The 56,868-nt window shown below is 59.0% G+C and carries 52 protein-coding genes, 2 tRNA genes and 4 rRNA genes (2 of these 58 running past the window's edge); 23 read left to right on the top strand and 35 right to left on the bottom strand.

Annotation, left to right across the window (positions count from 1 at the left end; genetic code table 11):
- The 7 genes from GKKCFE_RS26730 to GKKCFE_RS26700 form a co-directional block, all read right to left on the bottom strand.
- Positions 1-93, bottom strand: partial view of a PIN domain-containing protein gene (locus tag GKKCFE_RS26730; protein ID WP_439125355.1) — the 5' end (the start) only. Its footprint begins 366 nt before the window's first position; 93 of the gene's 459 nt are visible here — the first part of the coding sequence; the start codon lies at positions 91-93; the stop codon falls past the left edge of the window.
- Between the two features lie 67 nt (positions 94-160).
- Positions 161-895: a hypothetical protein gene (locus GKKCFE_RS26725; protein WP_445577305.1), complete on the bottom strand. Its 735-nt coding sequence runs from the start codon at positions 893-895 to the stop codon at positions 161-163.
- 138 nt (positions 896-1,033) lie between these two features.
- On the bottom strand, positions 1,034-1,654 hold the full coding sequence (locus tag GKKCFE_RS26720) for a hypothetical protein (RefSeq protein ID WP_445577304.1): 621 nt from the start codon (positions 1,652-1,654) through the stop codon (positions 1,034-1,036).
- Complete coding sequence (locus GKKCFE_RS26715; protein ID WP_047226755.1) at positions 1,651-2,223, bottom strand: RNA polymerase sigma factor; 573 nt, start codon at positions 2,221-2,223, stop codon at positions 1,651-1,653. Before GKKCFE_RS26715 ends, GKKCFE_RS26720 begins: the two co-directional genes overlap by 4 nt.
- A gap of 169 nt (positions 2,224-2,392) precedes the next feature.
- Positions 2,393-4,054 (bottom strand): vWA domain-containing protein, encoded by a 1,662-nt coding sequence (locus GKKCFE_RS26710; RefSeq protein ID WP_047226754.1) that lies wholly within the window; start codon positions 4,052-4,054, stop codon positions 2,393-2,395.
- Between the two features lie 99 nt (positions 4,055-4,153).
- Positions 4,154-4,735, bottom strand: coding sequence for a hypothetical protein (locus GKKCFE_RS26705; RefSeq protein WP_339492579.1), 582 nt, complete (start codon positions 4,733-4,735; stop codon positions 4,154-4,156).
- Positions 4,736-4,908: 173 nt separating this feature from the next.
- Complete coding sequence (locus GKKCFE_RS26700; RefSeq protein WP_445577303.1) at positions 4,909-5,910, bottom strand: zinc-dependent alcohol dehydrogenase family protein; 1,002 nt, start codon at positions 5,908-5,910, stop codon at positions 4,909-4,911.
- 107 nt (positions 5,911-6,017) lie between these two features.
- Between GKKCFE_RS26700 and GKKCFE_RS26695 the strand changes: the two genes are divergently transcribed.
- The gene (locus GKKCFE_RS26695; protein WP_076383114.1) at positions 6,018-6,896 is read left to right on the top strand and encodes a LysR family transcriptional regulator; all 879 of its coding nucleotides are present in this window, start codon (positions 6,018-6,020) and stop codon (positions 6,894-6,896) included.
- 8 nt (positions 6,897-6,904) lie between these two features.
- On the opposite strand, the gene GKKCFE_RS26690 is transcribed toward GKKCFE_RS26695, so the two are convergent.
- From GKKCFE_RS26690 to GKKCFE_RS26605, 18 genes are all read right to left on the bottom strand, one after another.
- Positions 6,905-7,636: a hypothetical protein gene (locus GKKCFE_RS26690; protein ID WP_047230319.1), complete on the bottom strand. Its 732-nt coding sequence runs from the start codon at positions 7,634-7,636 to the stop codon at positions 6,905-6,907.
- 69 nt (positions 7,637-7,705) lie between these two features.
- On the bottom strand, positions 7,706-9,019 hold the full coding sequence (locus GKKCFE_RS26685) for an MFS transporter (RefSeq protein ID WP_139048760.1): 1,314 nt from the start codon (positions 9,017-9,019) through the stop codon (positions 7,706-7,708).
- A 39-nt stretch (positions 9,020-9,058) separates the two neighbouring features.
- Positions 9,059-9,232, bottom strand: coding sequence for a hypothetical protein (locus GKKCFE_RS26680; protein WP_171061296.1), 174 nt, complete (start codon positions 9,230-9,232; stop codon positions 9,059-9,061).
- A 134-nt stretch (positions 9,233-9,366) separates the two neighbouring features.
- Positions 9,367-9,927 (bottom strand): YbhB/YbcL family Raf kinase inhibitor-like protein, encoded by a 561-nt coding sequence (locus tag GKKCFE_RS26675; RefSeq protein ID WP_445577302.1) that lies wholly within the window; start codon positions 9,925-9,927, stop codon positions 9,367-9,369.
- 342 nt (positions 9,928-10,269) lie between these two features.
- Positions 10,270-10,773, bottom strand: coding sequence for a poly-beta-1,6-N-acetyl-D-glucosamine biosynthesis protein PgaD (pgaD, locus tag GKKCFE_RS26670; RefSeq protein ID WP_047230322.1), 504 nt, complete (start codon positions 10,771-10,773; stop codon positions 10,270-10,272).
- On the bottom strand, positions 10,770-12,125 hold the full coding sequence (gene pgaC, locus GKKCFE_RS26665; RefSeq protein WP_076383117.1) for a poly-beta-1,6-N-acetyl-D-glucosamine synthase: 1,356 nt from the start codon (positions 12,123-12,125) through the stop codon (positions 10,770-10,772). Before pgaC ends, pgaD begins: the two co-directional genes overlap by 4 nt.
- 1 nt (position 12,126) lies before the next feature.
- On the bottom strand, positions 12,127-14,124 hold the full coding sequence (gene pgaB, locus GKKCFE_RS26660) for a poly-beta-1,6-N-acetyl-D-glucosamine N-deacetylase PgaB (protein ID WP_160891509.1): 1,998 nt from the start codon (positions 14,122-14,124) through the stop codon (positions 12,127-12,129).
- A 12-nt stretch (positions 14,125-14,136) separates the two neighbouring features.
- The gene (gene pgaA, locus GKKCFE_RS26655) at positions 14,137-16,617 is read right to left on the bottom strand and encodes a poly-beta-1,6 N-acetyl-D-glucosamine export porin PgaA (protein WP_107321439.1); all 2,481 of its coding nucleotides are present in this window, start codon (positions 16,615-16,617) and stop codon (positions 14,137-14,139) included.
- A gap of 229 nt (positions 16,618-16,846) precedes the next feature.
- Entirely contained in the window at positions 16,847-18,352 is a 1,506-nt protein-coding gene (locus tag GKKCFE_RS26650; RefSeq protein WP_139048756.1) for a YdgA family protein, read from the bottom strand.
- Between the two features lie 154 nt (positions 18,353-18,506).
- Positions 18,507-19,142 carry a hypothetical protein gene (locus tag GKKCFE_RS26645; protein ID WP_047230327.1) on the bottom strand — a complete coding sequence of 212 codons (636 nt, stop codon included), beginning with the start codon at positions 19,140-19,142 and terminating at the stop codon, positions 18,507-18,509.
- A 182-nt stretch (positions 19,143-19,324) separates the two neighbouring features.
- Positions 19,325-19,440 (bottom strand): 5S ribosomal RNA (gene rrf / locus GKKCFE_RS26640).
- A 107-nt stretch (positions 19,441-19,547) separates the two neighbouring features.
- Positions 19,548-19,663, bottom strand: a 5S ribosomal RNA gene (gene rrf, locus GKKCFE_RS26635).
- Between the two features lie 150 nt (positions 19,664-19,813).
- Positions 19,814-22,705, bottom strand: a 23S ribosomal RNA gene (locus GKKCFE_RS26630).
- 247 nt (positions 22,706-22,952) lie between these two features.
- A tRNA-Ala gene (locus tag GKKCFE_RS26625) sits at positions 22,953-23,028 on the bottom strand.
- Positions 23,029-23,055: 27 nt separating this feature from the next.
- Positions 23,056-23,132, bottom strand: a tRNA-Ile gene (locus tag GKKCFE_RS26620).
- 65 nt (positions 23,133-23,197) lie between these two features.
- Positions 23,198-24,734, bottom strand: a 16S ribosomal RNA gene (locus GKKCFE_RS26615).
- The 16S, 23S and 5S rRNA genes sit together here with 2 tRNA genes alongside, the layout of an rRNA operon.
- Positions 24,735-25,361: 627 nt before the next feature.
- Positions 25,362-26,582: a CaiB/BaiF CoA transferase family protein gene (locus tag GKKCFE_RS26610; RefSeq protein WP_445577301.1), complete on the bottom strand. Its 1,221-nt coding sequence runs from the start codon at positions 26,580-26,582 to the stop codon at positions 25,362-25,364.
- A gap of 13 nt (positions 26,583-26,595) precedes the next feature.
- Positions 26,596-27,777 (bottom strand): acyl-CoA dehydrogenase, encoded by a 1,182-nt coding sequence (locus tag GKKCFE_RS26605; protein ID WP_025216186.1) that lies wholly within the window; start codon positions 27,775-27,777, stop codon positions 26,596-26,598.
- A gap of 157 nt (positions 27,778-27,934) precedes the next feature.
- On the opposite strand from GKKCFE_RS26605, the gene GKKCFE_RS26600 reads away from it, so the two are divergent.
- The 10 genes from GKKCFE_RS26600 (at position 27,935) to GKKCFE_RS26555 (ending at position 37,756) form a co-directional block, all read left to right on the top strand.
- Entirely contained in the window at positions 27,935-28,831 is an 897-nt protein-coding gene (locus GKKCFE_RS26600; RefSeq protein WP_445577300.1) for a LysR family transcriptional regulator, read from the top strand.
- Between the two features lie 434 nt (positions 28,832-29,265).
- The gene (locus GKKCFE_RS26595; RefSeq protein ID WP_047230082.1) at positions 29,266-30,387 is read left to right on the top strand and encodes a Re/Si-specific NAD(P)(+) transhydrogenase subunit alpha; all 1,122 of its coding nucleotides are present in this window, start codon (positions 29,266-29,268) and stop codon (positions 30,385-30,387) included.
- A gap of 15 nt (positions 30,388-30,402) precedes the next feature.
- Positions 30,403-30,726, top strand: a complete 324-nt coding sequence (locus GKKCFE_RS26590) for an NAD(P) transhydrogenase subunit alpha (protein ID WP_003187010.1) — start codon at positions 30,403-30,405, stop codon at positions 30,724-30,726.
- Positions 30,726-32,162, top strand: a complete 1,437-nt coding sequence (locus GKKCFE_RS26585) for an NAD(P)(+) transhydrogenase (Re/Si-specific) subunit beta (RefSeq protein ID WP_445577299.1) — start codon at positions 30,726-30,728, stop codon at positions 32,160-32,162. Before GKKCFE_RS26590 ends, GKKCFE_RS26585 begins: the two co-directional genes overlap by 1 nt.
- A 198-nt stretch (positions 32,163-32,360) precedes the next feature.
- The gene (locus GKKCFE_RS26580) at positions 32,361-33,854 is read left to right on the top strand and encodes an acetyl-CoA hydrolase/transferase family protein (RefSeq protein ID WP_047230080.1); all 1,494 of its coding nucleotides are present in this window, start codon (positions 32,361-32,363) and stop codon (positions 33,852-33,854) included.
- 318 nt (positions 33,855-34,172) lie between these two features.
- On the top strand, positions 34,173-34,388 hold the full coding sequence (locus tag GKKCFE_RS26575; RefSeq protein ID WP_047230079.1) for a DUF1127 domain-containing protein: 216 nt from the start codon (positions 34,173-34,175) through the stop codon (positions 34,386-34,388).
- Between the two features lie 328 nt (positions 34,389-34,716).
- Entirely contained in the window at positions 34,717-35,034 is a 318-nt protein-coding gene (locus GKKCFE_RS26570; RefSeq protein WP_047230078.1) for a DUF2388 domain-containing protein, read from the top strand.
- A gap of 108 nt (positions 35,035-35,142) precedes the next feature.
- Positions 35,143-35,451, top strand: coding sequence for a DUF2388 domain-containing protein (locus tag GKKCFE_RS26565; RefSeq protein WP_047230077.1), 309 nt, complete (start codon positions 35,143-35,145; stop codon positions 35,449-35,451).
- 26 nt (positions 35,452-35,477) lie between these two features.
- A complete protein-coding gene (locus GKKCFE_RS26560; protein WP_047230076.1) occupies positions 35,478-35,798 on the top strand; it encodes a DUF2388 domain-containing protein in 321 nt (106 codons plus the stop codon).
- Entirely contained in the window at positions 35,795-37,756 is a 1,962-nt protein-coding gene (locus tag GKKCFE_RS26555) for a DUF7844 domain-containing protein (protein WP_445577298.1), read from the top strand. The genes GKKCFE_RS26560 and GKKCFE_RS26555 overlap by 4 nt, the downstream gene beginning before the upstream one ends.
- Before the next feature lie 67 nt (positions 37,757-37,823).
- Here GKKCFE_RS26555 and trpA read toward each other — a convergent pair whose 3' ends face one another.
- Complete coding sequence (trpA, locus tag GKKCFE_RS26550; RefSeq protein WP_047230074.1) at positions 37,824-38,636, bottom strand: tryptophan synthase subunit alpha; 813 nt, start codon at positions 38,634-38,636, stop codon at positions 37,824-37,826.
- Positions 38,636-39,868 carry a tryptophan synthase subunit beta gene (trpB, locus tag GKKCFE_RS26545; protein ID WP_047230073.1) on the bottom strand — a complete coding sequence of 411 codons (1,233 nt, stop codon included), beginning with the start codon at positions 39,866-39,868 and terminating at the stop codon, positions 38,636-38,638. The genes trpA and trpB overlap by 1 nt, the downstream gene beginning before the upstream one ends.
- A gap of 112 nt (positions 39,869-39,980) precedes the next feature.
- On the opposite strand from trpB, the gene GKKCFE_RS26540 reads away from it, so the two are divergent.
- Entirely contained in the window at positions 39,981-40,898 is a 918-nt protein-coding gene (locus tag GKKCFE_RS26540) for a LysR family transcriptional regulator (RefSeq protein WP_047230072.1), read from the top strand.
- Here the strand turns inward: GKKCFE_RS26540 and GKKCFE_RS26535 are convergent.
- On the bottom strand, positions 40,871-41,197 hold the full coding sequence (locus GKKCFE_RS26535; protein WP_003196426.1) for a DUF883 family protein: 327 nt from the start codon (positions 41,195-41,197) through the stop codon (positions 40,871-40,873). The two genes, GKKCFE_RS26540 and GKKCFE_RS26535, sit on opposite strands and share 28 nt — an antisense overlap.
- Before the next feature lie 156 nt (positions 41,198-41,353).
- On the opposite strand from GKKCFE_RS26535, the gene GKKCFE_RS26530 reads away from it, so the two are divergent.
- Complete coding sequence (locus tag GKKCFE_RS26530; RefSeq protein WP_003177209.1) at positions 41,354-41,569, top strand: dodecin; 216 nt, start codon at positions 41,354-41,356, stop codon at positions 41,567-41,569.
- A 116-nt stretch (positions 41,570-41,685) separates the two neighbouring features.
- The gene (locus GKKCFE_RS26525) at positions 41,686-41,910 is read left to right on the top strand and encodes a DUF1161 domain-containing protein (protein ID WP_047230071.1); all 225 of its coding nucleotides are present in this window, start codon (positions 41,686-41,688) and stop codon (positions 41,908-41,910) included.
- A 52-nt stretch (positions 41,911-41,962) separates the two neighbouring features.
- On the opposite strand, the gene GKKCFE_RS26520 is transcribed toward GKKCFE_RS26525, so the two are convergent.
- Entirely contained in the window at positions 41,963-42,964 is a 1,002-nt protein-coding gene (locus GKKCFE_RS26520; RefSeq protein ID WP_058544936.1) for an LLM class flavin-dependent oxidoreductase, read from the bottom strand.
- Between the two features lie 238 nt (positions 42,965-43,202).
- Between GKKCFE_RS26520 and GKKCFE_RS26515 the strand changes: the two genes are divergently transcribed.
- Complete coding sequence (locus GKKCFE_RS26515; RefSeq protein ID WP_047230069.1) at positions 43,203-43,634, top strand: OsmC family protein; 432 nt, start codon at positions 43,203-43,205, stop codon at positions 43,632-43,634.
- Between the two features lie 129 nt (positions 43,635-43,763).
- Entirely contained in the window at positions 43,764-43,997 is a 234-nt protein-coding gene (locus GKKCFE_RS26510) for a DUF1161 domain-containing protein (RefSeq protein WP_092399797.1), read from the top strand.
- A gap of 6 nt (positions 43,998-44,003) precedes the next feature.
- Here the strand turns inward: GKKCFE_RS26510 and GKKCFE_RS26505 are convergent, their stop codons facing one another.
- Together GKKCFE_RS26505 and GKKCFE_RS26500 are read right to left on the bottom strand one after the other, a co-directional pair.
- Complete coding sequence (locus GKKCFE_RS26505) at positions 44,004-44,429, bottom strand: PA0061/PA0062 family lipoprotein (protein WP_316912426.1); 426 nt, start codon at positions 44,427-44,429, stop codon at positions 44,004-44,006.
- Between the two features lie 38 nt (positions 44,430-44,467).
- On the bottom strand, positions 44,468-44,881 hold the full coding sequence (locus tag GKKCFE_RS26500; protein ID WP_047230066.1) for a PA0061/PA0062 family lipoprotein: 414 nt from the start codon (positions 44,879-44,881) through the stop codon (positions 44,468-44,470).
- A gap of 59 nt (positions 44,882-44,940) precedes the next feature.
- On the opposite strand from GKKCFE_RS26500, the gene GKKCFE_RS26495 reads away from it, so the two are divergent.
- Positions 44,941-46,032 carry an aminopeptidase gene (locus tag GKKCFE_RS26495; RefSeq protein ID WP_139048748.1) on the top strand — a complete coding sequence of 364 codons (1,092 nt, stop codon included), beginning with the start codon at positions 44,941-44,943 and terminating at the stop codon, positions 46,030-46,032.
- A gap of 112 nt (positions 46,033-46,144) precedes the next feature.
- Here the strand turns inward: GKKCFE_RS26495 and GKKCFE_RS26490 are convergent, their stop codons facing one another.
- Positions 46,145-46,795 carry an HAD family hydrolase gene (locus GKKCFE_RS26490; protein ID WP_047230063.1) on the bottom strand — a complete coding sequence of 217 codons (651 nt, stop codon included), beginning with the start codon at positions 46,793-46,795 and terminating at the stop codon, positions 46,145-46,147.
- Positions 46,796-46,823: 28 nt separating this feature from the next.
- Positions 46,824-47,369, bottom strand: coding sequence for a gamma carbonic anhydrase family protein (locus tag GKKCFE_RS26485; RefSeq protein ID WP_139048747.1), 546 nt, complete (start codon positions 47,367-47,369; stop codon positions 46,824-46,826).
- A 99-nt stretch (positions 47,370-47,468) separates the two neighbouring features.
- Between GKKCFE_RS26485 and prlC the strand changes: the two genes are divergently transcribed.
- From prlC to GKKCFE_RS26470, 3 genes are all read left to right on the top strand, one after another.
- A complete protein-coding gene (gene prlC / locus GKKCFE_RS26480) occupies positions 47,469-49,520 on the top strand; it encodes an oligopeptidase A (RefSeq protein ID WP_316912424.1) in 2,052 nt (683 codons plus the stop codon).
- Positions 49,517-49,795 (top strand): YheV family putative zinc ribbon protein, encoded by a 279-nt coding sequence (locus tag GKKCFE_RS26475; protein ID WP_047230061.1) that lies wholly within the window; start codon positions 49,517-49,519, stop codon positions 49,793-49,795. The genes prlC and GKKCFE_RS26475 overlap by 4 nt, the downstream gene beginning before the upstream one ends.
- 115 nt (positions 49,796-49,910) lie before the next feature.
- Positions 49,911-51,923, top strand: coding sequence for a M3 family metallopeptidase (locus GKKCFE_RS26470; protein WP_316912423.1), 2,013 nt, complete (start codon positions 49,911-49,913; stop codon positions 51,921-51,923).
- Here GKKCFE_RS26470 and GKKCFE_RS26465 read toward each other — a convergent pair.
- Positions 51,904-52,584 (bottom strand): phosphatase domain-containing protein, encoded by a 681-nt coding sequence (locus GKKCFE_RS26465; RefSeq protein ID WP_316912422.1) that lies wholly within the window; start codon positions 52,582-52,584, stop codon positions 51,904-51,906. The genes GKKCFE_RS26470 and GKKCFE_RS26465 overlap by 20 nt on opposite strands.
- 180 nt (positions 52,585-52,764) lie before the next feature.
- Between GKKCFE_RS26465 and GKKCFE_RS26460 the strand changes: the two genes are divergently transcribed.
- From GKKCFE_RS26460 to GKKCFE_RS26450, 3 genes are all read left to right on the top strand, one after another.
- A complete protein-coding gene (locus GKKCFE_RS26460; RefSeq protein WP_316912421.1) occupies positions 52,765-53,823 on the top strand; it encodes a PA0069 family radical SAM protein in 1,059 nt (352 codons plus the stop codon).
- Between the two features lie 203 nt (positions 53,824-54,026).
- Positions 54,027-54,758, top strand: a complete 732-nt coding sequence (locus tag GKKCFE_RS26455; RefSeq protein WP_047230057.1) for a carbonic anhydrase — start codon at positions 54,027-54,029, stop codon at positions 54,756-54,758.
- Between the two features lie 93 nt (positions 54,759-54,851).
- Positions 54,852-56,381, top strand: coding sequence for a SulP family inorganic anion transporter (locus GKKCFE_RS26450; RefSeq protein WP_316912420.1), 1,530 nt, complete (start codon positions 54,852-54,854; stop codon positions 56,379-56,381).
- 165 nt (positions 56,382-56,546) lie between these two features.
- On the opposite strand, the gene GKKCFE_RS26445 is transcribed toward GKKCFE_RS26450, so the two are convergent.
- A protein-coding gene (locus tag GKKCFE_RS26445) for a hypothetical protein (RefSeq protein WP_047230055.1) crosses the window boundary here: on the bottom strand, positions 56,547-56,868 show its final stretch. It continues 329 nt past the right edge of the window; the window shows 322 of its 651 coding nt (coding positions 330-651); its start codon lies off the right edge, out of view — the gene reads right to left on this strand; the stop codon is at positions 56,547-56,549.

The raw sequence follows: 56,868 nt of genomic DNA, 5'->3' as shown, positions 1-56,868 counted from the left end.
CACCGTCCCGCCTCTTGAATCGACTAATTCGATTAGGGCCTCAGCCCTAGCCTCCGGCCTATCAATATTGTGACCAGTGGCGGGATCAACCAAGACTATACCGTCCTTTGCATTTCCCAAGGCTTGGACGAGAACGTTGGTATCGAGAACTATACGCACCTCATCCCCTTAGGTCCTGAATCGTTCCATGAGGATCATCCATCTCGCTCCAGGTGATCCCACCGAGCTCTTTGAGCTGGGTAACCGCACTACGCAAGGAGGTTTTTTCAAGTTTCTCGTAGGATTGAATGAACATTTTTCGCAGTCGCCAGCCACCATGCGGCCGACTTTCCCACTCACCTTTTCCATGGACGCGGACGTACTTGAACAACAGCTTGCCCAGTTGTTCAGCCAATGCTGTATCGGCTTCGCAAAGAAGAGTTTCGCCGCCAGCGCCCTCAAGCCGAACAGGAACGGTCTCGTCTTTCCCTCCTACCACATAAAGGCGGCCTTGGACGCTACCCTGCTTGATGACAATCATGGGAGGCGGAGCGGCCTTGGCTTTTGGAAACTGAAGAATGTTCGCATCCGCAGCTTGCAAGACACCATCCACTCGATCTTGCTCCATCAGTGCAGATAGCTGCAGGTAAGCTTTTCGTGCGCGCTTGGGGCCAACTCCCTGAGCGGCCTCCCGCACCCGGTTCAAGACGTGGGGATACTTCTCATCCTCCACCCACGTATTCAGGCAAACACAGCCTTCAGTGACAGAGTCAAAATGAACATTATCTTGCGAGCCGAAAAGCTCAGCGAGCTCACACAGATAATCCGTCAAGCGAGCCATTGAGAGCTTGCCTGGGTCGGTTCCGTCGAGTTCGAGCATCAGCTTTTTCATGCTGGCGAGTATAGTTCCGCTCATGTGATCCTGCTATGCCTGCATTTGTAACCCACTCCCAAGTGTCGACCGCCTGGCAAGTGCCCCTTCAGCTTTTTAGGATCAGTAATGTTCCAATACCCGGCCTTATGACCGGGAGTTTTTTGTATGCGTTGGTTCCGCTCAACGCTTGCGCAACGCCTCCAACCGCGCCGGCAAGTCCTCCTCGGGAAAGCGCTGATGCAGCGCCAGCAGCTTTTCATCAGCAGCCTTGTCCTCACCCGCCTCGCGCAAGCGCAGGATTTCCAGCAGTTCCTGCTCCAGCGACGGCCGTGCAGCGGGCACGCGTTTGCTCATTTTCGCCGCAGGCTTTTCCGCCTGGGCCTGGTCAGCGCTTGCCGGGGCTTGAGCGATTTCGCCCTGGGGTGCTGCCATGCGAGCTATCGGCGCGGGAGCGGACATGGCGGGCGGCGGTGCGGCGGCGACTGCGGACTCCTGTCGATTGGCGGAAAACTCCATCGGAGCTGGCGCAGACAGGTCGCTCTGAGGTACTGGCAAGCGAACCACCAGACCGATCATCAACGCGACACCGGCAATCGTGGCGAATGCCATCTGCCAACGCGGCCGTTGGCAGGCCTGTAGCCAGCGCTTCCACAGACTGGGGGTAGGCGTCGGGGCTTCGCGACGGGCGGCAGCCAGGATGAAAGCGTCCAGGGACACGGGCGGTTCGCCGCTGGTGTGTTGGCGAAAATGCTCGATCAGCATTTCGTCATCGGGGTCCGGGGTGTGTTTGGAATCAATCATGCGGGTACCTCCTCGGCCAGCAGTCGATGCAATTTCTGCTGGGCGTAACGCAAGCGGCTTTTTACCGTTTCCAGCGGGGCGCCGGTCAGGGCGGCGATCTGCGGCAGCTCCAGGTCGCCGTGCAGTCGCAGCAGGAAGACTTCGCGCTGGTCTTCGGGCAAGGCTTGCAACGCGGCGTCCAGGCGGGCCTGATCGCGACTCAGGCTCAACTGCTGTTCGGGGTTGCTGGTGTCGTCGGGCTGGACATGAACCTGTTCGTCGTAACTGTCGTGCAGCGGGTTGCGGACACCGTGTTTGCGCCAGTGATCAATCAAGCGGTTGCGGGCAATCTGGAACAACCATGTACGAAAACTCGCCCGGCCTTGTGGCTGGGTAGTGCTGCGGATCAGGCTGAGCCAAGTGTCCTGGAAGACTTCCTCGGCCAGTTCGGCTTTGTTGCTCAAGGACACCAGAAAACGATATAGCCCCTGTCGATGGCGGGCGTACAGGACTTCAAAACACGCCCCGTCGCCATCGCGGTAGCGGGCCAGCAGCGATTCGTCGCTGGGACAATCATGCGGAGCGGGCATGTCGGTGACGAACTCCTTTGCGGTTAACACAGTTCTGGCAGGCGACAAGAGAATACCGTGGGAGCGAGCCTGCTCGCGATTGCGTCGGATCAGTCAATGATGATCGTGATCGATCCACCGCTATCGCGAGCAGGCTCGCTCCCACATTTGATCCTCGTCGTGGTCAGGATCAGCGCTCAAGGCTCTGCGCGAGTTCCACTAACTGGACAAATTCGGCACGCAGCCCAAACGGATCATCACCCCGGGCGGAACGGGCCAATTGCGCGGTGTCCTTCAAGCTCATCGTCCCAGTGTAGCGGCCATCCCCCTTGAGCTGTTGGGCGAAGGCGGCCACAGCGGCCGAGAAGCGCAAGTCGTCGCTGGCCTTGTCATTTTTTTGCGTGCTGGCGACAGGATGCTCGATCAATCGACTGCTCCCGCCTTCAACGGGCTTGTAGCGCACGCGTAGCATCGCCAACTCACCTGACTTGCCGTCCAGCTTAGGTGTGCTCGCATAACGCAACGGTTCCAGCCAGCCCTGCTCGCCTTTCGGAACAATTTCATACAACGCGGTCACCGTGTGTCCGGCGCCGATTTCGCCCGCATCAACCTTGTCGTTGTTGAAATCCTCACGCTTGAGCGCGCGGTTCTCATACCCCAACAGCCGATACTCACTGACCTGAGCGGGGTTGAACTCCACCTGCAACTTCACATCCCGCGCCACCACCGCCAGGGTAGAGCTGAGCTGGTCCACCAATACCTTGCGCGCTTCAAGCAAGTTGTCGATGTAGGCGTAGTTGCCGTCACCGGCATCGGCCAATTGCTCCATCAGGTGTTCATTGTAGTTATCCACACCGAAGCCCAGCGTGGTCAGGGATACACCGCTTTTACGCCGGTCCACCGCCATTTGCTTGAGGCTGTCGAAGTCACTGACGCCGACATTGAAGTCACCATCGGTGGCCAGCAGGATGCGGTTGATGCCTTTGTCGATAAAGCTTTCCTGAGCCATCTGATAGGCCAGCTCGATACCCGACGCACCTGCGGTGGAACCGCCGGCGTCCAACTGATCGATGGCGTTGCGGATCTTGACCTTGTCGCGGCCCGAGGTCGGCTTGAGCACCACTCGGGATTCGCCGGCGTACACCACCAGAGACACCCGGTCCTGCTCGCGCAATTGCTCCACCAATAACTTCAGGGTGCTCTTGACCAGCGGCAGGCCCTCGCGTCGGTCCATGGAGCCGGAAACATCCACCAAAAACACCAGGTTGGCCGGCGCCAGGTCCGCCACGGCGCGATCGCTCGCCTTGATGCCGATACGCAACAGGCGCGTGTGAGGGTTCCATGGCGACGGGGCTACTTCAGTGGTCACGCCGAAGGGAGATCCGTCGGTGGGCAAGGCATAGTCGTAAGGGAAATAGTTGACCATTTCCTCCAGTCGCACGGCGCCTTCGGGCGGCAGGCTACCTTGATTGAGGAAACGTCGCACATTGGCGTAGCTGCCGGTATCGACATCGACGCTGAAGGTCGAGACCGGCGTTTGGGCAACACTATGAATAGGATTGTCCTGCAGTTTTTCATACTGCTCGCGGGGCTCGGCGCGGTAATCCCCCGCGACAGCATCGGTCCTCACCCTTGGCGAGGGCATCGAAGCCGGGGCGGCCATGCGCTTGACCAGAGGCTCGCGCACGTTAGCAACTTCGCTTTGCCGCACCGGGGCGGGGGACGCAGACGGTGGTTCGGCCGGCGTGGCAGCCTCCCGGGACGAAGACAACCCACAACCGGCCAATGCCACCAGCAAGGTCACGGCGAAGCCCTGGGCAGCAGGACGTAGGAATGAAGGAGGACAGGACATGGGTTGAACCTCGTGAATGAATGATCCGTTCACAGGGTCAGACGCGAGGCACTCGTGGTTCGGGTTAACGACCACGAGATTTTTAATATGCGAGCATGCCTAACGGGACGGAATGGCCCGTAGGTCGTCGGCGATAAAGCGGCTCAGTTGGCCGGTGTAAAAGCCTTCGACATCCGAGTTACCTCTGTTGGTCAGAGCGCCCACCATGCTTCTCATGTTCTGAAATTGCCCGATCGCGCCGCCCGGCATCAGCCCCTGACGGGCCTGGGCAAAGTGCAAAACCTCGGCGCCGGCCTTCTTCACCTTGACCTGATAGCTGAAATCGACACTGGCGAGGAACGTGCCATCGGCAACGATTTTGCTCATGAAGCCGCCTTGGGTGTCTTGAATACGTCGCGCGTAGACGCTGTTGACGTCCAGCAGATAGTCGGCAGCTTCCTTGCTGGAGGCATAGCGATTGTCCTCGAGCAGGCGGCCGATCAGGTCGGTGTGCAATTGCTCACGGACCTTTTCGTCAGGCAAAAAGCGATCGTTCTTGCCTACGACTTCAACGTCGAAAGTGTCGATCCAGAAGGTGGCGGTCTTGGGAATCGTTACCGGAGTGGCGGAGACATAGTAATCGGGTTTGGAGGCACAGCCCGCCATAAGGCAGAGGGCCAGGAATATGGCAAAAACTCGCATGTCTGAATTCGTCCCTGAAAGGTAGTGGCATAGTGGCATAGTGGCAGCGGCATTCTACGGAGTTTGGACGGGTTCTCAAGTTTTGGCGGCAGCGGATGGCGACAAAACCCCGGCCGTTGCAGACCGGGGCGATTTTATGGGTGCGGTTTCCGGATAACAGTTGCAGACCAGCGTCACTCCCCCGCCATCTCTACCACCGTCTTCCCTTGCCCACGCCCCTGCGCTACTTGCGCAAACGCCTCATTCACGTCTCCCAGGCCAAACCGATGTGGGTCTACCTTGATGCGCAGTACCCCGGCCTCAACCAAAGCCGCCGCTTCGCGCAATATCCGACCATGGTGCTCGCGCCCCTTGCCGGTCAGCAACGGCATCAAGGTAAACACCCCGGAATAACTCGCCCCCTTGAACGACAACGGTGCCAGGCTGTGTTGTCCCCAGCCCAGACAGCTGAGTACGTGGCCGGTATAGGTTTTCACTGCGTTGAAGGACGCATCCAGTGTCGAGCCGCCGACGGTGTCGTAAACGATGTCGAAACCTTCGCCATCGGTGTGCAGGCCCACATAACTGTCAGTGTCTTGCGCCCGGTAGTCGATAGGGGTCGCGCCCAGTTCACGGATGAAATCCAGGCTGGTGGCCGAGCCGGTGGCATAGACCTCGGCGCCGCGGGCCTTGGCAATTTGCACGGCCATTTGACCGACGCCGCCCGCGCCGCCGTGGATCAGCACTTGTTGGCCGGCCCGAACATTTGCCCGGTCTACCAACCCTTCCCAGGCGGTGATGAAGACCAATGGCAAGGCTGCCGCTTCGCGCATGCTCAACGAACCGGGCTTGAGCGCAATCAGGTGAGCATCGACGGCAATGTATTCGGCCAGCGCACCCTGGGCGCCGCCGATGCCGCCGGCCATGCCGAACACGTCATCGCCGGGGGCGAAATCGTGCACGCCCTCTCCCAGCTCAACGACTGTTCCGGCCAGATCGATGCCCAGTACGGCGGGCAGCGGCTGGCGGGCATGAGCGCCGCCACCTGCCGCGATCTTGGTATCCAGAGGATTGATCCCTGCGGCGTGAACCCTGATCAATACCTGTCCTTTGCCGGGAACAGGCCGGGGGATGTGGCGAACGACCAGCGGAGCCTGAGCGGTTTGGGCAATGGCGGCGAACATGGTGTTGTTCATGACGGTAAACCTCCAATGAGTGGGTAATTACATGTTGCGGCCGTCGACGCATTCCGATAAGTAAGCAACTATGGATAGGATTTATTCCAACCAGAGGCCAAATCCAGATGGATCTATTCGACGCGATGCAGATGTTCGTGCGAGTGGTAGAGCGCGGTTCGTTCTCGGCGGTCGCCCGGGAGCTGAACCTGGGTCAACCAGCGGTCAGCAAGCAGATCCGCGCGCTGGAACAACACCTTGGCGGTGCGTTGTTTGCCCGCAGTACTCGCCATCTCGCGCTGACCGACCAAGGCCAGCGCTTCTATATCCACAGCAAGGAAATACTCAGCAGCCTCGACACGGCCCGGCTCAGTTTCACCCGTGGCCAGGAGCAGATCGCCGGCCCTTTGCGTGTGGCCGCCCCGGTGAGTTTCGGGCGGCTGTGCATTGCGCCCTTGATGAGGGAGTTTTTGGCGCGCCATCCACAGGTTCACATCGACCTGAAACTGAACGACCAAAATGAAGATGTGCTGAAAGAAAACATCGACGTCGCCATTCGTATCGGCGTGGTGAAAAACGAAGGGCTGGTCGCGGTTTCCCTCGGCGATAGTCCGCGCCGGGTGTATGCCGCTCCCGCCTACCTGCAACAACACGGCACCCCGCTGGAGCCGGCGGATCTTGCCCGCCACAATTGCTTGGGCTTCACGCTGCTGGAGCATTACGACGTTTGGCGTTTCGACCAGCAGGACAAACAGCACCGCGTGACGATCAAGGGTAATGTCACCAGCAACAGCAGCGAGGCAATTCGCGAGATGGTTCTTAGCGGGCTGGGCATTTCGCTTTCACCGCAGTGGTTATTCGCCGCGGATGTTCGCCAGGGAACCGTGTCCAGCCTGCTGGAGGCTTATCAACCCGTAGCGCTGCCCATCAGCGCCGTGTTCAGCCAAGACCGGCGCCGCTCGGCAAGAACTCGCGCCTTTGTGGATTTTCTGCGCGAGCGTCTTTGAGCAGCCGGTTATGCGTAACGAACCTGACTGATATCAATCGCCACCAGCAATTCCCCCTCCACCGCCTGATCGTCCGCATCCCGCCGATACGCCCGGCGCTTGCTGGGCATGCACAGCCCATCGGCCTTGATGTAGTCCTCCACATACTGGGCCGCCGGCAGGCCACCGCTCACGTCCACGGTGTAATCATGCCGGCGCAGCAGATAGTCATCGCCAAAGTAGAAGTCCTGGACCGGGCAGTGAGTGGCGAGGGTGTCCGGGAAGTTCACCCGCAAGCGGCGCCAGACCTGGCCACCTTCCTTCCAGGGTTCCAGCTCCTGGCTGGTGACACCCGGAAAAGTAAACAGGAACGGCATGGTCAGGTAGGACCAGAGCGCATATCCATTGAAGTAGGCACGGTGAAGCGGATCCCACGGAGTGGTTTGCTCGTGCTTGAAGAACGAAGCCCTGGGGTCCGAACGCTCAGCGATCACTTTGCCCTCGGTGGTTTCGATGGCGATGCGATCAGGCGTGAAGGCGGTGCGCTGGTTCAGCGCACCGAACGGCATGACCGAGGCGCGCTGTTCATGCAGCCAGACAGTCATCTGCCGTGGAGCATTGTCTTGCGTTAACCCCTTCATGGCCCACAACGAACCGCCGGTCACAAGGGTGACCTGGACAGTGTTGAAAGTGTTCCAGCGCTCGAGACCGCCGTGGGCAATCAGGACTTGTTCCAGCAGGTCGTGCTTGTGCGCCTTCATGATGGCCGTCCTCCTCGAGTTGGAAACGGGGTCATTCATGAGTGTAGTCGTGCACCTGGGGCAGAGTCCTTACGATTCACAGGCCAACGAGGCCTGCGCGGTCTTCGAATGCCGGGCGGGAAAATACGCCGCCGCAGCCACACCCACCGCGCCCATCACCACGCAATACCCCACGCACACCCATGGGCTCCACGGCACCAGTGCGATCAGCACCAAAGGCGTCACGCTGGCCCACAAGGCATAGGCAATGTTGTAGGTGAACGAGATGCCGGACACGCGGATTTTCGGCGGAAACAGGCTGACCATCACCGATGGCACCGCACCGACCACGCCGCAACCCAGGCCCGCCACAGCGTAGGCCAGGCCCAGCCAGGCGCCGCCGCTGATCAGGCTGGCGTAGAGCACGGCGATGCCCATCGGCAACAGCAGGCTGTAGAGCATGACAGTGCGCCAGGCGCCGATGCGGTCGACGATGAGGCCGGCCAGAACGCAGCCGATGTTCAGGAAGACGATGCCCAGGCTGCTCAAAGCGAACGTGTGACTAGGGGTCATGCCGAAACTTTTTTGCATCACGGTCGGGGTGATGACCACGAACACCACCACGGCGGACGTCAGCACGCAGGTGAGGATGGCGGCGGGCAACAAGGCGTGGCGATGGTCCCGCAGCACAGTGCGTAGCGGCAGTTCCGTCGCGCCTTCGCGCTTGGCTTGCAGGGCCATGAAGATCGGCGTTTCGCTCAGCCAGCGGCGCAGCCAGACGCCGATTACACCGAAGACCCCGCCCAGCAGGAACGGCAAGCGCCAGGCGTAATCGAGAATTTCTGCTGCAGTGAATATCTGCGCCAGCGCCGTGGCGGTCAGGGCGCCCAGCAAATAGCCGAAGGTCAGACCAGCCTGGAGGAAACCCAGCGCGTAGCCGCGATGCCGCAGCGGTGCATGTTCGGCCACGAACACCCAGGCGCTCGGTACTTCGCCGCCCACCGCCGCGCCTTGCAGGATGCGCAGCGCCAGCAGCAACAACGGGGCGAAATAGCCGATTTGCGCGTAAGTCGGCATCACGCCGATAAGCAGACAAGGCAAGGCCATCATCAGGATGCTCAGGCTGAACACCCGCTTGCGCCCCAGGCGATCGGCGAAGTGCGCCATGAGGATGCCGCCCAGGGGTCGTGCCAAGTAGCCGGTGGCGAAAATCCCGAAACTTTGCAACAGGCGTAGCCATTCGGGCATTTGCGGCGGGAAGAACAGTTGGCTGAGCACCAGGGCGAAGAAGACGAAGATGATGAAGTCGTAGATTTCCAGCGCGCCACCCAGGGCGGCGAGGCCCAGGGTTTTGTAGTCGGATCGGCTGAATCGGGCGTCTGGCAGATGAGTTGTGGCAGTCATGGGCAGATTTAAACAAGAAAAGTTTTTGAGAAGGACGGTTCAGGCGTCTTGGCCGTCGTCCATGGGCTGTGCCGGTGGTTGGTCTGGCTCAGCGTCTTCGGCCTCTTCAGCAGGCAGGAAATCCTTGCGGCTCTGGGCGATGGCCCGGCGTATTTCGTCGCCTTTGGTGGGGCAGTTCTTGAGGCGGGCGATGCCGTCGGGTTTCTGCGTCATCGCCATCCTCCGGTATGAATGAACAGGGGCTCGATAGTGCTCGCTTTTGGCGCGTGATGCCAATTTTGTGGTTGAGGGTTGCTGCCCGACCCAGCGGGAGCAAGCTCCCTGGCCACAGGGAGCTGTTGCTTGGGTTAGCGGTGGTAGCGACGCACTACGCTACTGTTGCGCAAGACGTGACCGTTGATTTTTTCCATCAGTTGAGGGCGTGTGAGGCCGGCTGGCAAGGCGTGCGGGGGCAGGTCGAGCGCGTATATCTGAATCAGGTAATGGTGAGCGCTGTCGCCGATAGGTGGGCAAGGGCCTATATAGCCGCGGGTGTTTTTACTGTTGGTGCCGCTTACGCCTTCAAGGGCGGACTGGGTGCCCATGCCGGTCGGAATATGCCGCGTGCTGGCCTTGATGCCGTAATGAACCCAGTGGTCGACGCCCTGGCCTTTCTGGCCGTCCGGGTCGTGCATGACAATGGCGTAGCTGAGGGTGCCGGGCGGGCCAGCTGTCCAGCTCAAGGCCGGGGAAATGTTCTTACCGCCGCAGTTGTTGGCGTCACTGGCGGCCGCCGCGGTGAACAGCCGGTTATCCGACACACCTGGAATGCTGAGGGTGAAACGTTCCTGAGCCTGGGCCGCCCCTTGTGCGCACAGCACGAGGGCGATGGCCGCCAGCCAGGGAGTAAGGGAAGTCGATCGAGTCATACCGGGCACCTTATGCAGATCAGGCCATGGACGGCCTGCGAACTATAGCCGCAGCGCCTGCCAGGTTTCAGTGACAATTACGATGAACTTCGAATCCGCCACATCGATCTGCGTTGACCGTGATTCGCGACATCACCCATCCCCTGTGGGAGCGAGCCTGCTCGCGATGGCGATGGTTCAGTTGGCATCCATGTTGACTGAAATACCGCTATCGCGAGCAGGCTCGCTCCCACATTTTGATTTGTGCTGACCGTACTCTGTGGGAGCGAGCGCGGCGTTTTGAAGGAAATCTCCGAGGAACTGGAAAGCAACAAGATCAACAATCACAGCCTGCGGCAGCGCTTACACCGAGTGATCGACCGGCAGGTGAATCACCCGGGGCCTTTCCAGCGGTGCCAGTGGCGGCGGTTGCAGTTCCGGGCTCAGCAGATGGAAATGCGCCACGACGTGGCTGATATCACCGTCCTGGTTGTTATGGATGATCTTGGAGCCGGGCCGGCGCAACGTGTCCAGACGCGCGTCGGTCAATTTGAAGCTTTCGCTCAAGCTTTGATCGTCCACCACCGGCGCTGGCAGCCGACGCTGGGCGAAGCTGCGGCTTTTGCGCTGCTGATAGCGCGCCCAGGTAATCAGGATCACCGCGTTGACCAAGGCGATCCAGCCATATATCTGCAACGTCCCGAGCGTGTCCATGAGCGAGCCACCGAGGCGCGGGCCTGCCTGGCTGTCAAACAGGGGCCAGAGCCCGTTGACCAACAGATACAACAGCCCCAGCCACGCCAGCACGGTAAAGAGCGCATCGATGACCACCAGAAAAGGTCTTTGTCGGGTCCTGATAATTTTCATCGGATCACTTCCTCTTCTTCGTCATCGAACGGTTTGATGCCGCGATCCGGGCTGACCCAGCGCGCGCGTTTCTGATGCTGCCCGAACAGCACTTTCGGGAAACTCACCAAGGTGGTGAACAGACTGATCAGCCAGAACACCAATGGGTACCACACCACCCAGAACATGATGTGCCACAAACCTTTTTCGTAGCGGCGATCGATCAGGATGCTCACCGCGAACTGCATCAGGCACACCACCGCCAACAGCAACCCGGTGAAGGCCGGTGGCATGAGGTGATCGACCGCGATGGCCGCTGGCATTTCGACGAATTTACCGGCGCCCCAGAAGATCACCGACAGCAGGAACGTGAACGCCCAACCGGTGGACAGGCAATATTCGAACAGCAGCGGCCACAGGTAGCGGTGGCGGTATTGCCAGATGCCGCGGATGTTCTTGAACAGCACTTCGGCCCCGCCCTGGGCCCAGCGCAGGCGCTGCCGCCACAGGCCGCGCAGGGTTTCGGGCATGAGGATCCAGCACAGGGCACGGGGTTCGTAGAAGATACTCCAGTGGTCCAGTTGCAGCTTCCAGCTGATGTCGATGTCTTCGGTGATCATGTCCGGGCTCCAGTAGCCGACCCGGTGCAGGGCCGTACGACGGAAGGCGACGATCACACCGGAGACGGTGAAGATCCGCCCGAAGACGCGCTGGGTACGCTTGATCAAGCCAATGATCGAGGAGAACTCGCCAACCTGCACCCGGCCGATCAAAGTCGAACGAGTACGGATACGCGGATTACCGGTCACTGCACCGAGGCGGGCATTGTCCAGCATCGGTGCCACCAGGTAGGCGCAAGTGTTGGGTGCCAACAGCGCATCACCGTCGATGCACACCAGGTATTCACTGCGCGCCGCGATGGCGCCCATGCGCAGGGCCACCGCCTTGCCCTGGTTTTCCGCCAGATGCAGCACGCGCAGGCGCGGGTCATCAGCCGCCAGTTGGTCGAGCACTTGCGCGGTGTTGTCTTTCGAGCCGTCGTTGATGGCGATGACCTCGATGTTCGGGTAATGCTGGCCCAGCGCGGCGTGTATGGTATCGGCGACGTTGTCGCCCTCGTTGAAGCACGGAATCAGAATGCTGATCAGCGGTTCCCCGGCCAGCGGCGGCGGCAGGGTGTCGTCCTTCCACGGCCAGTGACGCTCCCAGTGCAGCCAGAAATACAGGCCGCCGGCGATCCACAGCCCGGACATGAACAGCGGGTAAAAGAACACGAAGTCCATCAGGAATTGCCCGGTGACCAGGAAGATCAGGCCCAGGGGCACCCCAAGGACGATCGCCAGCACCAGCAGGGCGAGCAGTCTGTCGAGCATGTCAAGGATTCCACTTGTTGGAGAGCGCCGGCCGCACGGTTTTCACAGCGGGCTGGTCTTCGATGAAGTTGTCCGGGTAGTAGCCGAAACTGGTCACGCCTGAACGCTTGAGGCGTCCCATCCATTCGGCCAATTGTTCGCCGTCGATGTCGCTGACCGGTTTGCTGTGCCAGTCACGGGCCTGCAATTCGAACACCGTGCGCTTGAGCGCACCGGGGCGGGCCTTGACGGTCTCCACCAGGCGCTCAAGCCAGGGACCGGATTGCTCGCGGGTCTGCTTTTCCATCAACGGCATGGCCATCGGGGCCGTCCAGTTGTAGGCGCCAAGAAAGTCGTCCAGGTTCTGGGCGAACCAGGCTTCGCTTTCGGGATTGAGCATCGGTTCGGCAAAAATATTGCGCGCTGTCAGCACCTGCGGGCCACGAATCGCGCGGACCTTGGCAGTGAGCTCGTGGGTGAAGTCGATCAGGTAGCGGCTCTTGAAACGAGTCCAGCGCTGCATCGCCGCTGGGTCGTCCCGCAGGGCGGCGATGGACGTCGGCAGGCCGTTGGCGGCATAGACTTTCAGGGCGGCGGGGCCGGCGTCCTCGAAGTCAGAAAACACGGCGTCGTCGTGGTACAGAACGCCGTCCACCGAACTCATCCGTGCCAGGTCTTCGTAGATTTCGCCGATGACCCGCCGCACGCTCGGGTCGAAGGGCGACAAACGTACGTACTGATCCGGGTCCACACCCGTGCGGCCGGTTTCCGGGTCCCAACGTTGTACGCGGGGCAGTTTCGAATCCAGGCCAAAACTGAGCACTGGCATCCAGGCGAAGACCTTGGCGTTGGCCCGGGTTTTCAGTTGCCACGCAACCCGATCGAACAGATCGGCCCGTACCGGCAGATGACGGTTGGGAAAGTACAGCGAATGCACCAGACCATCACCTTTCGGATCGGCAAAGGCTTGCAGGAAAACGGTGTTGGCGCCCAGGTCGTAAATGCGCTGGATCAGCTTGCCGACATTGGCTTCCTGCTGCACAGGATCCGGGTCATAGACGTAATCCAGGTCGACATGGACCACCCGCAACGGGTCCATGGTCTGCACGCCGACGACGCTCTCGGCGAAGTGCGCACCATCCGGATCGGAGGCCACCAGAAAACGCGGGCCACTCATCAGGTTATTGAGGCTGTCCAGACCATCTTCCAGAGTCAGGGCCATTTGGTAGCCTTCGCTGCCAATCACCTGCAAGGCGGTGCCATCGGCGGCACCGTAGGGCCAGACCCACACGCGCGGACTGTAGCCGGTGACCTTGCGGATCTTCTCGGAAATGGCCACCACGTCCTTGCGCTGGCGAGCCTGGAAATCAGCTTCGCTTTCATAGCGACCGGTGGCGGGATCGTAGCGCCGGGTCGTCGCCGCCGGTTGCAGGTTGCCTTGCGGGTTGGCCAGTACCCCTTTGTGATTGGCGTCGGTGTGGGCGGCGATTTCCACCAGGCCCGATTTCGAGACCTCGCGAATTTGCTCCCAGGTCAAAAACTCGGAGCGCTTGCGCGGCACTCCAGCGAAGTCCACCGGCTGGTTCGACGGCGTGTCGATCCAACTACCGACCGGGGCCAATAGCGCCGGCCAGTTATAGGCGCGCAGGATCGGCATGACGCGGGTGTAAAAGCTTGAGTAACCGTCGTCAAAACTCAACAGCACAGCCCGCGGCGGCAGTTCCGGGCCACCGTTGCGAGCGGTGATGATCTGGTCCACGGTGACCGGCTGGTAGTTGTTTTCCCGCAGCCAAGCCAATTGCTCGATCAGGCGTTCGGTACGCACGGCCACGAGCGCCTGGTCGGGGTCGCGGTCCTCCACGTCGTGATAGGCGATGCCGAGCACATGGTTTTTCGGCCACGGGGCGTCGTTGGCCGCCAGCGGGCGCTGTGAGGGCGGTGTGAACGCCGGGGCTTGCTGGGCACAAGCGCTGATCAGCAAGACCCCCAGCAGAAGGATGAATCGCGAAATGACAGGCATCTTCAAACTCTTCTAGAAGCGGTAGGTGAGGTCGACAAGCAGGCGCAGATCGCTTTCGCGGTCGCCGTCATAGGGGCGGTTGAGCCAACTCAGTGCGGCACCTGCCTCAAGCACGTCGTTCCAGATAAAACGCTGGCCGTAGCTGAGCAGGCCCATGGCACCGGTGCTGTGGTCGCGCTGGCTGTAGGTACCGGCGCCGGCCTGGAACTGCTGACTCCACGTCGTTTCGTAGCGGCGGTACAACACATGATTGGCGCTGACGGTCGGCATGACGCTCAGATCTGACTTGGGGTTGAAGTAGGGGACTTCGTCAGAGCCGCTGTTGCGACTGGCACCCACTTCCAGGCCCAGCTCCACTTGCAGCCGCGGAGCGCTGTAAATGCCTTCGCGACCGGTGAGCAGGGTTTCGAGACGGTTGTTACCGTCACTGAAATGCGATGGGCTGACCGCCAGTTGCCACTCCCGGCTTTCATGGGCACGCCAGCGAACGAAACCACTGCCGCCGTTGGCGCGAATACCGCTGTTGAGCGCCCGCAGCGGGGTCGCGGCCGAGAGGTAATCCAGGCTGCCACCGTACTGCCAGTGATCGTTGATGTCCCGGGCCACGGCCAGGCGTGCCCCCTGCTTGTCACCGGAGCCGTAAGAGTGGTTGGAGACTTCCGCTTCCAGCGTCATGTCACGGGTGCGGCGCTCCACACCCAGACGCTGCCAGCGATGGTGGCCGGTGCCTTCTTCGAAATCGCCGGTGGCGTAACCGACGCCACCGAATAGCCGCCAGTCTTCATTGATCGGTGGGCTGTAGAGCAGCGTTTCAATGCCGAAGTCGCGACTACCGGTGACTGCACCGGCATCGCCGCTGCCGCCGCCATAACTCTTGCCGGTGTAGGCTTCGATACGCAGTTCGGCCATGTCGTGCACTTCGCGCTGGCGTTGCAGGCGTTTGACGTGGGCGTTCTCCGGGTACCGGGCGACCACGTCATCGGTCAGCGCGTCCATCTGCCGCCACTCCTGCAGATCCATGGCGGCGCGGGCCTGGGCGACTTCCAGCTCACGGTTACGCGGGGTCGTGGTCTCGACTTCCTTGAGCAGGCTTTCAGAACGTCGCGGCCATTGCCGGGCCTGGTACAGATCAGCCTGGGCCAGTCGCAACCCGATGTTGCCGGGGCCTTGATTGACCAGGGTCGCCAGACGCGTCTCGGCGGTGGGCAGGTCGGCGCCATATGTGCCGGCCTGAGCGGCGAGTTGTTGTGCGTCCATCCACTCGTCATTGGGGTTGCCGATGGGCAGCCCCTTGAGCTCGACGCGTGGTTGCTGGGATTTGGCCAAGTCTTCAGCCAGGGCACGGGCCTCTTCGGATTTTTCACTTTCCAGCAGTGCGTAGTAGAGCGCGGTGCTGTCTTCGAAGCGGTCCGCCGGATCGGCATCAGGTGCCGTCAGTACCCGGCGGTACAGATCGACGGCAATCTCCGGTTCACGCTGCTCCAGATAGGAGGACGCCACCCAGCGCAAGGCATAAGTGGGAATGGCAACCCCTTCGGCGAGCAGCCTTTGGTATTCAGCAATCACTTCAGCTCGTCGAGCACGGGCGTTCAGGGCGCCGATGCGGTCGATGCGCCAGCGCAGTACATCGTCATGAGCCTCGGCCACCGGAGTCCAGGTGGCGAGCAGTTTGTCGTAATCGGCCAGGGCGCGGTCTGCGATAACGAAGCGATCCTTCTCGCTGCGGCTCGCCATGTCCGCCAGACGCACCCGTTCAGCCGCAACATCGCCCTCCAGTCGCCGCTGCACGCCCTGATCGATCAACCCGGGTTGCAGACGAGCCAGGCGCAAGGCCGGCTCAGGCAAGCGGGCACGTTGCAGCGCAATGATGTATTCGCGGGCGACCTCGAGATTGTTGCCGGCGCGGGTAAAGGCCTGGTCGTATTCGAACAGCGCCTCATGTGGACTGTTGGCACGGGTCAGGGCATAACCCAAGGCCAGTCGACGCGTCGGGTCCTCAGGTTTGGCTGCAACCATGGTCCTGGCACGACTGACTGCTTCGTCGGGTTTACCGGCGTCGGCCTGGGTCAAGGCCAGACCCAGTTGCAGATGGGGATTCTGAGGTTCGACGATTAAAGCCTGGCGATAGAGCGCGGTGGCCGAGTCCCAACGCTTGAGATTGCGATAGGCACGTGCCGTTGCAGTCAGCGCCGCAACGGGCAGGTCGCGATAGCGGCCTTGGGCTTCATAGACTTTCACCACCTCGGCATCAAAACCGGCCCAGCTGGCAATCTGCAGATGGTCACTGATTTGCGCGGTGCTGGCCTGATCGACCGGGACCTGGCGCAAGGCGGTCAATGCAGGCGTGTAATGGCCGGCGCGAGCGTCATGCACCATCTGGTCATAGGCGGTATCGGCAAACGCCAGCACCGGCCAGCACAATTGGCTGCACAGCGCGAGGCGAAACAACGGGCGCAAACCACATTGAATAAAGGGACCCACAGTACGCGGCATTCGTCAGCATCCTTACATGGCCAGCCGGGTCGCAGTGCCCCCTTGCCCATCAAACAGGAAGCCGGATCAAAGGAATCCAGCCAAGCTCTAATGGGCCTAGTTTTGCACCCTCGGGCCGCGCTTCTTCCAAAACGCCATAATTCTTCAGAATCGATGCAGATTTTCGCGGGCAAAAAAAACCGGCCTGTGCGCAATGCACAGGCCGGGCTTTGGATGTTGCTCCAGTCGATTACTGGATGGTTACGCCGCCACCCAACTTGTTCATCACAAACGCGGTGAATTGTTCGACTGTCATCTTCTGACCGTTGAAATCAACTTGATTGTTGGCGTAGTGCAGCTTGGTGACCACATCGTTGCCTTCAAGCGTTGCCAGCTCTGTGCCCACCGCCATCGCGCTGAACATATCGCTGGTGGCAGTGGCCTGATCGGCGATCAACTTGGCGTCGGTCTGGCCTTCCATTTGCGCCTGCACGGTCAACAGATCAACCAGCATTGGCTTGGAGACTTTCAAATTGAAATCCAGCAAGGCAAGCAACTGACGACCCAGTTGATCGGGCGGCAGGTCCATGGATTGCGGCTTGGTAAGGTCGATGACCAGCGTCGCGCGGCTTTCGCCATTGGCTGTAGTGAACGACAGATTTTCCAGTGCCACTTGCGGGCCGCCGGCCAGGAGTTTTTCCAGGTCGGCCTTGACCTGCGCCTCCTCCGCCTCGCTCAGCACCAGCTCTGGCGCTGGCTCGCCGGCTGCTGCCGCTTCAGCCGCCGCTTGCTCGTAGGGTTGCAGCTTGGTTTGATAGACCTGCATGAGCGACATGGTGGCCGGGATGTCCAGGTTCTTCAGGCTGACCGCCATCTGCGCAGAACCGATAGCCTTATCGTTGAAGGACAACTCACCGACCTTGTAATCAGCACGCCCCGATGCGCTGGTGCCATTTTCGGTGCTGTTGTTTTTCATCTCGAAGTTCTTCAGGCCCAAGACCGACTTCTGCTCACCAAAAGTAGTCTTGCTGTTGCTGAGCATCAAAACGTTATCACCCATGTAATAACCATAAGTGCTCTTGCTCAGGTTGCTGGCGAGCGTCAGGCCGTTGAGCTCGACTTGCACCGGCGTCTGGTCCTCAGCGACGGTGGTCAGCTTGAAGCTGTCCATATAACCGTCAGCCTTGATTTTCTCTGCCTGGGCGCTGGAGGCCAGGTCGATCTTCAGACCAGAGAAACTGAGCTCGGACTGTTCATCCAGCTTGGTGTCCAGGGGCAGCAACTCGAACGTGCCGTGGGTCGACTGGTCGTAGCCCAGGTTGACCACACCTTTGAGCGGCGACTTGTCCTTGGCAGCGACGAACCATTTCTCGGTCAACGGCGTGCGTTCAAGTTCGGTGTGGCTGGTAGCCATGACCGGCAACCATTTGAGCGTCATCAGGCGCGAGAACGGCAGCGGGCCATGTTCGATGTTGTCGACGAACAGCAATTCAACCGGTTCATCACCAAACATCTCGCCTTCACCTTTGAGGCGATAATGGGCGGTGCTGCTGAAAGTCCCACGGTCCAATGACACCAGCTCGATCGAAGCCGTGCCATTTGACCCGGCCAGGGCCGTTTGCATTTGCTTGTTGCTGTCGGCAATGGCGGTTTGCAGCACTCCTTCGAGTTTCGTTCCGGTGTACCAGGCGCCACCCGCGCTGATTGCACCGACGACCACAACGATTCCCAGAAGTACGCTTGCTGATTTATTCATGAGTGATCCGATCATATCCATGGTTGAAAAAGCCGTCGTCTTCCCTGACACCGCTAAGGGTGTGGCTCGACGCCGCGAAGTGGAGGGAGATTACCATCAGGCATGCCAACGGGCCCAATGTTTAAAGGGGGGAAGCGTTTTCTTGAGAGAGGGTCTACGAATATTGAACTTCAATCTCATCGAGTTGATGGTCGAACGTCTTCAGCCGTGCCGTCCAGGTGTACACCAACACTTCGAAATCACGATTGATCACCGTCGCGCCCGATGAGTCCGCGCGAGGATCGCAGAAGTCCAGTTGATAGCGCTCCCGCGCCATAGCGTTAGCGACGTCGCAGAGCTCACGAGCGTTGTTCAGCCAATGCCAGTCGTCTTCGGCGACCTGTTTGTCCAGTGCCGCACATTGGGTCTTCAAGGCCTCGAGACTTTTTTCCAATGGAGTACCGGTGAGTTCACCCATGACTTCCTGGAATGTGCGGCCAGGCTGCCAGTAACTGCCCCAGAAATAACGATCGAAGACCGTTTCGACCCGGCGCAATGCAACCTTGGTATCCCAGATCAGCACTAGAGTCTTGCCCTGCTCAAGATGCTTTTTTTTGATGCGTTGCCCTTGCAGCGATGCCCAGGCCACGATTGCGATGGATATCACACCGATCAGCGCAGCCGCGCTATCGAGGAAGATCAGTGCTTTGTCGATCTGGTGAGTCAGCATGACGCCATAGAAATAAGTGGCCGAAAGCAACACCAACGCTGCGAGGGCGCACCAGAAGCCAGGAGCATAAGGGTTTTTCATTATTGGAATCCCCATGACCAGTGACGTCGCGGGCCATTTTTCAGATGCCCCGACTATCACAGCATAGCAATGGCCACAGGGTTTGCCGTGTGTGGACAGCATTCATGAGGGGCGATCCGATTACCGGCCCAAAACGACAGAACCCCTGTCTGCATCAGCAGACAGGGGTTCTGGGAATTCAATCTTGACGATGACCTACTCTCACATGGGGAAACCCCACACTACCATCGGCGATGCATCGTTTCACTGCTGAGTTCGGGATGGGATCAGGTGGTTCCAATGCTCTATGGTCGTCAAGAAATTCTGTGACCGGCCCGTTCAACAGCAACGTGCCAGCGAAAATCGATAACTTCTACTAAAACAAAACCCCTACCTGCATCAGCAGATAGGGGTTTCGGAATTTAATCTTGACGATGACCTACTCTCACATGGGGAAACCCCACACTACCATCGGCGATGCATCGTTTCACTACTGAGTTCGGGATGGGATCAGGTGGTTCCAATGCTCTATGGTCGTCAAGAAATTCGGTAGCCAGCGCGTGCCTTACGGTCACGTTCCAGCGAATGGGTATGCGATAGGTTTGTGTGTTGTGCGAACTTTCGGTTCATAGCGTCTTCACACACCGCAATCTGGTGCCCTGTATCGGGTCAACAAATTGCTTGGGTGTTATATGGTCAAGCCTCACGGGCAATTAGTATGGGTTAGCTCAACGCCTCACAGCGCTTACACACCCCACCTATCAACGTCGTAGTCTTCGACGGCCCTTCAGGGGACTCAAGGTCCCAGTGAGATCTCATCTTGAGGCAAGTTTCCCGCTTAGATGCTTTCAGCGGTTATCTTTTCCGAACATAGCTACCCGGCAATGCCACTGGCGTGACAACCGGAACACCAGAGGTTCGTCCACTCCGGTCCTCTCGTACTAGGAGCAGCCCCTCTCAAATCTCAAACGTCCACGGCAGATAGGGACCGAACTGTCTCACGACGTTCTAAACCCAGCTCGCGTACCACTTTAAATGGCGAACAGCCATACCCTTGGGACCGGCTTCAGCCCCAGGATGTGATGAGCCGACATCGAGGTGCCAAACACCGCCGTCGATATGAACTCTTGGGCGGTATCAGCCTGTTATCCCCGGAGTACCTTTTATCCGTTGAGCGATGGCCCTTCCATACAGAACCACCGGATCACTAAGACCTACTTTCGTACCTGCTCGACGTGTCTGTCTCGCAGTCAAGCGCGCTTTTGCCTTTATACTCTACGACCGATTTCCGACCGGTCTGAGCGCACCTTCGTACTCCTCCGTTACTCTTTAGGAGGAGACCGCCCCAGTCAAACTACCCACCATACACTGTCCTCGATCCGGATAACGGACCTGAGTTAGAACCTCAAAGTTGCCAGGGTGGTATTTCAAGGATGGCTCCACGCGAACTGGCGTCCACGCTTCAAAGCCTCCCACCTATCCTACACAAGCAAATTCAAAGTCCAGTGCAAAGCTATAGTAAAGGTTCACGGGGTCTTTCCGTCTAGCCGCGGATACACTGCATCTTCACAGCGATTTCAATTTCACTGAGTCTCGGGTGGAGACAGCGCCGCCATCGTTACGCCATTCGTGCAGGTCGGAACTTACCCGACAAGGAATTTCGCTACCTTAGGACCGTTATAGTTACGGCCGCCGTTTACCGGGGCTTCGATCAAGAGCTTCGCGTTAGCTAACCCCATCAATTAACCTTCCGGCACCGGGCAGGCGTCACACCCTATACGTCCACTTTCGTGTTTGCAGAGTGCTGTGTTTTTAATAAACAGTCGCAGCGGCCTGGTATCTTCGACCGGCGTGGGCTTACGCAGCAAGTGCTTCACCCTCACCGGCGCACCTTCTCCCGAAGTTACGGTGCCATTTTGCCTAGTTCCTTCACCCGAGTTCTCTCAAGCGCCTTGGTATTCTCTACCCAACCACCTGTGTCGGTTTGGGGTACGGTTCCTGGTTACCTGAAGCTTAGAAGCTTTTCTTGGAAGCATGGCATCAACCACTTCGTCACCCAAAGGGTAACTCGTCATCAGCTCTCGGCCTTAAGATCCCGGATTTACCTAAGATCTCAGCCTACCACCTTAAACTTGGACAACCAACGCCAAGCTGGCCTAGCCTTCTCCGTCCCTCCATCGCAATAACCAGAAGTACAGGAATATTAACCTGTTTTCCATCGACTACGCTTTTCAGCCTCGCCTTAGGGACCGACTAACCCTGCGTCGATTAACGTTGCGCAGGAAACCTTGGTCTTTCGGCGTGGGTGTTTTTCACACCCATTGTCGTTACTCATGTCAGCATTCGCACTTCTGATACCTCCAGCAAGCTTCTCAACTCACCTTCACAGGCTTACAGAACGCTCCTCTACCGCATCACCTAAGTGATACCCGTAGCTTCGGTGTATGGTTTGAGCCCCGTTACATCTTCCGCGCAGGCCGACTCGACTAGTGAGCTATTACGCTTTCTTTAAAGGGTGGCTGCTTCTAAGCCAACCTCCTAGCTGTCTAAGCCTTCCCACATCGTTTCCCACTTAACCATAACTTTGGGACCTTAGCTGACGGTCTGGGTTGTTTCCCTTTTCACGACGGACGTTAGCACCCGCCGTGTGTCTCCCATGCTCGGCACTTGTAGGTATTCGGAGTTTGCATCGGTTTGGTAAGTCGGGATGACCCCCTAGCCGAAACAGTGCTCTACCCCCTACAGTGATACATGAGGCGCTACCTAAATAGCTTTCGAGGAGAACCAGCTATCTCCGAGCTTGATTAGCCTTTCACTCCGATCCACAGGTCATCCGCTAACTTTTCAACGGTAGTCGGTTCGGTCCTCCAGTTAGTGTTACCCAACCTTCAACCTGCCCATGGATAGATCGCCCGGTTTCGGGTCTATTCCCAGCGACTAGACGCCCTATTAAGACTCGCTTTCGCTACGCCTCCCCTATTCGGTTAAGCTCGCCACTGAAAATAAGTCGCTGACCCATTATACAAAAGGTACGCAGTCACCCAACAAAGTGGGCTCCCACTGCTTGTACGCATACGGTTTCAGGATCTATTTCACTCCCCTCTCCGGGGTTCTTTTCGCCTTTCCCTCACGGTACTAGTTCACTATCGGTCAGTCAGTAGTATTTAGCCTTGGAGGATGGTCCCCCCATATTCAGACAAAGTTTCTCGTGCTCCGTCCTACTCGATTTCATGACTAAGAGATTTTCGCGTACAGGGCTATCACCCACTATGGCCGCACTTTCCAGAGCGTTCCGCTAATCTCAAAGCCACTTAAGGGCTAGTCCCCGTTCGCTCGCCACTACTAAGGGAATCTCGGTTGATTTCTTTTCCTCAGGGTACTTAGATGTTTCAGTTCCCCTGGTTCGCCTCTTGCACCTATGTATTCAGTACAAGATAACCATCTTATGATGGCTGGGTTCCCCCATTCAGACATCTCCGGATCAAAGTCTGTTTGCCGACTCCCCGAAGCTTTTCGCAGGCTACCACGTCTTTCATCGCCTCTGACTGCCAAGGCATCCACCGTATGCGCTTCTTCACTTGACCATATAACCCCAAGCAATCTGGTTATACTGTGAAGACGACATTCGCCGAAAATTCGCATGCTCTAAGAGCACTCACAAATTTTACCTTAGCCTGATCCGTTACCAGTGAAAGTAACGTTCAGTCTATCTTTCTATCACATACCCAAATTTTTAAAGAACGATCTAATCAAAAGACTAGAAATCAACATTCAGCACCGTCTTGGTGGAATGCTCATTTCTAAGCTTTAAACGTTGGTGCCAATCTGTAATGGTGGAGCCAAGCGGGATCGAACCGCTGACCTCCTGCGTGCAAGGCAGGCGCTCTCCCAGCTGAGCTATGGCCCCGTATTTCTACAGGGAACACCATGAAATTGGTGGGTCTGGGCAGATTCGAACTGCCGACCTCACCCTTATCAGGGGTGCGCTCTAACCAACTGAGCTACAGACCCAATCGTCTTCTTCAATGAATCAAGCAATTCGTGTGGGAGCTCATGAAGCAGCTGCGGTCGTCGATTAAGGAGGTGATCCAGCCGCAGGTTCCCCTACGGCTACCTTGTTACGACTTCACCCCAGTCATGAATCACACCGTGGTAACCGTCCCCCCGAAGGTTAGACTAGCTACTTCTGGTGCAACCCACTCCCATGGTGTGACGGGCGGTGTGTACAAGGCCCGGGAACGTATTCACCGCGACATTCTGATTCGCGATTACTAGCGATTCCGACTTCACGCAGTCGAGTTGCAGACTGCGATCCGGACTACGATCGGTTTTGTGGGATTAGCTCCACCTCGCGGCTTGGCAACCCTCTGTACCGACCATTGTAGCACGTGTGTAGCCCAGGCCGTAAGGGCCATGATGACTTGACGTCATCCCCACCTTCCTCCGGTTTGTCACCGGCAGTCTCCTTAGAGTGCCCACCATGACGTGCTGGTAACTAAGGACAAGGGTTGCGCTCGTTACGGGACTTAACCCAACATCTCACGACACGAGCTGACGACAGCCATGCAGCACCTGTCTCAATGTTCCCGAAGGCACCAATCCATCTCTGGAAAGTTCATTGGATGTCAAGGCCTGGTAAGGTTCTTCGCGTTGCTTCGAATTAAACCACATGCTCCACCGCTTGTGCGGGCCCCCGTCAATTCATTTGAGTTTTAACCTTGCGGCCGTACTCCCCAGGCGGTCAACTTAATGCGTTAGCTGCGCCACTAAGAGCTCAAGGCTCCCAACGGCTAGTTGACATCGTTTACGGCGTGGACTACCAGGGTATCTAATCCTGTTTGCTCCCCACGCTTTCGCACCTCAGTGTCAGTATCAGTCCAGGTGGTCGCCTTCGCCACTGGTGTTCCTTCCTATATCTACGCATTTCACCGCTACACAGGAAATTCCACCACCCTCTACCATACTCTAGCTCGACAGTTTTGAATGCAGTTCCCAGGTTGAGCCCGGGGATTTCACATCCAACTTAACGAACCACCTACGCGCGCTTTACGCCCAGTAATTCCGATTAACGCTTGCACCCTCTGTATTACCGCGGCTGCTGGCACAGAGTTAGCCGGTGCTTATTCTGTCGGTAACGTCAAAACACTAACGTATTAGGTTAATGCCCTTCCTCCCAACTTAAAGTGCTTTACAATCCGAAGACCTTCTTCACACACGCGGCATGGCTGGATCAGGCTTTCGCCCATTGTCCAATATTCCCCACTGCTGCCTCCCGTAGGAGTCTGGACCGTGTCTCAGTTCCAGTGTGACTGATCATCCTCTCAGACCAGTTACGGATCGTCGCCTTGGTGAGCCATTACCTCACCAACTAGCTAATCCGACCTAGGCTCATCTGATAGCGCAAGGCCCGAAGGTCCCCTGCTTTCTCCCGTAGGACGTATGCGGTATTAGCGTCCGTTTCCGAGCGTTATCCCCCACTACCAGGCAGATTCCTAGGCTTTACTCACCCGTCCGCCGCTCTCAAGAGGTGCAAGCACCTCTCTACCGCTCGACTTGCATGTGTTAGGCCTGCCGCCAGCGTTCAATCTGAGCCATGATCAAACTCTTCAGTTCAAACATCTTTGGGTTTTGAGAAAACCCTAAACTTGGCTCAGCAATCGTTGGTTACATCTTTGATTTCTCGCGGAGTAACTTGTGATGCTGATAATCTGTTGACTAGCAGTCTGACCCCACAAGCACCCACACGAATTGCTTGATTCAGTTGTTAAAGAGCGGTGGGTTGAGCCTTTCGTCTCAACCGAGGCGCGCATTCTACAGCGCCCCGTGTATCTGTCAAGCGGTTATTTTAAGAAGTTTTCAAAGTTTCCTCTGCAACTTCAACCACTTGCGCTTCCGATCTCTCGTTAGCGGGAGGCGAATTCTACAGCGTTACTCGCTGCTGTCAACACCTCTTTTTGACCGCTTTCGATCGAGAAGACCGAACCGTTAACGGAGCCAGAAAAACCGCCCCACTAACTGCTTCCCAAGCTTCGATGACCTGAAGCCCTGCGCTGCCGAAAATCGTTTAACTCATTGAAACTCAAGGAGTTTTCCGTTTCGACTGCGCCGAAAGTGGGGCGAATTATAGACGTCCAGAATTTGCCGTCAACACTTAATTTCGTTTTTCTATCAATAAGTTGCAGGGCATTCGAAAAAGCCACCGCGCTCCCTCAAAAGGCCTCTTCTATATAGAAGAGAGAATCAGAGCACCCCAGCCTCTCTCAACCCCGTCACCATCGCCTCATCCAACCCCAACACTCGCTGCAGAACATCCCGCGTGTGCTCCCCTAATAAAGGAGGCGCATTGCGATATTCCACCGGGGTCTCGGACAGCCGGATCGGGTTGGCAACCTGCGGCACTTTACCCGCCAGTGCATGAGGCAACTCCATCGCCAGCCCACGCGCCCGGACCTGAGGATCAGCAAACACCTGGGACAAATCGTTGATCGGCCCACAGGGCACACCAGCCTGCTCCAACTGAGCGACCCATTCGGCAGTGGTCTTGAATACCGTCGCCTGGCGAATCAAAGGTATCAATACTGCACGGTTCGCCACCCGCAACTTGTTTGTCGCAAAACGAGGGTCATCAGCCCACTGCGGCTGACCCGCGACCTCGGCGAACTTTCGGAACTGACCGTCATTGCCCACCGTAAGGATGAAGTCACCGTCCGCCGTAGGAAAATCCTGATAAGGCACTATGTTCGGATGAGCGTTCCCCAACCGCTTCGGCGCGTTACCCGTAGTCAGGTAATTCATCGCCTGGTTCGCCAGGCAAGCCACTTGAACGTCCAGCAAGGCCATGTCGATATGCTGCCCGCCGCCGGCATGATCGCGGTGAGCCAACGCTGCCAGGATGGCCACGGCCGAATAGACACCGGTCAGGATATCCGTCAGCGCCACCCCTACCTTCACCGGGCCCGCCCCCGCATCACCTTCAGGCCGGCCGGTGAGACTCATCAAGCCCCCCAACCCCTGGATCATGAAGTCATATCCGGCGCGCTTGGCGTAAGGACCGGTTTGACCAAACCCGGTAATCGAGCAATAGATCAGTTGCGGGTTGATCGCCTTCAGCGAGTCGTAGTCCAGGCCATAGGCCGCCAGCCCACCTACCTTGAAGTTCTCAATCAGAATGTCGGACTTGGCCGCCAACTCCCGCACCAACCTTTGCCCCTCGGGGTGCGTGAAATCGATGGTCACCGATTGCTTGTTGCGATTGGCCGACAAGTAATAGGCCGCCTCGGTGGTATTCTCGCCAGACGCATCCTTCAGGAACGGCGGCCCCCAGGCGCGCGTATCGTCACCACCACCCGGCCGCTCGACCTTGATGACCTCAGCTCCCAGGTCCGCCAGGATCTGACCAGCCCACGGGCCGGCCAGCACCCTCGATAAATCCAGTACCCGCAGATGCGAAAGCGCGCCCATGCCGTTCCCCCTATTAATAGAACGCCTGGATACCGGTTTGCGCACGCCCCAGGATCAGTGCATGAACGTCATGAGTACCTTCGTAAGTGTTCACCACTTCCAGGTTCACGAGATGGCGAGCGATGCCGAACTCATCGGAGATGCCATTGCCGCCCAGCATGTCCCGCGCCATGCGAGCAATATCCAGGGACTTGCCGCAGGAGTTGCGCTTCATGATCGATGTGATTTCAACAGCGGCCGTACCCTCATCCTTCATACGCCCCAGACGCAGGCATCCTTGTAGGGCAAGGGTGATTTCAGTCTGCATGTCGGCCAGCTTTTTCTGGATCAACTGAGTGGCAGCCAAAGGACGACCAAACTGCTGCCGATCCAGGGTGTACTGGCGGGCGGTGTGCCAGCAGAATTCGGCGGCACCCAAGGCCCCCCAGGAGATGCCATAGCGAGCCGAGTTCAGACAGGTAAAAGGCCCTTTCAGCCCACGCACATCCGGAAAGATGTTTTCTTCTGGAACGAAGACGTTATCCATGACGATCTCGCCAGTGATCGAAGCGCGCAGACCGACCTTGCCGTGAATCGCCGGCGCACTCAGGCCTTTCCAGCCTTTCTCCAGAACAAAGCCACGGATGTCACCGGCGTCGTCCTTACCCCAGACGACAAATACATCGGCAATCGGGCTGTTGGTGATCCACATCTTGCTACCCGTCAGGCTGTAGCCGCCTTCCACTTTACGCGCACGGGTAATCATCGCTCCCGGGTCGGAACCGTGGTTCGGCTCTGTCAGACCAAAGCAACCGATCCACTCGCCGGAAGCCAGCTTCGGCAGGTACTTCTGCTTTTGAGCTTCGGTACCGAACTCATTGATCGGCACCATGACCAACGAGGACTGCACGCTCATCATCGAGCGATAACCTGAATCAACGCGCTCCACTTCACGAGCGATCAAGCCATAGCTGACGTAGTTCAAGCCGCTGCCGCCGTACTGTTCAGGAATGGTTGCGCCTAACAAGCCGACCTCACCCATCTCACGAAAAATCGCCGGGTCGGTTTTTTCATGACGGAACGCTTCCAACACCCGCGGCGCGAGCTTCTGTTGGGCGAACTGCTCGGCAGTGTCGCGAATCATGCGTTCTTCTTCGGTGAGTTGCTGGTCCAACAACAATGGATCAATCCAGTTGAAACTCGCTTTACCGGCCATGAAAGAATCCTCGCCAATCAGATTAAAAATCGTGGATTGATCCTAGGCGCGCTTTCCTATCAGAGCAAACGAGGATTACGCACGCTCTTGTGCTAATTTCTCACTCCGTAAACGCCCTGACCCCCGTTTACGATCCTGAAGAGTGAGGTTGATGTACATGCGCAGAAAAATCCCCAGCACCGCCGCCCTGGTCAGCTTCGAGGCCGCCGCACGTCATGAGAGCTTCACCAAGGCCGCACAGGAGCTTTCCCTCACACAGGGCGCTATTTGTCGACAGATCGCCAGCCTGGAGGACTTCCTCAGTGTGGAGTTGTTCCGACGTTCACGGCGGGGAGTCAAACTGACAGAGGCCGGACTCTCCTACAGCCGCCGCGTTGCCACTCAACTGGACGCCGTGGAGCGCGATACTCTTTCAGTGATGGGGCATACCGGCGCCAACGTGATAGAGCTGGCAGTGGTTCCGACGTTTGGTACTCAATGGCTGCTACCGCGCCTCAAGGACTTCCAACAGCAGCATCCAGAAGTCACGGTCAATCTGACCAATCGCACGCGGCCGTTTCTCTTTGCGGATACGGATTTTGACGCAGCCATTTATTTCGGCGATGCGGACTGGTCCGGTACCGAATCCCACAAGCTGATGGGAGAAAACCCGATGCCCGTGTGCAGCCCTACCTTACTGGGCAACCGGAACAGCCTGACACCGCAAGCCATCGCCGAACTGCCCTTACTTCAACAAACCACCCGCCCGTATGCGTGGCGCCAGTGGTTCAACTCACAAAACCTCAATATCGCGCGAGACCTGACAGGCCCGCGTTATGAACTATTCTCCATGCTTGCCCAAGCGGCGATGCATGACATGGGAATCGCCTTGATTCCACCTTTTTTGATACAGCGCGAACTGGCCGAGAAACGATTGGTCGTTGCCAATCGAAATGCCTTGTCGAGCATCAAGGCCTACTACCTGATGATCCCCGAACGAAAGGTCGAATCGGCCTCTCTGAGGGCTTTTCGCGATTGGCTGGTCAATCAGGCCAGCAGCTATAGCCTTGATTAACAAGGAAAAACTTTATATCCGACTCCGGTAGTAAGCTAATCAAAAGCGCTACAGATATAAATTTATGTCGCATACAGTCAATCTGTTACGAAATCAGTACCGTAGTCTCATAACCGTTCAAATACGTGGCTTTGAGCCACGTTACGCAGCTCATCAGGGTTCATTCACGTCGCCAATGGAAAAATCGTCAAATTTGGCCTGAAACCCTGGAAAGCCCAGCCTACAAGGGATATATGCCGATCGTTGCGACATTCGGTCACAGGGTGACTTGTAGTTAATTTTCCGTCACCCGTCATAATCCCTTGAAGGGCTGAATTTTCGCCTGCAAAATGCCGCGCCCCGCCTGATTCGGCGGGATCGTGCTGATCGGCCGCCCCAGCCGCACCATCCGAAGTGCCTGGGTTTACTCAATAAGATCACGCAGGAGATTTGACGTGCACATTGGTGTTCCTCTCGAAACCCAGACGGGTGAAACGCGGGTTGCTGCAACCCCGGAAACCATCAAGAAGCTGATCGGCCAAGGCCATAAGGTCACTGTTCAAAGCGGCGCCGGCATCAAGGCCAGCGTTATCGACAGTGCCTATGAAGCAGCGGGCGCCACCATTGGCAGCGCCAGTGATGCTTTCGGGGCCGAACTGATTCTCAAGGTGGTCGCCCCCAGCGACAGCGAACTGACGCTGATCAAGAGCGGTACCGTTCTGGTGGGCATGCTCAATCCGTTCAATAACGAAACCATTGCCAAGCTGGCCGAACGCGGCATTACCGCTTTCGCCCTTGAGGCTGCACCACGTACCTCCCGTGCCCAGAGCCTGGATGTGCTGTCGTCTCAAGCGAACATTGCCGGCTACAAGGCCGTGCTGCTGGCCGCCCACCATTACCCACGCTTCATGCCGATGCTGATGACCGCCGCGGGTACCGTGAAAGCGGCGCGGGTGCTGATTCTCGGTGCTGGCGTGGCTGGGTTGCAGGCGATTGCCACGGCCAAGCGCCTGGGTGCGGTGATCGAGGCGTCGGACGTGCGTCCGGCAGTGAAGGAACAAATCGAATCCCTCGGCGCCAAGTTCGTCGATGTACCTTACGAAACCGACGAAGAGCGTGAATGCGCCGTCGGCGTTGGCGGCTACGCCCGACCCATGCCCGCCAGCTGGATGCAGCGCCAGGCCCAGGCCGTGCACGAGCGCGCCAAGCAGGCTGACATCGTCATCACCACCGCATTGATTCCGGGCCGCAAGGCACCGACTTTGCTCAGTGCCGAAACCGTCGCACAGATGAAACCCGGCTCGGTGGTCATTGACCTCGCGGCAGCCCAGGGCGGTAACTGCCCGCTGACCGTGGCCGATCAGGTGGTGATCGAAAATGGCGTGACCATTTGCGGTCCGACCAACCTGGCCGGCGAAGTCGCGGCAGACGCTTCGGCGCTGTACGCCCGTAACCTGCTGGACTTCCTGAAGCTGGTCTTCACCAAGGAAGGTCAGTTCGACGTGAACCTGGAAGACGACATCGTCGCCGCGTGCCTGATGTGCCGCGACGGCCAAGTCATCCGCAAAAACGCCTAAGCAGGGATTCAGACAATGGAAGAGCTTATCTCCCCCGGTATCTACAACCTGATCATCTTTGTGCTGGCGATTTATGTCGGTTACCACGTGGTCTGGAACGTAACGCCCGCGCTGCACACACCGCTGATGGCGGTGACCAATGCCATTTCGGCCATTGTGATCGTCGGCGCCATGCTTGCCGCCGCACTGACCGTGACCCCGCTGGGCAAGACCATGGGCACCCTCGCCGTGGCCCTGGCCGCAGTGAACGTGTTCGGCGGCTTCCTGGTGACGCGCCGCATGCTTGAGATGTTCAAGAAAAAAGCCCCGAAAGCCGTAAAAGAAGAGGCGCCCAAGTAATGAGCATGAACCTGGTAACGACGCTCTACCTGATCGCGTCGATCTGCTTCATCCAGGCCCTCAAAGGCCTGTCGCACCCCACTACATCTCGCCGAGGCAACCTGTTCGGCATGCTCGGCATGGCGCTGGCGGTGCTCACTACCTTGGGTCTCATCTATAAGTTGGGCGCCGAGCTGGCTACCGCAGGCATCGGCTATGTGATCGTCGGTCTGCTGGTCGGCGGCACTGCCGGGTCAATCATGGCCAAGCGCGTCGAGATGACCAAGATGCCCGAGCTGGTGGCGTTCATGCACAGCATGATCGGCCTGGCCGCGGTATTTATCGCCATCGCCGCCGTGGTCGAGCCGCAGTCCCTGGGCATCGTCAAGCAACTAGGGGATTCAATTCCGGCCGGTAACCGTCTGGAGCTGTTCCTTGGCGCCGCCATCGGTGCAATCACCTTCTCCGGTTCGGTGATCGCCTTCGGCAAGCTGTCGGGCAAGTACAAGTTCCGCCTCTTCCAGGGCGCACCGGTACAGTTTGGCGGCCAGCACAAGCTCAACCTGATCCTGGGCCTGGCAACACTGGGTCTGGGCCTGATGTTCATGTTCACCGGCAACCTCGGGGCATTCGCCCTGATGCTGGCCCTGGCGTTTGTTCTGGGCGTGCTGATCATCATCCCGATCGGCGGTGCCGACATGCCGGTGGTGGTGTCGATGCTCAACAGCTATTCCGGCTGGGCTGCAGCGGGTATCGGCTTCTCGCTGAACAACTCGATGCTGATCATCGCCGGCTCCCTGGTGGGTTCCAGCGGTGCGATCCTCTCGTACATCATGTGCAAGGCGATGAACCGTTCGTTCTTCAACGTGCTGCTCGGCGGTTTCGGCAACACGGCGGATGCCGCTGGCCCGGCAGGCTCCAAAGAAGCCCGTCCGGTGAAATCCGGCTCGGCTGACGACGCCACCTTCCTGCTGACCAATGCCGATACCGTGATCATCGTGCCGGGCTATGGCCTGGCGGTGGCACGGGCGCAGCACGCGCTGAAAGAGCTGACCGAGAAGCTGACCCATCACGGCGTGACCGTCAAATACGCGATCCACCCAGTGGCCGGTCGTATGCCCGGGCACATGAACGTATTGCTGGCCGAGGCCGAAGTGCCTTACGACCAGGTGTTCGAGATGGAAGACATCAACTCCGAGTTCGGCCAGGCCGACGTGGTGCTGGTACTGGGTGCCAACGACGTGGTCAACCCGGCGGCGAAGAACGATCCGAAGTCGCCGATTGCCGGCATGCCGATCCTCGAAGCCTTCAAGGCCAAGACCATCATCGTCAACAAGCGCTCGATGGCCAGCGGTTACGCCGGCCTGGACAACGAGCTGTTCTACCTCGACAAGACCATGATGGTGTTCGGTGACGCCAAGAAGGTTATCGAAGACATGGTCAAAGCGGTGGAATAACGCTCACTGCTTCGCCACTAACGCCCCGACTTGTCGGGGCGTTTTGATTTGTATCAAGGCCGAACGTTACCGATCCAGTAATAATGTTTTGCCTGAAACGCCCGTAATAGACGCCTTAAATGCGACTTTTGTAGCGGGTCGGGCACGGCGCGAATTCACTAGACTGCGCATCCAGCTTCCAGCCCGAGATAACCACCCATGTACCGTGATCGCATCCGCCTGCCTTCGTTGTTGAACAAAGTGATGAGCGCTGCCGAAGCAGCCTTGTTGATTCAGGACGGCATGACCGTCGGCATGAGCGGTTTTACCCGCGCCGGAGAAGCGAAAGCAGTGCCCCACGCCCTGGCTGAGCGCGCCAAGGTCACGCCGCTGAAAATCAGCCTGATGACCGGTGCGAGCCTGGGGAACGACCTCGACAAGGAACTCACCGAAGCCGGCGTACTGGCCCGGCGCATGCCATTCCAGGTCGACAGCACGTTGCGCAAGGCCATCAACGCTGGCGAGGTGATGTTCATCGACCAGCACCTGTCGGAAACCGTCGAGCAATTGCGTAACGCCCAGCTCAAGTTGCCGGACATTGCAGTGATCGAAGCCGTGGCCATTACCGAGCAAGGCCATATCGTGCCCACCACCTCGGTGGGCAACTCGGCCAGCTTCGCTATTTTCGCCAGGCAGGTCATTGTTGAAATCAACCTGGCCCACAACCCTGATCTGGAAGGGTTGCATGACATCTATATCCCGACCTATCGCCCGACCCGCACACCGATTCCCTTGGTGAAAGTCGACGACCGTATCGGCAGCACCGCCATCCCGATACCGCCGGAAAAAATCGCCGCCATTGTCATCACCAATCAGCCAGATTCGCCTTCGACAGTCATGCCGCCGGACAGCGACACCCAGGCCATTGCCGATCATTTGATCGGCTTCTTCAAACAGGAAGTCGCCGCTGGGCGCATGACCAATAAACTCGGTCCATTACAGGCCGGGATCGGCAACATCGCCAATGCCGTGATGTGCGGGCTGATCGACTCCCCATTCGAAGACTTGACCATGTATTCAGAGGTCCTGCAGGACTCTACATTCGACCTTATCGACGCCGGCAAACTGAGCTTCGCCTCTGGCAGCTCCATTACGCTGTCGGGCCGGCGCAATGCCGACGTATTCGGCAATCTGGAGAAGTACAAGGACAAGCTGGTCCTGCGCCCCCAGGAAATTTCCAACCACCCCGAGGTGGTACGCCGCCTGGGCATCATCGCCATCAATACGGCACTGGAGTTCGACCTCTACGGCAACGTCAACTCCACCCATGTCTGCGGCACGCGGATGATGAATGGGATAGGTGGCTCGGGGGACTTTGCCCGCAATGCGCATCTGGCGATTTTCGTCACCAAGTCGATCGCCAAGGGCGGCGCAATCTCCAGTGTCGTGCCGATGGTCAGCCACGTGGACCATACCGAGCACGATGTCGACATCCTGGTGACGGAGATCGGCCTGGCCGACCTGCGTGGCCTGGCGCCAAGGGAGCGGGCGCGGGTGGTCATCGACAATTGCGTGCATCCGTCCTATCGCCAGGCATTGAACGAGTATTTTGAAGCGGCGTGCGCCTTGGGCGGACATACACCGCACATCCTGCGCGATGCACTGAGTTGGCACCTGAATCTGGAAGAGACCGGGCAGATGCTGGCGGTTTAATACAGCCGGATCACCCGGGCAACAAATACAGTTTTCACTGGCCATCGCTTTCAACCCACAAACCACAAGAACTGTACTACTGTACCTGTGATTTCCTACAGCAAACTCCTACACATCTCTGCTTTCGCAGCAAAAATGCACGTAAATAGTGCACACAGGTACAGTTGCCTCAATATTGACCAGTACACCACCGTTTAACAGTTAACTGGTCTCTCACATTACAGGTGAACTGTATCTAGAGAGACTGGCCAAACGAGAGGATCATGGGCACCAGTTAAACCACTACCTAATCCCGCCATAAGCGGAAGGATGTCAACCATGGAACGTACACTCAGTTCCGAGCTGTTCTTCGAAGACAAAGCTGAAAAAAACCAGGCTTCCCTGCCTCTTCGCGTTATCGCTAACCTGATGTTGTGGCAGCGCCGCATCGCCAGCCGCCACCAACTGGCCCGTCTGGATGCACGCCTGCTGGCTGACGCCGGTATCAGCGAAGCACAACGCTACGAAGAGCTGAGCAAGCCGTTCTGGCGCTAACTCAGCGTCGCTGGCCCTGACCCACCGGGTCCACCGCCAGCACCGAATTGAACAAACAAGACCCGTCGCGGGAAACCGCGACGGGTCTTGTCGTTTCAGAGGCCTGGTTTTGCCAAAAACCACGCACCTGCACAGTTAAGAATAGTTAGAAAATAACCAGTACAGTTTTATCGAGCTGTTGTAGAAGCGTGGAAATAGCCAATGGCCAAGCTGTCATCCACCTCGTTCTGACCTAATATCGAAACGAACGTGGCGAAGCGGGTCGAGCATGCGTCTTCTCTTCCAGCTACACGCACCGGCACCACTTCATTATTCAAGGAGTTTCCTCATGATCCGTCTTCGTCTGCTCAGCGCCGCCGCCCTGCTGGCCGTAGCCGCACACTCCAATGCCAGTAGTTTTATCGTCACCACCGACTCCCTCGTGGGTGCGCTCAAGGCCACTTCCGACGCAACGTCCGATATCACTTCGTCGTTTCGCGACGACAAAATTGTCCTGGCCGCTCGTGACGATGCTGCCAGTTTCGTCGCCAGTAACGGCGCCATCCGTGGTGTGAAACTGGAAAGCGCTCTGGATTACATCCGTCAGCAGGCGCCCCAGTTGAACGCCTCCGACGCGCAACTGGCCCAAGCCATCCTGGTGATCTGATTCCAGACATGAAACATCGGGACGCCAATGGTGTTCCGATGTTTCAGCGCTGGCTCTGGCGCAGTGGTTTGCGCTAGCCTTCGGACTCACCATCAACAGTCGAGTCCTATGCGTTTCTACTCAGATCTGTCCCTCGCTTTTTTCTTCAGCGCTTTATGCTGGTCCGTTCCGGCCCATGCTTTCGATGTCTCCACCCAGCAGGTCGTGATCAGCGGCTATGCCACGAGCATGGTGACCTCCGCGCCCTTCGACCATAAACTGATCGCCGCCGCCCACGATGACGCTGCGGCATTCGTTGCCAGCGATGGGCAGTTGAGAGGTGCGCAACTGGAGTCGGCCCTGGATTATCTACACCGGACCCAACCAAAACTTCACGTCAGCGACCTTGAACTGGCACAGGCAATTCTCGTCCAATAGTTATCTTTATTCTTCGGAGTCGTTCCATGCGTAGCCCGCTGATTGCTGCCACCCTAGGCCTGCTGGTGTTGGCCGATGTGGCCCAGGCACAAACCCTGGTAGCCACCAGTAACATCGTCGTTCGCGCCTCCCAGCGCACGATCGATTTCACCTCCGACACCACCACATCCATCCGTGACTCGAAAATCGTTCGTGAAGCCCATGACGATGCGGCCAGTTTCGTCGCCAGTAACGGGGAAATTCGTGGCGCTCACCTCGAGGCCGCCTTCGACACCTTGCGCACCCGCGTACCGGAAGCCCGCGACGCCAGTGACCAGGTTCTCGCCGAAGCCATCCTCGCATTGTGAGGCCGTTCGCCGTCTGGCTGACGGCCGGGGTCGTGCTGCTCTTGAGCAGCACCGCCCAGGCTGGCCTGCAACTGCACCTTAACGACGAAGGACTGACCCCGGCGCAACAGCAGGCCAGCCAGGCGCTGCTCGATGAAGCGATGCAGGCCCTGCCGCCGCGATTCATCGAACAGCTGGACCGACGCATCAATGTGGGCTGGACTGACCGGATGCCCGCCAACGCCTACGGCCAGGCCTCGCTGGTGTCGCAGTTGGACCTCAATCGCAACCTGCTCGACAGCCTCACCGACGGCAGTGCCGCAACGCAAAAGACCCATCGCCCCCACGGCACCGTGCGGCGGGAAATGCTCGCCACGGTCCTGCATGAACTGACCCACATTTATGATCGCTCGCGTTTATGGCCAAACGCCGAACGCGCGCTGATCCAACGCTGCACCCGACGCACCAGCAGCGCCGGGCTGATCGGCCTTCCCGATGAATGCCGGGGCCAGAACGACCGCCGCTTCACCCTCAGTGATGATCCCCGCTTGCTGGACCTCGCCGGCTGGCCGCAATACGTCGGCCGTCGTGGTGAACGGGAACAGCATAATCGCCAGGTCGCCCGCAGCCCGGACATCTACGAAACGAGCAGCCCCAAGGAGTTCGTCGCGGTCAACATGGAGTACTTTCTCCTGGACCCGAGTTACGCCTGCCGACGGCCAGCACTGTATCGCTATTATCAGGAACACTTTGGCTGGGCCCCCGCCGCCAAGAATACCTGCGCCCCGTCATTCGCGTTCCTCAACGCCGGCAACGACTTTGCCAAGACGCCACTGGGCAAGGTTGATCCAGAGCGGGTCTACGCCATCGATTACCTCTTGGCCGAAGCCAACCAGAACTGGGTCAGCCGCTGGGGCCACAGCATGCTGCGGCTGGTGATCTGCGCGCCGGACCGCCCCCGTGGGCCGGATTGCCGTCTGGATCTGGATCAACACCTGGTGCTGTCATACCGCGCCTTCGTGGGCGATGTGCAGCTGTCGAGCTGGGATGGCCTGGTGGGCAAATACCCGTCGCGCCTGTTCGTACTGCCGCTGGCCCAGGTCATCGATGAATACACCAAGACCGAACTGCGCAGCCTGGCCTCGGTGCCGCTGAACCTGACACGGTCCGAGATCGAGGAAACGGTTGAACACGCCGCCGAAATGCACTGGAGCTATGACGGCAACTATTACTTCCTGTCCAACAATTGCGCGGTGGAAAGCCTGAAATTGCTGCGCAGCGGCAGCAACAATGCGCAGCTCAAGGGGCTGGACAGCATCATGCCCAACGGTTTGCTGGAAGTACTCAAGGGGCGCGGCCTGGCGGATACCAGCGTGCTCAATGATCCCAAGGAGGCCTTGCGCCTGGGTTACCGCTTCGACTCTTTCCGCGAGCGGTACCAGGCCATGTTCGAGGTGTTGAAGAAACACTTGCCGATCAAGCAACAAAACGTGGAAGACTGGCTGGCCCTGAGCGCCGCAGAACGCCGGCCATGGTTTGAACGGGCCGACCTGCGCACCAGCGCGGCGTTACTCCTGCTGGAACAGGCCAGCTATCGCCGACAACTGTTATTGGCCCAGGATGAGGTCAAACAGCGTTACCTCGGTGCCCGGGAGTTGCAGAACGGCGGCATGGAAAGGGCCAACGCAACACTGCAACAGATCCTCGCCAACAGCGGTTTCCTGAGCCGTCCCGCCGAGTTGCTGGGCAGCAGCGGTTACGGGCTGCCGCAGCCCAGCGAATGGCAGCGACTGGAATCCGAAAGCAGCTTGCGTCAGAAACAGCTTCAAACACTGACAGGGGATTTGGATAAGGAAGTCAGGGCCTTGCTTGAGCCAAGCCGCGCGGCAGAAATCAGTGCCAGTGAGGCTAACGTCAAAGAGATAGGCGAGCATTTGCGTAAGCTGCACAAGGCGGGTGGCGGGTTGGAGTTGCCTTGAAGCCACAAAGGGGTTCAGAACCGAGTTCTGAACCCCTTTTTTATTACTGGCAGACTCAATCAGGCAATCAGCTAATCCGCGCCTTACGCACCCCATCAGCCAAGGCAGCACATAGGCTCAACACCCCATCGATCGCCTGCTCCGGCGTCTCAGCGCTGGCGATATGGTCGATCAGGGCCGAACCGACCACAACCCCGTCGGCCAACCGTGCGATGGCCGCAGCTTGTTCCGGCGTGCGAATGCCGAAACCAATGCTGATCGGCAGATCGGTGTGACGACGCAGGCGTGTCACGGCTTCTTCCACATGTTCCAGCGTCGCGGCGCCGGCGCCGGTCACGCCGGCCACCGAGACGTAATACACAAAGCCAGAACTGCCGTTGAGCACGGTCGGCAAACGCACGTCATCGGTGGTCGGCGTGGTCAGGCGAATGAAGTCCAGACCGGCGGCCTGGGCCGGCTCGCACAGCTCACTGTTGTGCTCAGGTGGCATGTCCACCACGATCAGCCCGTCCACGCCAGAGTCCAGCGCTTCGCCAATGAAACGCTGCACGCCGTAGCGATGGATCGGATTGAAGTAGCCCATCAGCACCAGCGGCGTATCGCTATTGTCTTCACGGAACTCGCGAACCATCTGCAGGGTTTTCGCCAGATTCTGCTGTGCGCCCAAGGCGCGGATGTTCGCCAACTGGATCGCCGGACCGTCGGCCATCGGGTCGGTGAACGGCATGCCCAGCTCAATCACGTCAGCACCCGCCGCCGGCAGGCCCTTGAGGATCGCCAGCGAAGTGTCGTAGTCCGGGTCGCCAGCGGTCACGAAAGTCACCAGGGCGGCGCGGTTCTGTTCTTTGAGTTCGGCAAAACGAGTTTGCAGGCGGCTCATCAGTGTTTCTCCTGCTGGGACTGTTCCATGTGGTGCATTACGGTTTGCATGTCTTTGTCGCCACGGCCGGACAGGTTGACCACCATCAGGTGATCCTTGGGCAGGTTCGGGGCACGCTTGAACACTTCAGCCAGGGCATGGGCGCTTTCCAGGGCAGGAATGATTCCCTCCAGGCGACAGCATTTGTGAAAGGCTTCCAAGGCTTCGGCGTCGGTGACCGAGGTGTACTGGACACGGCCAATGTCGTGCAACCAGGCGTGTTCAGGGCCGATGCCCGGGTAATCGAGGCCAGCGGAAATCGAATGGGCATCGATGATCTGGCCGTCGTCGTCCTGCAACAGGAAAGTACGGTTGCCGTGCAATACACCGGGGACACCGCCGTTCAGGCTGGCAGCATGCTTGCCGGTCTCGATACCGTAGCCGGCGGCTTCGACGCCGATGATTTCCACGCTCTTGTCGTCCAGGAACGGATGGAACAGGCCCATGGCGTTGGAACCGCCGCCGATGCACGCCACCAGGCTGTCGGGCAAACGACCTTCCTGCGCTTGCAACTGATCGCGGGTTTCCTTGCCGATCACTGCCTGGAAGTCGCGAACCATGGCCGGGTACGGGTGCGGGCCGGCCACGGTGCCGATCAGGTAGAACGTGCTGTCAACGTTGGTCACCCAGTCGCGCAGCGCCTCGTTCATAGCATCCTTGAGGGTACCGGTGCCGGCGACCACCGGGATGACTTCGGCACCGAGCAGCTTCATGCGGAACACGTTGGCCTGCTGGCGCTCAATGTCGGTGGTCCCCATGTAGATCACGCAATCCAGACCGAAACGTGCGGCCACGGTGGCCGTGGCCACGCCGTGCATGCCGGCGCCGGTCTCGGCAATGATGCGTTTCTTGCCCATGCGCCGCGCCAGCAGGATCTGGCCGATGCAGTTGTTGATCTTGTGCGCGCCAGTGTGGTTCAGCTCTTCGCGCTTGAGGTAGATCTTGGCGCCGCCGCAGTATTCGGTCAGGCGCTCAGCGAAATACAGCGGGCTTGGGCGTCCGACGTAGTCACGCTGGAAGTAGGCCAGTTCTTCAATGAACGCCGGATCTTCCTTCGCCGCTTCGTATTCGCGGGCCAGATCGAGGATCAGCGGCATCAGGGTTTCGGCCACATAACGACCGCCGAATGCACCGAACAGGCCGTTGGCGTCCGGGCCACTGCGCAGGTTGAAAGGGGTTGTAGGCTGGGTCATCGGGCGCTCCAGGCGAATGCGTAGAAAGACAATGAGGTTCACTCTACCCCTGACATCCCGCGCTGAAAACCGATAAGATCGCCGCAACCTGTCAGGAAAACTCACAGATAAAATGAGCCATGACCTTCCCCCGCTCAACGCCTTGCGCGCCTTCGAAGCCACTGCCCGCCTGAACAGCGTCAGTCAAGCGGCCGAACAGTTGCATGTCACCCATGGTGCGGTTAGCCGACAGTTGAAGGTGCTGGAAGAACACTTGGGCGTCAGCCTGTTCATCAAGGAGGGGCGCGGCCTTAAACTCACAGATGCGGGCATGCGTCTGCGCGACGCCAGCGCCGAGGCGTTCGAGCGATTACGCACCGTCTGTGCGCAGCTGACGCAAAGCACGGCAGATGCACCATTCGTATTGGGCTGTTCCGGTAGTCTGCTGGCGCGCTGGTTCATTCCTCGCCTGGGCCGGCTCAACGCCGACCTGCCGGATCTGCGTTTGCATCTCTCCGCTGGCGAAGGCGACTTGGACCCGAGGCGACCGGGGCTTGACGCGTTGCTGGTATTCGCAGAACCGCCGTGGCCGGCAGACATGCAGGTCTATGAACTGGTCAGCGAGCGGATCGGCCCGGTCATGAGCCCTCATTACGCCGGTTTCGCCCGCCTGCAAAACGCCCCGCCAAGTGCAATCCTGGGCGAAGCGCTGCTGCATACCACCTCTCGTCCCCAGGCGTGGCCCACTTGGGCACGGCAAAACGCCCTTGAACCCAAGGCGCTGAAATTCGGGCAGGGTTTCGAGCATTTGTATTACTTGCTGGAGGCGGCCGTGGCAGGGCTAGGCGTGGCCATCGCACCCGAACCGCTGGTCGCCGAGGATGTGCGCGCCGGGCGCCTGGTCGCGCCGTGGGGCTTTGACGAAACCCCGGCGCGACTGGCGTTGTGGCTACCCAAGCGCGCCGCGGACGGGCGCGCTCGGCAATTGGCGCAATGGCTCAGGCATGAGCTGAACCAGCCGACTCAGTCGCCGCGCTTGCACAGCAAATAAGCCGCCAACAAACCCAGGGCCCCGACCGCGACGCCAGCGGTGGTCCAAGGATGCTCCTGAGCGTAATCACGGGTGGCGATTCCGGTTTCACGGGTTTTCACCTTGACCTCTTCATACGCGTCGCTCAGCAGATGCCGGGAATGTTTCAGCGCGTTTTCGGCGTTTGCCTTCAGCGACTTGAGGGTCTTACGCGACTCGTCCGAAGCGTCGTCCTTCAGGCTTTCCAACGACTTGAGCAGACTCTCGATCTCCGCTTCCATGCTTTGCAACGAGGCTTTACGTAACGAATTGCTGGCCATGGTGGCTCTCTCCTGCAGTGGTTGAGTGGCGTGTGTGAATTGGGACTCCAGCCGTTTCTGAAAGTGCAGTAAATCTGAACTTTCACCCGGTAAAAGGCGACACACGTAAGGCGAAAATTCGCTGCTAGGCTGTTAAAGACAACCAAGGAGAACGTCATGAGTGATCATCACACGTACAAAAAAGTCGAGCTGGTCGGCTCCTCTCCCACCAGCATCGAAGACGCCATCAACAATGCGCTGGCCGAAGCCAGCAAAAGCCTCAAGCACCTGGAGTGGTTCGAAGTCACGGAAACCCGTGGACACATCGAAAATGGCCGGGCCGCGCACTTTCAGGTGACCATTAAAGTCGGCTTCCGCATTGCCAATAGCTGACGGGCTGTGAACTTGCACGCTGGCGGAGTGCCATAGGGAATGGCGATGCGCTATCTGGCAAGCGCGTCATGTCTGTTCGATCCCTGCCCTATTGATCCGACCAAGGAGTGCGAGCGATGAAAAATTTGATGTTGGCCCTGGGTTTGCTGAGCCTTGCGGGTACTGCGTTTGCCGCCGGCAAGCCATGCGAGGAGCTGAAAAGCGAGATCGCAGCGAAAATCGATGCCAAAGGTGCATCGGGTTATACGCTGGAAATTGTCGATAAGGGTACGGCTACTGACGGAGACGTCGTCGGCTCCTGCGAAGGCGGCACGAAGGAAATCGTCTACAAGAAGGGCTGATACTTCAGGAAGGTCAAAGCCGACGCATGCGTCGGCTTTTTTATGCGCGTGATCAGCCTTTCATGACCTGCGCCAGCAACTCATAGGAGTGCAGGCGATCAGCATGCTCATACAGGTCGCTGGTGAAGATCAATTCATCGGCCTGGGTTTGCTCGATCAGCACTTCGAGCTTGGCGCGAATTTTCTGCGGGCCGCCGACCATGGCCAGGCCCAGGAAGTCACCAACCGCCTCTTTCTCATGGGGCAACCAGAGACCGTTCATGGTTTCCACAGGCGGGCGCTGCACCAGGCTCTGGCCACGCATCAGGGCCAGGATCCGCTGATACACCGAGGTCGCCAGGTAATCAGCCTGTTCGTCCGTGTCGGCTGCCACCAAAGGCACGCCGAGCATCACGTAAGGCTTGTCGAGCACCGCCGACGGCTTGAAGTGATTGCGATAAATACGGATCGCCTCATGCATGTAGCGCGGTGCGAAATGGGAAGCGAAGGCGTAGGGCAAGCCGCGCTCGCCGGCCAGTTGCGCACTGAACAGGCTCGAGCCCAGCAGCCAGACCGGCACGTTGGTCCCGGTGCCGGGCATGGCGATGATGCGTTGATCCGGCGTACGGGGGCCGAGGTAGCGCATCAGTTCGGCCACGTCTTCAGGGAAATCGTCCGCGCTACCGGAGCGCTCGCGACGCAACGCCCGGGCAGTCATCTGATCGGACCCGGGCGCGCGCCCCAGGCCAAGATCAATACGGCCTGGATAGAGGCTTTCGAGCGTGCCGAACTGTTCGGCGATGATCAACGGCGCATGGTTGGGCAGCATCACGCCGCCGGAGCCGACCCGAATGGTCGAAGTGCCCCCCGCCAGATAGCCCAGCAGGACCGCCGTCGCGGAGCTGGCGATGCCATCCATGTTGTGGTGCTCGGCGACCCAGAAGCGGGTGTAGCCGTATTTTTCCACGTGCTGCGCCAGGTCCAGCGAGTTGCGCAAGGACTGGGCAGCGTTGCCATCAGCGCGCACAGGCACGAGGTCGAGGGTCGAGAACTTCACTTCGGACAGCTGTTTCATGGGCCGGCATCTCCAACGGCATGAGGGGCTTTTCCTACGGGCAAAAGCCTGCCGTTTCTATAGGTGTGTTCCATGCAATGTGGGCATATACCCGAGTTTCAATAGCTACCATGAAATTTCCTACTAAATCGGTCGGCTAATCGACAGGATGAACTTTATCGGGCGGTCTATCCTCACAACCCTGACAACGAAAAACACCCAGGCGCGAACCCTCGCGCCGGATATTGAGGAGGCAGACATGGCTATCATCAAGAAAGCATCGGCTCATTGGGAAGGTGACCTGAAAACCGGCATCGGCTCCATCTCCACGGAAACCGGCGTGCTGCGCGAAGCCCCCTATGGCTTCAAGGCGCGCTTCGAAGGCGGCAAGGGCACCAACCCGGAAGAACTGATCGGCGCGGCCCATGCGGGCTGCTTCTCCATGGCGTTTTCGATGATCCTTGGCGAGGCTGGGCTCACAGCCAGCAGTATCGATACCAACGCCGATGTCACCCTCGATCAGGTCGAGGGCGGTTTTGCGATTACGGCAGTGAAACTGACGCTTAAAGCGAAGATCCCCGGCGCCAGCCAGGAGCAATTCGAAGAGCTGAGCAACAAGGCCAAGGAAGGTTGCCCGGTTTCCAAAGTGCTGAACGCCAAGATTACGCTGGATGCGACGCTGGTGAGCTGATGCGATACCCATCACAGCCTTCAACTGCGGCTGAAGGCTGTGATCTGTTTACCCTGCAGCAATTGTGGTCGAATGCACACCTGCAGTTTCAGCGCACAGGCAGTGCGCGCTGTCATGAGGAATTCGAGCATGAAACGATTCGCCCTGGCGGTCATCAGTTGCGCATTGGCCACGTCGGCCCTCGCGGCCCCCAAATCCTGTGAAGAACTGAAAGCTGAAATCGAAGCGAAGATCCAGGCGAATAACGTGCCTTCCTACACATTGGAAATCGTGACCAATGATGAAGTGCATGATGAAAATATGGTCGTGGGCAGTTGCGAAAACGGCACCAAAAAGATCATCTACCAGAAGAACGACAGCTAAGCCGTCCTACGGAACGCAATTGACCTGCCGTTCTTCGGCCACGATTTCACGCTTGGCGTTATAGAGTCGGGCGCTGGGGGTAAACGCCAGATTGCGACCCTCCAGGCGATAACGCTGGCCCGCCTCGAAATGGTCGTAACGCACAAGCATGTAGCACAGCCGCTCTTGCGGCTCGGCTTGCATACCCAGCCCACCACCGCCAGGCACCTCGAAGTCGAAACGCACTTTCAGTTCGTGGCTGCCCGGAGAAACCTGGAAGAAACGTCCGTCCGGCAGTCGTTGGCCATCCAGGCTTTCAGCCATCAGCATCTTGCCGCCCGGCATGGGCGTGGCGAAGTCGATCCAGGCCATGTTCGGATCAATCTTGGGCGGCGGGCTGGTTGCACAGCCGCTCATGGAGACAAAGGCCAATAGCAGCAGAGGTAGGCGCATGATGATTTCCTGAAGTCAGACAATGAGCATAGCGCCGATCAGCTTTGCTGACAGCCTGCTGGCGTGCCTTGGCCCACGACTTTTCGCTGTTGATCATAGAGCTTGGCCCATGGACGGAAACCGATGTTGCCAGCCTGCAACTGATAACGCTGGCCTGCGTTGAAGTCCTTGAACTTCACATTCAACCGGCAATCGCGCCACAGTGGCTCGGCATTCGGGCCGATGTTGCCGGGCTCGACGGCAAATTGATAACGCACCGTCAGCTCATGGCTGCCCGGCTGCACTTCAAAATAACGTCGGTCGAGAGACGTCTTGTCATCGACTTCCAGCGCTTGCAGCGCCGTGTCCTGATGGCTTCCCAGGTCGATCCATGCCTGCGACGGATCGGGATCGGGCAAACCGGCGCAACCGCTCAGCAGCAACAGGCCACTCGTCAGCATCAATACGCGCATAGCGAAGCTCCAGGCAGGCGGGATAGTCTTGTGGGCAGACTTTCCCAGGGTGATTCCAATTGATCAGGCCGCATCCAAGCCATCGGTTACTCGACCGTGTTTTCCGGATTTTGTTTCCAGGCCTCCTGCTTTTGTTACTCAACGGTTGTGCAAGCGTGGGTTACTACAGTCAGCTCGCCAGTGGACAGCTACGGCTGTTGCAGGCCCGAGAGCCGATCGACCAAGTGATTGCCGACCCCGCCCGCGATCCTACATTGCGGGCTCATCTGGCCCAGGCGCGTGCGGCACGCACATTCGCCAGTGCGCAGTTGCACCTGCCGGACAACAAAAGCTACCGCCTGTATGCGGACATTGGCCGCCCATTCGTGGTCTGGAATGTCTTCGCCACGCCAGAATTTTCCCTGGCCCCGCAAAACCACTGTTTCCCCATCGCCGGTTGCGTGGCCTATCGCGGCTACTACAGCCAGGGCGCCGCCCGTGGCGAGGCAGCCTTGCAACGCTTGCGGGGCATGGATGTGGCGATTGGTGGCGTAGAGGCCTACTCGACGCTGGGCTGGTTCAACGACCCGATCCTGAGCTCGATGATGCACTGGGGCGACGAACGCCTGGCGACGCTGATCTTTCATGAACTGGCGCACCAGCGCTTCTACGTAAAGGACGACACCGAATTCAATGAATCCTTTGCCACCTTCGTCGAACAGCAAGGCACCCGGCAATGGCGCGCCAGTCGCGGGCTGGCCCCGGACAATGGCAAACGGATGCGCCAGCGCGAGCAATTCATCCAACTGGTCCTGGACACGCGTCAGCGGCTGGAACAGCTCTATACCCAACCCCTGCCGGCCGAACAGATGCGCCAGCGCAAGGCCCAGGAGTTCGAGCGCCTGCGCGCTGATTATCAGCGACTGCGCGACACCCGGTGGGCAGGCGACAAACGCTACGACGCGTGGATCTATGCGCCGCTGAACAATGCGCGGCTATTGCCGTTCGGCCTGTATAGCCAGTGGGTGCCAGCGTTTGCGGCGCTGTTTCAACAGGAAGGCGGAGACTGGGTTGCGTTTTATGCCGCAGTGGAAAAGCTTGGCAGTTTGCCGATTGATGAGCGCAAAGCGGCACTGAAGGCGCTGGCAGGATCGAAAATTTCTGGTGATTGAACCGGCCTCATCGCGAGCAGGCTCGCTCCCACAATAGATCTCAGTGAACGCGGCTTGCATGTACAACACCGCCCCCTTGTGGGAGCAAGGCTTGCCCGCGATCGCAATATGACTACCCCTGCAAAAATGCCCGATGCAACTCATCCAGCGTCTGAAAGTGATACGCCGGGCCCTCGGCATTCAGCTCCTCATAACTGCCAAACCCATAGCCCACCGCCGCGGCATCCAGCCCATTGCTACGAGCGCCAATCAAATCGTGTTTGCGGTCGCCAATCATCAAGGTATTCGCCGGGTCGAGCCCTTCTTCAGCCATCAGGTGAGCAATCAACTCAACTTTGTCGGTGCGCGTACCGTCCAGCTCACTGCCATAGATCACTTTGAAGTGCCGGGCGAAGTCAAAGTGGCGGGCGATTTCGCGGGCGAAGACCCAGGGTTTGGAGGTGGCGATGTACAACTGCCGGCCCTGCTCGCCCAGGGTTTCCAGCAGGGGCATCACACCGTCGAAGACGCGGTTTTCGTACAACCCGGTGACTTTGAAGCGTTCGCGATAGAAATTCACCGCCTCCCAGGCTTTCGCCTCATCGAAGTCATAAAACTGCATGAAGGCCTGCAACAGTGGCGGGCCGATAAAGTGTTCGAGACGGGTCAGGTCGGGTTCGTCGATGCCCAGTTGGCTCAGGGCGAACTGGATCGAACGGGTAATGCCCTCGCGGGGGTCGGTGAGGGTGCCGTCGAGGTCGAAGAGTACGGTCTGGTAATGCATGCAAATTCCTGGGTAAGGGCGGGACGATTCAGAGCCGGTCGTAGCCTTCGGCCAGATGCAGGTCCTTGAGCTTCACGTAGTTCGCCGCGCTGTAGGTGAAAAAGGCGCGTTCCTTGTCGGTCAGCGGCCGGGCCTGTTTTACCGGACTGCCTACATACAGGAAGCCGCTCTCCAGGCGTTTGCCCGGCGGTACAAGGCTGCCGGCGCCGATGATTACGTCATCTTCAACCACCGCGCCGTCCATGACGATGCTGCCCATGCCGATCAAGACCCGGCTGCCCACCGAGCAGCCATGGAGCATGACCTTGTGGGCAATGGTCACGTCATCGCCGATCAGCAGCGGGAAGCCATCGGGATTGAAGGGACCGGCGTGGGTGATGTGCAGCACGCAGCCATCCTGGACGCTGGTACGGGCACCAATGCGGATGCGGTGCATGTCGCCGCGAATGACCGTCAGCGGCCAGACGGAGCTGTCTTCGCCGATTTCAACGTCGCCGATCACCACCGCGGTGCTGTCGACAAAAGCGCCGCGGGCAAGCCGTGGGCTGTGATTCTGGTACGTGCGAAGGGTCACGATAGGCTCTCTCTTATCCGGTGATAGGCGCTGCTAGCTGCGGTGAACGTCGATTGTAATTAAGATGGGTCCATGTTTCTTCCAGCCAAGGTGTCAACCGTGAGCGTGAACAACCCTCTTTTGCAACCCTACGACCTGCCGCCGTTCTCGACGATCCGTGCCGAGCACGTGCAACCGGCCATCGAGCAGATCCTGGCTGACAACCGTGCCGCCATTGCCGAGATCCTCAAGACCCAGGGCACTCAGCCTACCTGGGCCGGCCTGGTGCTGGCGATGGACGAGCTCAATGATCGCCTGGGCGCGGCCTGGAGCCCGGTGAGCCATTTGAACGCCGTGCGCAACAGCCCCGAACTGCGCGAAGCCTACGAGGCCTGCCTGCCGGCGCTGAGTGCTTACTCCACGGAGCTGGGCCAGAACCGCGAGCTGTTCCAGGCCTTCGAAGCCCTGGCGAACAGCCCCGAAGCCGCCGGTTTCGACGTGGCGCAGAAAACCATCCTGGAACATTCCCTGCGGGACTTCCGTCTGTCGGGTATCGATCTGCCGCCCGAGCAGCAGCAACGCTATGCCGAAGTGCAAAGCAAACTGTCGGAACTGGGCAGCCGCTTCTCCAACCAGTTGCTGGACGCGACCCAGGCCTGGACCAAACACATCACCTCTGAGGCCGCCCTCGCCGGCCTGACCGACTCGGCCAAGGCGCAAATGGCCGCGGCCGCCCAGGCCAAAGAGCTGGACGGTTGGCTGATCAACCTGGAATTCCCCAGCTATTACGCGGTGATGACCTACGCCGAAGACCGCGCCCTGCGTGAAGAAGTCTACGCCGCGTACTGCACACGCGCGTCAGACCAGGGCCCCAACGCCGGTCAGAACGATAACACTCCAGTGATGGAAGAAATCCTCGACCTGCGCCAGGAATTGGCCCAACTGCTGGGCTTCGCCAACTTCGCCGAGTTGAGCCTGGCGACCAAAATGGCCGAATCCAGCGATCAGGTGCTCAGTTTCCTGCGCGACCTGGCCAAGCGCAGCAAACCATTTGCCGCCCTGGATCTGGAACAGCTGAAGGCGTTCGCCGCCGAACAGGGCTGCCCCGACCTGCAAAGCTGGGACAGCGGCTTCTACGGTGAAAAGCTGCGCCAGCAGCGTTACAGCGTGGCCCAGGAAGCCCTGCGCGCCTACTTCCCGATCGACAAGGTACTGAGCGGCCTGTTCGCCATCGTGCAGCGCCTCTACGGCATCGAGATCGCCGAACTGAAAGGTTTCGACACCTGGCACCCGGACGTGCGCCTGTTCGAAATCAAGGAGAACGGTCAGCACGTCGGCCGCTTCTTCTTCGATCTCTACGCGCGCGCCAACAAGCGCGGCGGCGCCTGGATGGACGGCGCCCGCGACCGTCGGCGCACCTTCGATGGCGTGCTGCAAAGCCCAGTCGCCAACCTGGTGTGCAACTTCACCCCGGCCGACAGCGGCAAACCCGCGCTGCTGACCCACGACGAAGTCACCACCCTGTTCCACGAGTTCGGCCATGGCCTGCACCACCTGCTGACCCGCGTCGAACATGCCGGAGTGTCCGGCATCAACGGTGTGGCCTGGGATGCCGTGGAGCTGCCGAGCCAGTTCATGGAAAACTGGTGCTGGGAGCCCGAAGGCCTGGCGCTGATTTCCGGTCACTATGAAACCGGCGAACCGCTGCCCCAGGACCTGCTGGAAAAAATGCTCGCGGCGAAAAACTTCCAGTCCGGCCTGATGATGGTCCGCCAACTGGAGTTCTCGCTGTTCGACTTCGAGCTGCACGCCACCCATGGCGATGGACGCAGCGTGCTGCAAGTGCTCGAAGGCGTGCGCGACGAAGTCTCGGTGATGCGTCCACCGGCCTACAACCGCTTCCCCAACAGCTTTGCCCACATCTTCGCCGGCGGTTATGCGGCGGGCTACTACAGCTATAAGTGGGCGGAAGTGTTGTCGGCCGATGCGTTCTCCAAGTTCGAAGAGGACGGCGTACTCAACGCCGACACCGGTCGCGCCTTCCGTGAAGCGATCCTGGCCCGTGGCGGCTCCCAGGAGCCGATGGTGCTGTTCGTCGACTTCCGTGGCCGTGAGCCATCGATTGACGCACTCTTGCGCCACAGCGGCCTGACCGAGGACGCAGCAGCATGAGCGAGGGGCCTGTGATTACCAAAAGGCGCTTTATCGCCGGGGCAGTCTGCCCGGCGTGCAGCGAACCGGACAAGTTGATGATGTGGAACGAAGACGGCGTGCCGCACCGTGAGTGTGTGGCCTGCGGTTATTCCGACACGCTCAACGAACAAGGCCTGTCGGTGCCCAAGGAGTTGGGCACCCGGGTCAACACATCGGCGCTCAAAGTCCCGGACGCCAAGGTCCAGGCGGTACAGTTTTTCCCCAATCCCAAGTTGAAGAAAAAAACCGACTGAAATCTTCGGCATCACCTTCCGGGCCGCCCGGCCCGGAAGCGATACATATATACCGCAACGCGTCACGCCTTCCTCTCCAGACTGTTCCCCAGTCCAGACAGACAGGAAGGCTGCCATGCCCGACAATGACAATCCGCTGTTGCAGGCCTATGACCTGCCCCCCTTTGCGCAGATCCAAGCCAAACATTTTTCACCGGCCCTCGACCGGATCCTTGCCGAGAGCCGCGATCAAGTGGCCGACATCATCAAGACTCAGACACCCTTCCCCACCTGGGACGATCTGGTGTTGGCCATGGACGAGATTCACGCCCGCTTGAAGGGTTTCGACGACCTGCTGGATCTGCTGGCGTCCACCCGGCCGGGAGACGACTGGGTCCAGGCTTCGCTCGACTGCAGCGAACGGATGCAAGATTTCCAGAACGCGCTGAGACACAATCGCCAATTGTTCCAACTCTATCAGCGCTTGGCCGACAGCGAGATTGCCAGGCACTTCGAACCGCCTCGTAAAAGAGTTCTGGAGAAGGCCCTGCGCCAGTTTCGCCAGCACGGGTTGGCCCATACCGCAGCGTCAGACTTGAAAGCCCTGCAGCAACGCATTCAACAGGGCCGGGAATTGTTCCTCGATCAGTTGCAAAAGGCCAACAAGGCCTGGAGCAAAGCGTTCGACGATGAGGCTCAGTTGAGCGGCCTGGCGCCGCAATTCAAACAACAGCTGGCCAAACAGGCCCGCGAGGCCGGGCGCACGGGATGGCTGCTGACCCTCAGTGATGCATCGTTTGGCATCGTCACCAGCTACGCGGACAATCGTCTTTTGCGCAAAGAGGTTTACCTGGCCTACAGCACGCGCGCCTCGGACCAAGGCCCCGACGCTGGCCGGTTTGATAACAGCGAGGTGCTCAGACGGTTGCTGGAAGATCGTCGTCGATATGCCACGTTACTGGGTTATTCGAATTTCGCTCAAATGGTGATCGAGCCTGAGCAAGCCGAGTCTCCCGAACAGGTGATGGGGTTCTTGCGCGATCAGCTTGAACAACAACAGGACCTCTTTGCCCGCGACGCCGAACAGCTCAGGGCATTTGCCCTAAGGCAAGGTTTCACCGAGCTTCAACCTTGGGATTACCCGTATCTGGTAGAAAAACTTCGTCAGCATACGGCCGGCATCTCGAAGCTGGCCCTCAGCGCCTGGTTCGAGCTGGAGTCCACCTTTTCGCAGCTATTGCTGATCGCCAAGGATCTGTTTGGGGTGGACATTCTCGAACGCGCTGACGCGGCCACGTGGCATCCGGACGTGCGTCTTTTCGAAGTCCGCGAGTGGGACCAGACCATCGGCTACATCTATTTCGATCCGTTCGAGCATGCGAACAGAGACGGTTACCCGAACACCACCACCCTGCGAAACCGCCGCATCACGGCCGAGGGCCGGCCCCGACATCCCATCGCCGTGTTGCACGGCTGGCTGGCGCGCAGCTCAGATGCATCGCCGGTCTTGCTCGACCATCTGCAACTGCGAATTCTCTTTCATGAGTTCGGCCATTGCTTGCACCATGTGTTGACCCGCGCCGAGTATCGCGACGTGTCGGGCATCACCGAGCTCTCCCGGGACACCTCGGAATTTGCCGGGGTGCTACTGGAACAATGGTGCTTTACCCGGCAATGCCTGGTCCGTTTGTCAAAGCATTACCAGACCGGCGCGGCCATGCCCGATGCCATCGCCGATCAGTTGCTGACCTTCGCCAACACTCAAGCCAGCTGGGAAACCGCCTCGCTGCTGCGCAACGCGCTGTTTGACATGGAACTGCACCTGACCCACGGCGATGGGCGCACGGCTCAGCAGGTATTCGATCAAGTCAGCGCCCAAGTCGGGCATCTGCCCGTATGGGGGAGCGAACGCTGGCCCAATGGCCTGGATTACATGGTGACCGGTTATGCGGCCCGGATTTACGCCTATGCCTGGTCAAAAGCGTTGGCAATCACCGCGTTCCAAAGGTTTGAGCAGGAGGGGTTGTTCAACGGGACAAAAGGCCGGGCGTTGCGTGAAACAATATTCGGCCCTGGCGATTCAAGGCCTCTGGCCGAGTCCGTGGCAGCTTTTACAGGGATGTCAGCCGTCAGGGTGAAGGGCGAATAACCTGTGGGTCGGGCTGACGAGTCGTGATGACGGAACCGACCCAGCTTTGCAGCGAGCAAAGAGCAAAAACGCTGGTACTGCAGTCGCCGTTGGCCAGCGCAACGCGGAGCTTCTCAACATCGGCCCGCATCATGTAACGAATCCCGTCCTTGAAGTGCGGGTTGTTGCCGAAGCCGCCTTCAGTCATTTCGTTCAAGGCCTCCTCTTTGCTCCAGCCCTGTACGACCACCCTGTACATGGCCGCCACCAACCCGGTGCGGTCCGAACCATGCTTGCAGTGCATCAATACCGGACCATCGGTTTCGGCAGCCTGAATGGCGCGCAAGGCGGCGAGGATGTCGCTGTCGTCCACATGATTGGTGCGATAAGGCAACTGCACTTGCTTGACGCCGGGTGTGGACAACCAACTCGCGTCCGAATCCGGCAGAAATGTGATGACTGTGCCGATGTTGAGCCTCGTCAGCAGAGGCAAAGCATCCGCGTCCGGCAAGGCGCTGCGGTAAAGCGCCGGCGACATCTGATAAAGGTTGTAGCGCTTTTCCACCGGCTGGGCCCATTCGGAAGACCTTGCCTCGCCCAGATCGGCCGCTAGGGCTTGGGACTCGGCAAAGACCAGGAACAAGGACAGGAGGAGCAGCGAGCGGGAATAGAGTTTGAACATGCGTGGACGACCGAAACGAAGAAGAACGAGACGGTCAGTTTCGGCACGAGCCGGTTAAAGGCCTGTGAGCAAGACGTCAACACGACGTGAACACGATCCATAGCGGTGGGCTGCTGAACGGCGCTGGCCTAATTGAATTCCAGCGAATACTGTATGCACATACAGCAACGGAGCCTTCCAATGTCCATCTCTCTTCCGCCCCGTGGCCGTGGCACCGCCACCAACCCGCACAACCGCTTCGCCCCGAGTCGCTCGGTGGTCGAGGATGATGGCTGGTATCAGGAAGTACCGTCGACCCAAGGCACCGAAGTACGGATCGAAACAGCCAAGACCATCATCACCCGCAACACCTCGCCGGATCTGCCTTTCGACCGCTCCATCAATCCATACCGGGGCTGTGAACATGGCTGTATCTACTGCTATGCGCGGCCCAGCCACGCTTACTGGGACATGTCGCCCGGGCTGGATTTCGAAACCAGACTGATCGCCAAGACCAATGCCGCCGACGTACTGGAGGAACAGCTGTCCAGGCGTGGCTATCAATGCGCCCCAATCAACCTGGGCTCCAATACCGACCCTTACCAGCCGATCGAACGCGAACATCGCATTACGCGCCGGATTCTCGAAGTGCTGCTGCGCTACCGTCATCCGGTGACCATCGTCACCAAAGGCTCGCTGATTCTGCGCGACCTGGACCTGCTGACCGAGCTGGCGCAACAGCGCCTGGTAAAGGTCATGATCAGCCTCACCACCCTGGACGATGAACTCAAGCGCATCCTCGAACCGCGCGCGGCGGCGCCCAAGGCGCGATTACGGGCGATCAAGGTCATGCGCGAGGCGGGCATTGCCGTGGGGGTGCTGTGTTCGCCGATAATCCCGATGATCAATGACAGCGAGATTGAAAATCTGCTGGCCGAGGCCCACGCCGCCGGCGCGCAGAGTGCTTCCTACATCATGTTGCGCCTGCCATTGGAGGTCGCGCCGCTGTTTGAAGAATGGCTGCAGGCGCACTACCCGCAACGCGCGGCTCATGTACTGAGCCTGGTTCGCCAGAGCCGTGGCGGCGAACTGTATGACAGCCGCTTCGGTTCTCGGATGCGTGGCGAAGGCCCGTTCGCCGACCTGCTGGCCCAGCGTTTCGCCAAGGCGCTCAAGCGTCTGGGGCTTGAGCGCCGGGAAGGTTACAATCTCGATTGCAACGCCTTTTGTCCGCCGGGCCGACAGATGTCTTTGATTTGATTAAAGTTGAACGTGGGGCATGGGCAGGCATGAGCGACGCTTGCTTCCCGGTCACACCTGTAATCGTTGTTCTAGAGCCTTTGATTCAGTTTGAGTTAAGTTTCGGTCGCTACCTTGTTCATCGAGTGACTGACAAGTCGAACATTTCGACCTGGATGTTTTTTAACCAGCCACTGGCGCTATACCGTCAAAGAGGATGAATCATGAGTGACAAGGATAAACAGCCGTTGGCTGCGTCGGCTTCAGCCCAACCCGAGGCGGAAACCGCCGATGCAGCGCTGCAGCATATTGTTGACGGCTTTTTGCATTTCCATCACGAAATCTTTCCCCAGCAGGAAGAGCTCTTCAAGAAACTCGCCACGGCGCAAGCGCCCAGGGCGATGTTCATCACCTGCGCCGATTCGCGCATCGTGCCCGAGCTGATTACCCATAGCTCCCCAGGCGACCTGTTCGTGACCCGCAACGTCGGCAACGTCGTTCCGCCGTACGGGCAGATGAACGGCGGCGTCTCCACCGCCATCGAATACGCCGTGCTGGCCCTCGGTGTGCAGCACATCATCGTCTGCGGTCACTCCGACTGCGGCGCCATGCGTGCAGTGTTGAATCCCGACACCCTGGAAAAAATGCCCACGGTCAAAGCCTGGTTGCGCCACGCCGAAGTGGCCAAGACCATGGTTCATGACAACTGCCCGTGCGGCGACGAAAAACAGATCATGCCCATCCTCACCGAAGAGAACGTGATCGCGCAGTTGCAGCATTTGCGAACGCATCCCTCGGTCGCCTCTCGCATGGCAAACGGCCAGTTGTTCATCCATGGTTGGGTGTACAACATCGAGACCAGCGAGATCAAAGCCTACGACGCGGACCAGGGCTGTTTCCTGCCGCTCGATGGCAGCCATCCGATACCGGTGGCGACGCCTAAAGCGCGCTTCTAACCACTCCTAAACATCCTTGCGTGGTACAAGCCCAGCCTGCCATTTGAGCGGTCGGGCCTTGCCATGCCTGAAGAAAACTTCGGGAGAGTCGCCATGCGTGCTGCTCAATTAAAAGCTGTTCTGCCACGGGAGCTGTTGGCTTCCGTGGTGGTGTTTCTGGTGGCGCTGCCCTTGTGCATGGGCATTGCCATCGCGTCCGGCCTGCCACCGGCCAAAGGTCTGATCACCGGCATCATCGGTGGTCTGGTGGTGGGTTTTCTGGCCGGCTCCAAGTTGCAAGTCAGCGGCCCGGCCGCCGGGTTGGCGGTACTGGTCTTCGAACTGGTGCGCCAGCACGGCGTCGCGATGCTCGGGCCGATTCTGCTGTTGGCCGGTCTTCTACAGTTACTGGCCGGGCGCTTTCGCCTGGGCTGCTGGTTCCGGGTAACCGCGCCCGCGGTGGTCTACGGGATGCTGGCGGGTATCGGTGTGCTGATCGTGTTGTCCCAGGTCCATGTGATGCTCGACGCGGCGCCTAAGCCGTCGGGGCTGGATAATCTGGCGGCGTTCCCTGCGGCAGTGGCCCAGGCGTTGCCGTCGTTCGGCTGGCAGGCGGGTCTGCTCGGTTTGTCGACGATCGCGGTGATGTGGCTGTGGGAAAAGTTTCGCCCTCACAGCTTGCGCTTTGTTCCCGGTGCCTTGCTCGGCGTGGGCCTGGCGACCATTGCCAGCCTGCTGTTGGCCTTGCAGGTCAAGCGCGTGGAAGTCCCGGAGAACCTTGCCGAAGCCATTGATTGGCTGCGCCCGGCGGACCTGCTGAACCTGGCCGACCCCACGTTGCTGATCGCCGCGTTCGCTGTCGCTTTCATCGCCAGTGCCGAAACGCTGCTCTCGGCCGCCGCCGTGGACCGCATGCACAGCGGCGAACGCGCAGACTTCGACCGGGAACTGTCCGCCCAGGGCATCGGTAATATGCTCTGCGGTCTGCTCGGCGCCCTGCCGATGACCGGCGTGATCGTGCGCAGTTCGGCCAACGTCCAGGCCGGGGCCACCACGCGGATGTCGACGATTTTCCATGGCCTGTGGCTGTTGCTCTTCGTGCTTCTGCTGTCCAGCGTGCTACAGAGCATTCCGGTGGCGAGCCTGGCGGGTGTGTTGGTGTACACCGGTTTCAAACTGGTGGATCTCAAGGCGTTTCGCGGGCTGGGACGGTATGGCCGGATGCCGATGTTCACCTATGCCGCGACGGCGCTGGCGATCATCTTCACCGACCTGCTGACCGGCGTATTGATCGGTTTCGGCCTGACCCTGGCAAAACTGGCCTGGAAAGCCTCCCGACTGAAAATCAGCCTGATCGATCTGCCCCAGGAGGGTGAGATGGAATTGCGACTGGTGGGGGCGGCAACCTTCCTGAAGGTTCCGGCGCTGACCCAGGTGCTGGGCACCATTCCGACAGGCGCGACGGTGCATGTGCCGCTCAATAACCTGAGCTACATCGACCATTCGTGCCTGGAGCTTTTGGAAGAATGGGGCCGGGCGAATGCCAGCAAGGGTTCGAAGTTGTTGATCGAATCCCGTGGGCTCAAGCGCAGGCTGGAAGGGCGCTTGCGCACCACGGTGGGGGTGGGCGCAGCAGCTACCTGACACCTTGAGCAAAATGTGGGAGCGAGCCTGCTCGCGATAGCGGTGAATCAGTCGACATTAATGTTGCAGGTTCAACCGCTATCGCGAGCAGGCTCGCTCCCACAGGGATCTGTGGTGGACACAATTTCTGTGAACACCCACAAGGGGATGAGTGTTTCAGCCAGATCAAGCCGCCGGCTGATCCAGCTCCAGCCCTACTCCCAACTGCCGCGACAGGCACGGCCAGCGTTTCCAGGCAGCGCCCGTGTCCGGGTTGCTGAGTTTTTCCCGGTAAGACTCCACCGACTCCAGCGCAAAGCTGTCTTCGTCGAGCATTTCATCGACCGCGTGATGCACCGCTTCATCCAGTTGATTGGCAAAGGGTTCGCCGATCAAATGGTGAGCGATCAGGTTGGCCACCGTCATATCCAACGGAATCAGCGGCTGGCCGAAGTGCTTGATGTACAGGTCGTTGACCTCTTCCACCAGCCGATGGGCCAGGTAGGCT

This window comes from Pseudomonas sp. E141 (genome assembly GCF_052659885.1).
This window is presented reverse-complemented; position numbering and strand designations above follow the sequence as displayed.

Coding starts and splice junctions, on each gene's coding strand:
- GKKCFE_RS26725 (WP_445577305.1), bottom strand. CDS start 895: ATGAGCGGAACTATACTCGCCAGCATGAAAAAGCTGATGCTCGAACTC.
- GKKCFE_RS26720 (WP_445577304.1), bottom strand. CDS start 1,654: ATGATTGATTCCAAACACACCCCGGACCCCGATGACGAAATGCTGATC.
- GKKCFE_RS26715 (WP_047226755.1), bottom strand. CDS start 2,223: ATGCCCGCTCCGCATGATTGTCCCAGCGACGAATCGCTGCTGGCCCGC.
- GKKCFE_RS26710 (WP_047226754.1), bottom strand. CDS start 4,054: ATGTCCTGTCCTCCTTCATTCCTACGTCCTGCTGCCCAGGGCTTCGCC.
- GKKCFE_RS26705 (WP_339492579.1), bottom strand. CDS start 4,735: ATGCGAGTTTTTGCCATATTCCTGGCCCTCTGCCTTATGGCGGGCTGT.
- GKKCFE_RS26700 (WP_445577303.1), bottom strand. CDS start 5,910: ATGAACAACACCATGTTCGCCGCCATTGCCCAAACCGCTCAGGCTCCG.
- GKKCFE_RS26695 (WP_076383114.1), top strand. CDS start 6,018: ATGGATCTATTCGACGCGATGCAGATGTTCGTGCGAGTGGTAGAGCGC.
- GKKCFE_RS26690 (WP_047230319.1), bottom strand. CDS start 7,636: ATGAAGGCGCACAAGCACGACCTGCTGGAACAAGTCCTGATTGCCCAC.
- GKKCFE_RS26685 (WP_139048760.1), bottom strand. CDS start 9,019: ATGACTGCCACAACTCATCTGCCAGACGCCCGATTCAGCCGATCCGAC.
- GKKCFE_RS26680 (WP_171061296.1), bottom strand. CDS start 9,232: ATGACGCAGAAACCCGACGGCATCGCCCGCCTCAAGAACTGCCCCACC.
- GKKCFE_RS26675 (WP_445577302.1), bottom strand. CDS start 9,927: ATGACTCGATCGACTTCCCTTACTCCCTGGCTGGCGGCCATCGCCCTC.
- pgaD (WP_047230322.1), bottom strand. CDS start 10,773: ATGAAAATTATCAGGACCCGACAAAGACCTTTTCTGGTGGTCATCGAT.
- pgaC (WP_076383117.1), bottom strand. CDS start 12,125: ATGCTCGACAGACTGCTCGCCCTGCTGGTGCTGGCGATCGTCCTTGGG.
- pgaB (WP_160891509.1), bottom strand. CDS start 14,124: ATGCCTGTCATTTCGCGATTCATCCTTCTGCTGGGGGTCTTGCTGATC.
- pgaA (WP_107321439.1), bottom strand. CDS start 16,617: ATGCCGCGTACTGTGGGTCCCTTTATTCAATGTGGTTTGCGCCCGTTG.
- GKKCFE_RS26650 (WP_139048756.1), bottom strand. CDS start 18,352: ATGAATAAATCAGCAAGCGTACTTCTGGGAATCGTTGTGGTCGTCGGT.
- GKKCFE_RS26645 (WP_047230327.1), bottom strand. CDS start 19,142: ATGAAAAACCCTTATGCTCCTGGCTTCTGGTGCGCCCTCGCAGCGTTG.
- GKKCFE_RS26610 (WP_445577301.1), bottom strand. CDS start 26,582: ATGGGCGCGCTTTCGCATCTGCGGGTACTGGATTTATCGAGGGTGCTG.
- GKKCFE_RS26605 (WP_025216186.1), bottom strand. CDS start 27,777: ATGGCCGGTAAAGCGAGTTTCAACTGGATTGATCCATTGTTGTTGGAC.
- GKKCFE_RS26600 (WP_445577300.1), top strand. CDS start 27,935: ATGCGCAGAAAAATCCCCAGCACCGCCGCCCTGGTCAGCTTCGAGGCC.
- GKKCFE_RS26590 (WP_003187010.1), top strand. CDS start 30,403: ATGGAAGAGCTTATCTCCCCCGGTATCTACAACCTGATCATCTTTGTG.
- GKKCFE_RS26585 (WP_445577299.1), top strand. CDS start 30,726: ATGAGCATGAACCTGGTAACGACGCTCTACCTGATCGCGTCGATCTGC.
- GKKCFE_RS26580 (WP_047230080.1), top strand. CDS start 32,361: ATGTACCGTGATCGCATCCGCCTGCCTTCGTTGTTGAACAAAGTGATG.
- GKKCFE_RS26575 (WP_047230079.1), top strand. CDS start 34,173: ATGGAACGTACACTCAGTTCCGAGCTGTTCTTCGAAGACAAAGCTGAA.
- GKKCFE_RS26570 (WP_047230078.1), top strand. CDS start 34,717: ATGATCCGTCTTCGTCTGCTCAGCGCCGCCGCCCTGCTGGCCGTAGCC.
- GKKCFE_RS26565 (WP_047230077.1), top strand. CDS start 35,143: ATGCGTTTCTACTCAGATCTGTCCCTCGCTTTTTTCTTCAGCGCTTTA.
- GKKCFE_RS26560 (WP_047230076.1), top strand. CDS start 35,478: ATGCGTAGCCCGCTGATTGCTGCCACCCTAGGCCTGCTGGTGTTGGCC.
- trpA (WP_047230074.1), bottom strand. CDS start 38,636: ATGAGCCGCCTGCAAACTCGTTTTGCCGAACTCAAAGAACAGAACCGC.
- trpB (WP_047230073.1), bottom strand. CDS start 39,868: ATGACCCAGCCTACAACCCCTTTCAACCTGCGCAGTGGCCCGGACGCC.
- GKKCFE_RS26540 (WP_047230072.1), top strand. CDS start 39,981: ATGAGCCATGACCTTCCCCCGCTCAACGCCTTGCGCGCCTTCGAAGCC.
- GKKCFE_RS26535 (WP_003196426.1), bottom strand. CDS start 41,197: ATGGCCAGCAATTCGTTACGTAAAGCCTCGTTGCAAAGCATGGAAGCG.
- GKKCFE_RS26530 (WP_003177209.1), top strand. CDS start 41,354: ATGAGTGATCATCACACGTACAAAAAAGTCGAGCTGGTCGGCTCCTCT.
- GKKCFE_RS26525 (WP_047230071.1), top strand. CDS start 41,686: ATGAAAAATTTGATGTTGGCCCTGGGTTTGCTGAGCCTTGCGGGTACT.
- GKKCFE_RS26520 (WP_058544936.1), bottom strand. CDS start 42,964: ATGAAACAGCTGTCCGAAGTGAAGTTCTCGACCCTCGACCTCGTGCCT.
- GKKCFE_RS26515 (WP_047230069.1), top strand. CDS start 43,203: ATGGCTATCATCAAGAAAGCATCGGCTCATTGGGAAGGTGACCTGAAA.
- GKKCFE_RS26510 (WP_092399797.1), top strand. CDS start 43,764: ATGAAACGATTCGCCCTGGCGGTCATCAGTTGCGCATTGGCCACGTCG.
- GKKCFE_RS26505 (WP_316912426.1), bottom strand. CDS start 44,429: ATGCGCCTACCTCTGCTGCTATTGGCCTTTGTCTCCATGAGCGGCTGT.
- GKKCFE_RS26500 (WP_047230066.1), bottom strand. CDS start 44,881: ATGCGCGTATTGATGCTGACGAGTGGCCTGTTGCTGCTGAGCGGTTGC.
- GKKCFE_RS26490 (WP_047230063.1), bottom strand. CDS start 46,795: ATGCATTACCAGACCGTACTCTTCGACCTCGACGGCACCCTCACCGAC.
- GKKCFE_RS26475 (WP_047230061.1), top strand. CDS start 49,517: ATGAGCGAGGGGCCTGTGATTACCAAAAGGCGCTTTATCGCCGGGGCA.
- GKKCFE_RS26470 (WP_316912423.1), top strand. CDS start 49,911: ATGCCCGACAATGACAATCCGCTGTTGCAGGCCTATGACCTGCCCCCC.
- GKKCFE_RS26465 (WP_316912422.1), bottom strand. CDS start 52,584: ATGTTCAAACTCTATTCCCGCTCGCTGCTCCTCCTGTCCTTGTTCCTG.
- GKKCFE_RS26460 (WP_316912421.1), top strand. CDS start 52,765: ATGTCCATCTCTCTTCCGCCCCGTGGCCGTGGCACCGCCACCAACCCG.
- GKKCFE_RS26455 (WP_047230057.1), top strand. CDS start 54,027: ATGAGTGACAAGGATAAACAGCCGTTGGCTGCGTCGGCTTCAGCCCAA.
- GKKCFE_RS26450 (WP_316912420.1), top strand. CDS start 54,852: ATGCGTGCTGCTCAATTAAAAGCTGTTCTGCCACGGGAGCTGTTGGCT.